Below are 45979 nucleotides of genomic sequence, written 5' to 3'. Positions count from 1 at the left end.
AGGCCGGAACCGGACTCGAACTCGACTTTGGCAAGCCCACCTACAAGATGGAGGAGTTCGATCAGCCCATGCAGAGCTTTAAACCCGACCTGATTGTGATTCGGCTGGGGGAGAATGTGGTGGATGGGGATGTGCCCACTCGTCAGTTCGAAGCCCAGTTTCGTCAGTTTGTCAATCGGCTGGAGACTCTGAGTGCAGGTCGGGCGGTCAGGATTGTGACCACTACCAGTGTGTGGGACAAGCCCCAGGCTGATGCCGCAATTCGAAAGGTTATTGCCGAAAAAGGGTGGACGCTGGTCGATCTACACTGCCTGGTTGGACAACCGCAATATTTTGCCAGCCAATATGCCGATCCGGGCGTAGCGGCCCATCCCAATGATGCAGGTATGCAGAAAATAGCTGATTTAATTTGGGCTAAAATTCAATAATAGTCTAGCTGAGTGTGTAGCTTTTAACCAGCCTGCTCATCTTTTTGAGCTCTCCTCGCTTTTTCAACTATGGCCTGTTAACTAGGTATAGTCGCTTAACTGCATTTGGGCTGTATCATAGTACCTCAATTAAGATACAGAACACAATATAACTGACGAACAGGCTATTAAGATTATATCAACAGACTACGGCAATAGCCGTACTTAATGGATAGAAAATTCAGTATGACACAAAATTGGCACAGTTTTAGCGGCATAGGCTACAGGTAACCCAAAAGCCAATTCTAGCCAACAAAATGTTATTCTCCATTAGAATTGTAAGCTCAACAAGATATTTTCTTTTCGTATTGCTTTGGTATAGCCTTGTTAATAACTCTGTTGCGCAAACAGTAAACTGCAAATCTGGCTGTATTGAGCTTAGTTTTCAACGATTGACCCCTCCTCAAAGTGGTACTTCTGTACCCCTCACGAATCCTTTGGCTACACCTACGTTTAGTCAAACGGCCAAAGTGGTTCCGTTTGGAGATACCATAGATATTATGGCTCCGAATCTGCCCAAAGGAGCTATTGTAGAATACTCTGTAGATAATGGTAAATCCTGGGCGACTGGCAATTATGTAGTAATTGATACAAAAGTAAATCTGCTGGCCAGAGTGCGACTGGACCAACAAACATCTCCGTTGTTAAAGGGCAACTTTACACCTTACTACCAACGCCTACTGGTGATTGGCAACAGCATCATGGCCCATGGACCCGCCCCCCAACTGGGCTGGTACAACTTCAACGGCATGGCCGCGTCAGCGCCCGAGAAAGACTTCGTCCACCTGCTGACGGCCAACCTACAAACCCTTAACCCAGCCACCTCCCTTCAACTCCAGGCCGGAACCGGACTCGAACTCGACTTTGGCAAGCCCACCTACAAGATGGAGGAGTTCGATCAGCCCATGCAGAGCTTTAAACCCGACCTGATTGTGATTCGGCTGGGGGAGAATGTGGTGGATGGAGATGTGCCCACTCGTCAGTTCGAAGCCCAGTTTCGTCAGTTTGTCAATCGGCTGGAGACTCTGAGTGCAGGTCGGGCGGTCAGGATCGTCACCACCACCAGTGTATGGGACAAGCCCCAGGCTGATGCCGCAATTCGAAAGGTTATTGCCGAGAAGGGATGGATACTAGTCGATCTGCATGATATGGTTGGACAACCGAAATATTTTGCCAGCCAATATGCCGATCCAGGGGTGGCCATGCACCCGAATGATGCAGGTATGCAGAAAATAGCCGATTCAATCTGGGCAATCCTCCATTAACTGCATACCCGCTGTATTTTTTAGAAGAACGACAGCCGCAGGACAAACGGGCTGCCGTAAATGGTACGGGCTAAGGAGTTGTCGTTGTAATTCAGGTTATACAACGCCGTTAAATTAACTCCAAATCGACGTGAAATTGGCTGTGAGTAGGTCACTCCTACCAACGGTGCAGTCAGCGCGGCACTTGATTTTAAACCAGTCTGATTTTCAACCTGCTGGATGGTGGTGCTTTCAATCTCACCATGCAGATACAGATTCGGTAAAATGGACGGAATAAACTCATACATCACAAAACCTCGCCCACCATATTGGTTATAGGTCAGATACGGAACGGTTTGGCCCGTGTTTGTATAGGCCTTATAGCGTGTGTAGGTGTAACTACCTCCAATCCCGATCAGCATACGCTCGGTAGCCTGATAAGCAACAACCGGCGAAACACCCAAACTAAACGGATTGCCAAAGCGGAAACCGTTGATACCACCCCCAAATCGTAAACGCTGACCGAACGGCAAAGGACGCCCTTCGGGTGTTTGCGTCCGCAACGGATCACGCCCCTGATCCTTCCGATCTTCCGGATCTTCGGTCAATTGTCCAAAGGCAAGACTGCTACTCAGTAAAGCGGTGATAAACAGTAGCTTTCTAATATGATTCATAGTATTTTGTACAAGAAAGAAAATTATACTAATAACGAAATCAGAAGGTAAATTCTTTTACTTCCGGGTCATTCAACAAACGTTTAATACATTTTTCATGGTTCCGTTCGTTCCCGTAAACACGCCAGTGTCCGATAATTTCTGTACCAATCCGTTGTTGCTGGCTGCGAGTGGGCGAAAGACCGCATTCTTCAAAAAGCTTCTCGTATTGATGCAATGTCCGGTTGTGAAATACCGTAACAATTTTATAGTCACGAATCTGATTAAGCCGCTGCACGCGTCTTGCCGGACCAACCAGTAAAAGCAGCGACCCCAGGATAACAACGAAACCAACAAGCGCAATGTCGTAAAACCCCGCACCTATACTCATACCTAACGCAGATACGGCCCAAACCGTTGCAGCCGTTGTCAAACCTTTTACCCGACTTTCTTCCCGAAAGATGATACCTGCTCCCAGAAAGCCAATGCCATTGACAATATTGGCCGCAATACGACCGTCAGAGCCAATCCGGCCCGAAACAATTGTAAATAAGGCAGATCCAACACAGATCATGATCATGGTTCGAAAGCCAGCGGCTTTACCATGATATTCACGTTCAACGCCAATCAGGCCCCCAATAATCAGCGCAACCCCAAGTCGAATAAGATCTTCTTCCGCAAAGTTCATCTGTTTTATTTGCCAATCAAATTGTTTAGAACACCTCTCTTATTTAACTAGTAAGAAAGGCAAATCTAAGAAACCATATTCCCAATTTAACCGTTAAAATTAGATAGCGTTTTACAGAATTTAACAAGGACCCGAACGCCATACTTTCGGTTGTATCGGACACCTGTAATATTCTACTTCATTAGTTCAGGATGACTCAAACTCCGGAAACCGGACGCTTACGCTCCGTTGACCAGCTCGACCCCAAACAGTTCATTATCATCAAAGGGGCGAAAGTACATAATCTAAAAGGAATTGACGTTGCCATACCGCGCAACAAACTAGTGGTGCTAACGGGCCTGTCGGGTTCGGGCAAGTCGTCGCTGGCCTTCGATACGCTGTTTGCCGAAGGGCAGCGGATGTACGTCGAAAGTCTGAGCAGCTACGCCCGGCAGTTTTTGGGTCGGATGGAGAAGCCCGAAGTGGAATACATCAAGGGTGTATCGCCAGCTATTGCCATCGAGCAAAAAGTTTCGACCCGTAATCCGCGCTCAACGGTAGGTACCTCCACCGAAATCTACGATTATCTCAAACTGCTCTTTGCCAGGGCAGGCATCACCTATTCGCCCATTTCGGGCCATGAGGTGCGGAAGGATACCGTTACTGATGTCGTTAATTACATCTATGGGTTCGAAGAAGGGCAAAGGATCATGATCACGGCGCCCCTGCGCACACGCGAAGGACGCACCCTGGCCTATGAACTGAACATCCTCCTCCAGAAAGGCTATACCCGGATCGTTGCCGATGGCCAGGTTTTGCAGATTGAGGACGTTTTAGAAAGTAGCGAGGAGCGAGGAGCGGGCCGGGCCGACGTTCGGAGAGAGAATTTGCTGTCGCACCCTTCCTCCTTATTGGAAATTCTTGTTGACCGGGGTACGGTGCTGTATGATACCGACGGCAAACCGGACGAAGATAACCTATATCGCTTCTCCGATTCGGTGCAAACGGCGTTTAATGAGGGCGAAGGCACCTGCCGGGTGGATATTGTAGGACAGGAATCACGCACATTTTCCGACAAATTTGAACTCGACGGTATTGCCTTCGAAGAGCCGAGCGTTAACCTGTTTACGTTCAATAACCCCTATGGGGCCTGTCGGCGATGCGATGGCTTTGGGAAAGTGCTGGGCATCGACCCAGACCTGGTCATTCCGGATAAAAATCTGTCGGTTTTTGAAGGAGCCATTGCCCCCTGGCGAAGCGAGAAAATGAGTGAGGAGTTTCTGAAGCCTTTACTTAAAAACGGCATTCGTTTCGACTTCCCAATTCATCGTCCTTACAAAGACCTGACTCCGGCTGAACAGGAACTGCTCTGGAAGGGCAACAGCTACTTCGATGGATTGAATTCCTTTTTCAATTACGTCGAAAGCCAGACGTTTAAGGTTCAGTACCGGGTTATGTTGTCGCGCTACCGGGGCAAAACCAACTGCCCCGAATGTCGAGGGTCGCGGTTGCGTAAAGATGCGAGCTACGTAAAAGTAGGCGGCAAATCAATTACCGACCTCGTGCTGATGTCCATTACGCAGGTTACCGAATTTTTCCATACCCTCGAACTCCCTTCTCTACAGCAGCAGGTAGCCAACCGGATTCTGATCGAGATTCGGAACCGACTGGATTACATGGAGCGGGTCGGCTTGGGGTATTTAACCCTAAACCGCCTGACAAATACCCTATCGGGCGGTGAATATCAGCGCATCAAGCTGGCCACTTCGCTTGGCTCAGCGTTGGTCGGATCGATGTATATTCTGGACGAACCCAGTATTGGGCTTCACCCCCGCGATACCAAACGACTGGTTAGCGTACTGGAATCGCTGCGAGATATGGGCAATACAGTCATCGTAGTGGAGCATGAAGAAGAGGTTATGCGAGCGGCTGACCAACTCATCGATATCGGCCCCGATGCCGGCTCGCTGGGTGGTCATTTGATGTTTCAGGGAACCTGGGATGAAATTAACGAGCAAGGTGCTGGGAGCAGGGGGCATGGAGCGGAGAATGAGATTGTTCTTACTTCCCAGCACCTTACCCCCCGCTCCCACACAATAGACTTCCTGACTGGACAGGAAACCGTACCGGTACCGTCGTTCCGCCGGAAGGCGACCAATTTTATAGAACTGAAAGGGGCACGGGAGAATAATCTCAAAAATGTCGATGTGCGCTTCCCGTTGAATACGCTGACAGTAGTAACGGGGGTATCGGGCTCAGGGAAAAGTACGCTCATCCGAAAAGTGCTGTACCCGGCTCTGATGCGCGAAAAAGGTGAAGCGGCCGAAGAAGCGGGCAAATATGAATCGCTGGAAGGTTCGCTCAACCGAATTACCTCCATTGAAATGATCGACCAGAACCCGATTGGTAAGTCGAGTCGCTCCAACCCGGTCACCTATATCAAAGCCTACGATTACCTTCGGACGGTAATGGCCGACCAGCCTGTATCCAAATCCCGTGGCTATAAACCCAGCCATTTTTCGTTCAACGTCGACGGAGGTCGCTGTGAGGTTTGCCAGGGTGAAGGCGAGGTAAAGATTGAGATGCAGTTCATGGCCGATATTTACCTCAAGTGTGAGGGCTGTGGCGGCAAACGTTTCAAGCAGGAAGTGCTGGAGGTGACGTTGCGAGACAAAAACGTATCGGATATTCTGGACATGACCGTCGATGAAGCCGTTGCTTTCTTCCGGGAGGTCGACCCTAAAATGGCCGATAAGCTACAGCCTCTGCAGGATGTGGGTCTGGGATACATTGGCCTTGGGCAATCGGCTAACACACTGTCGGGGGGAGAAGCGCAACGCGTGAAACTGGCATCGTTTTTGGGCAAGGGCAATCCATCCAAAGGTGGTACCCTTTTCATCTTCGACGAACCAACCACGGGTCTGCATTTCCACGACATTCGAAAATTGCTGGCGGCTATCAATGCACTGGTCGACCAGGGTGATTCGGTTATTATTATCGAACATAATATGGAAGTCATCAAAAATGCCGACCATATCATCGATCTAGGCCCCGAAGGTGGCGAAACGGGCGGCTACGTGACCTTTACCGGTACTCCCGAAGAGATGGTAAAGCTAACAGACGGTAATTATACGGCAGAGTATTTGCGGGGAAAAGTGTAACGGCTTATTTATCATCGGTGAATTAGTAGCTGTAGCTATCAGTAAAAGTAGCTTAGCTCCCACCTGCTTCTGAGCCAACTTGTCCTTATCTTTGCTGGATTACCGGATTAACTGTTCATGTCATCATTTATAAAATGGCTTCTTCTGCTCATTTTTTGTCCAGTATTAGCACTTGCCCAATTACAGATCTCGCATCCTATGGCTCGGTTTGTGGTGCAGCGCGGGCTGGATGGCAACGGGCGACTGTACATAGCAGGCCGATTTTCGGGTTCTGCTGATCGGGTAGAAGCTCAGCTCACTCCTGTTACGGCTGGTCAGGGAACGGCAACGGGCTGGCAAACGGTACAAACCAGTCCGACTAACAACATTTTTCTAGGATACATCACAGGTGCGGGCGGCTGGTACACATTGACCGTCCGCACCATTGTGAATAATACCGTTGTCAATCAAACCAGCGTACACCCGGTAGGCATTGGGGAGATTTTTGTATCGGCAGGCCAATCAAATTCACGTGGATTAGGTATCGGCGATAACGACTTGGGTTCATTTACGGACCGTGTGAGCACCATCGACTCTATTAACCACTACTATCCTCCCGGTGCCCAGGCTCTCTACTCCTCGGGTGATCCTATGCCGGTACCTATTTATAAACCTCTTACAGCCGGACGACGTATCTTTCCAATGGCCGAAAGTTCGTGGTGCTGGGGGGAATTAGGCGATTATATTGTCAATCGGTACAATGTGCCAGTAGCCTTTTACATAACGGGCTGGGACAGTTCCACGATTGAAAACTGGATTAATAGTGCCAATGGTATTCCGGCCTGTAATCGATACTGGTGCGTCGAAAACTGGCCCAATCTGCAACCGTATACCAACCTGAAGAATGTTATGAACTATTACCTGTCGATGGCAGGTGTACGGGCCATACTCTGGCATCAGGGCGAAGCGGAATATGGCGATGCGACATCAGGCAGTATTCCTGCCTATGCCACCAACCTAACCAATCTAATTCAGAAATCACGGCAGGATTTTAATGGGCGAAACATTCCCTGGATGGTAGCCCGCGTTTCCTATGACGGAGATACGATCAACCCGGTTCGTCAGCCAGTCATCGATAAGCAATTACAAGTGATCAATACCCCCGGCTTAAATGTTTTTCAGGGCCCACTAACTGATACGATCCCTTTGCGAAATGCGGGCACGAACGGAGGCCATTTTCGTAACATTCTACGGCCTTCTCCCAACCCCCAGTATTACCTGAACACGGGGGGCATTCCGACCAATATGGGGCTATCACATCTGGCCCGAAACTGGAATAATAGCCTGAATAACACGTTTTTTCAGAATGCTCAACCCATTACCCCGACTCAGTTTGCTGTAACCGGAAGTCTGAATAATACTGTACTAGCCGGTTCAACTCAGAGTATATCCTTTGCCACCTTAGGTACGTTCAACAGCGGCAATCAATGGCAGGTGCAACTACTGGATTCGCTGGGGCAATACAAAAGTGTGTTGGGCAGCGGCACCACCAGTCCAATCCAGATTACATTACCTAGCTCATTAACAAGTGGTTATTACCGCATACGGGTGGTTGCTTCATCGCCAGGTATTCCGGCAGTTCCTTCCAATGTGTTTCAGATTACCACCCAGATTCAGGCGGATGTGAGTCTAAGTATGGCTGTTAATGCCCGGACACCTTCGCTAAATACACCTGTTCTTTTCAGCTTGTTTGTGCATAATGATGGGCCAGCACAGGCAACCAATGTGGTCGTGCGCAACCGACTACCTACTAACCTCACGTTTATTTCATCGCCAAATTTTTCAGCGAGTAATGGCGTGCTGACCAGTTCGGCGATGAATCTGGCCATTGGTGAAACACAAACGCTAAATTTCATTGCTCAACCAACAGTAGCAGGAAATTATCAGAATGCGGCCGAAATCGCTCAGTCGACTAGTACAGATCCCGACAGTCAACCCAACTCCGGTACGGGCGATGGACAGGACGATGCCACACAGGTCGATTTCCGTACGGCTCAATCAGGTGCAGGCTCTTTTGTGTCGCCCAACCCGAATCAGGTACCATTACCAGCGGTGATTAGTAACCAGCCCACACCCGATCCGGCTAAAGCCGACATCAGCATTCGGCTAGTGACCAATACGCGAACGCCATCAATTAACGATGTCATCAGCTATTCACTCACCGTCACCAATCAGGGTGGTTTATCGGCCTCAGGCTTAAGTGTATCGGCGACACTGCCTGCGGGTCAAACTTTTGTATCGGGCGATGATTTTGGGGCATCGGGGGGCAACCTGATCAGCGGTGTCAGTAGTCTGGCCGCTGGCAATAGTGTTACACTCGTCTTTCGGGCTCGAGCCACGGCTTCAGGTACTGGCATCTGTAAAGCCCAACTGACCGCTTCGAGCGTTGCCGACCCCGATTCGACTCCTAATAACGGCACTGCCAACGGCGAAGACGATACCGCTCAGGTTGATGTACGGGTTCGGTAAACCCTGTCGAAAACTTTTCTATCACTCTTCTACGTTAAAATTACATCAATCAGCGATTTTCATAGTACAAATAGCCTGTCACGTGCTTTTAGCGGTAAGTGATGTTTGTCTGTATCGGTTTATGAAAACTCAATGGATACTTGTTGGCTTAATTGGTGCGGGATTAGCCTTCACGCTATCGTCGTTTTTGGGCATGTTTGAGAGTCGAGTTGACTATAACACGCAGGTTAAACCATTACTCAACAAAAACTGCATTGCCTGTCATGGTGGTGTAAAAAAAGCATCGGGGTTTTCCCTTTTGTTTAAACAGGAAGCGCTCGCTCCTGCCAAATCCGGAAAGCTCGCTATTGTTCCGGGAGATGCCGATGCCAGCGAGATGATCCGGCGACTGACCCTAACCGACCCTGATGAACGGATGCCGCTCGACCATCCGGCGCTAAAACCCGAAGAAATCGAGCTGCTTCGCAACTGGATCGACCAGGGAGCCGAATGGGGTGACCACTGGGCCTATCAACCCGTTCAGAAACCCGATGTACCCCAAATTGGTACATTCCTAAGTCGGCTCGGTATTACCAGCAATGACGAAACCGACTGGGCTAAAAACGAAATCGACCACTTTATTCTCGCCAAACTGGCCGAAAGTGAGCTAAAACCGTCACCCGAAGCCGACCGGGCTACCCTGATCCGGCGCGTTTCGCTCGATATAACCGGGCTACCACCTACCGAAAAAGAAGTTGTTGATTTTGTCAGTGACAAGTCGCCCAATGCATTTGAAAAAGTTGTTGATCAATTGCTGGCGTCACCTGCCTACGGTGAGCGATGGACGGGGATGTGGCTCGATCTGGCCCGCTATGCCGATACGAAAGGCTACGAACGTGACCCCGGTCGGAAAATCTGGCGGTATCGGGATTGGCTGATCAAAGCGTTCAATGCAGACAAACCGTTCGATCAGTTCGCCATTGAACAACTTGCAGGCGATTTGTTGCCCAACCCCACTGATGATCAACTGGTAGCTACCGGCTTTCACCGAAATACGATGACGAACGACGAAGGCGGTACACAGGACGAGGAGTTCCGTACAGCTGCCGTGATCGACCGGGTCAGCACTACCTGGGATGTCTTTCAGGGAACAACCTTCGGTTGTGTACAATGTCATAGCCACCCCTATGATCCATTCACCAACGAGGAATACTACAAATACATGGCATTCTTCAACAACACCCGTGATGAAGATGTCACCAGCGATACCCCTACCCTTCGCTTCCTCAAACCCGCCGATTCGACCAAACTTGTTGCCCTGCAACAGTATATTCGTCATTCAGTAGCTAATCCGAAGCAAGGTCAGGCCACAATCGATCAGGTTACCCATCTGGTTCGTACGGTTGAACCGAAAATTAATTCGCACGATTTCGACCAATACGTCAATGCCTCTCTGCTCGACGCTAAGTATTTTGGGTTTCAGGATAAAGGTTCATGCCGTATCAAAAATGTTACCCTCACAGGTCGGCCACGGCCACGAATGCTGATCCGCTGGGGCACCAAAGCTGAAAATGCTACTGTCACGGTTCATCAGGATCGACTGGATGGCCCCGTTTTAGCAACGATTCCAACGCCTAAGCCCGGCAAAGACACCGTTCAAATGATTCCGCTGCCTGCCGTTCAGGGCCGTCACAATCTGTATTTGTCGCTCAATAGTACGAAAAAGCCTAAGGAATGGGTACAGATCAAATGGGTTGCATTTGCGCCGATCCTGCCTGGCCAGCCGCAAACCACCCTTGGCGAACAGGACAAGCTCCTAACGGATCTGCTCAATGCCGAGGCCGAACAAACGCCCATTATGCTCGACGGCTCAGGCGATTTGTTTCGCGAAACGCATGTGTTTGAACGGGGCAACTGGCTGGTAAAAGGCAAACTTGTAAAACCTGCCATTCCGAAATCCTTGCCAGCAATGGCTACTGAACTGCCCAAAAATCGGCTGGGTCTGGCTCGCTGGATGGTCAGTCGTGAACAGCCGCTCACAGCTCGGGTTGCTGTAAACCGGTTCTGGGAACAACTGTTTGGTACAGGCATCGTCGAAACGGTCGAAGATATGGGTACGCAAGGAATTCCACCTACCCACCGCGAACTGCTCGACTATCTGGCGGCCGAATTTATGGATACCGATCATTGGAGCGTTAAAAAGTTGCTCAAGAAAATAGTGATGTCGGCCACATATCGACAACAATCCACGGCCTCGCCCGAGCTGCTGGCCAAAGACCCTTACAACAGGCTCCTGGCTCGTGGACCACGTGTTAGGCTCTCCGCCGAAGCGGTTCATGATCAGGCATTAGCTGTTAGCGGTCTACTAAGCCACAAACTTTATGGTCCCAGTGTGATGCCTGTTCAACCCGATGGAATCTGGCAGTCGCCTTACGATGGCGAAACCTGGAAACAAAGTACCGGCGAAGACTTACATCGTCGCGCCCTATACACATACTGGAAACGAACCGCTCCGTATCCATCAATGGTAACGTTCGATAGCCCCAGTCGTGAATTCTGTCAGCTTCGCCGTCTTCGGACCAATACCCCTTTACAGGCTTTGGTAACATTAAATGACCCGGTGTATGTGGAAGCTTCTCAGCATTTAGCGGACTATATGCGTCAACAGGGCTCATCGCCCGATCGTCAGATTCAGGCCGGTTTTCGGCGGCTTATGCTCCGTGACTTACCGCCTAAAAAATTGGCGGTTCTGGTTCGGCTCTATCAAACTACCGAACAATATTACCGGAAGCAGCCAGGCCAGGCAGAAAACCTACTGGATCGACCCGGCATGGACTGTTCGGCCATTTCACCGCAACTGGCGGCCTTGATGGTTACGGCCAATACGATGATGAACCTGGATGAGGTGATTACAAAAGAGTAAGTAACGCGGGTGGAAACCCGCTTTTAGAACATAAAAAGCGGGTTTCCACCCGCGTTACACCATGAACAAGCTTCTGAACGAACTCCAGCATGCGGCTGCCGAAAGCGAAACCCGGAGGCACTTTTTGCATACCTGCTCCACAGGTCTGGGAGCCATGGCATTGAGTTCCATTCTGGGTAGTTGCGGCTTTTTTGGAAAAGAACAGTCAAAGGATAATACCGTTGGGGCTGCTTCTATAAATTCGGAGCCGACGGCACCGCATCCTTCTCAATATTTGCCTAAAGCCCAACGAGTCATTTATATCCATATGGCGGGTTCTCCCAGCCAGTTGGAGCTGTTCGACTATAAACCTGAACTAGCCAAGTATAACGGCAAGGACTGTCCACAAGCTCTGCTCGAAGGTAAAAAGTTCGCCTTTATCCGGGGAACTCCGAAAATGCTGGGTCCACAGGGTAAATTTGCGCAGTATGGTCAATCGGGAGCATGGCTATCAGACTATTTACCTCACCTACAGGGCGTTGCCGATGACATTTCGTTCCTGAAAGCTATGTATACCGACCAGTTCAACCATGCGCCTGCTCAATTGCTCATGCACACAGGTAGTGCCCGACTGGGCCGCCCGAGTCTGGGTTCGTGGGTGACTTATGGGCTAGGTACCGAGAATGATAACCTGCCGGGGTATATCGTACTGGCATCGGGTGGCAAGCAACCCGACGCAGGTAAATCTGTTTGGGGAAGTGGCTTCTTACCCACTGTGTATCAAGGGGTTCAATGCCGTACGGATGGCGATCCAGTTCTGTATGCGTCGAATCCGAACGGAATGGACCGGAACATCCGTAAGCAAACGATCGAGGCCATCAGTCAGATCAACCAGCAACAGTACGAGGATGTAAAAGACCCGGAAATTCTGACCCGTATTGCTCAGTACGAACTGGCTTTCCGTATGCAGATGTCGGTGCCCGACGCCATGGACATCAAAAGTGAACCACAATACATACTCGACAGCTATGGCGTCGATCCAGCCAAAGGATCATTTGCCCGCAATTGCCTGTTGGCGCGCCGATTGGCCGAACGGGGAGTTCGCTTTATTCAGTTATTCGATTGGGGTTGGGATACACACGGAACCAGTGCCGACGGGGCCATTGAAATCGGACTTCGGAACAAATGCAAAGAGTCGGACCAGGCCGTAGCTGCCCTTCTGAAAGACTTAAAGCAACGTGGATTATTAGATGATACACTAGTGGTTTGGGGCGGTGAGTTTGGCCGAACCCCGATGCAGGAGAACCGCGATGGGCAAACCCTACCGTTCATGGGCCGCGACCATCACCTTGAAGCATTCACGGTCTGGATGGCGGGTGGCGGTGTAAAACAGGGCTTTTCGTACGGGGAAACCGACGATATTGGCTATTATGGCGTGAAAGACAAAACGCATATCCACGACCTACAGGCCACCATCCTCCACCTGCTCGGCTTCGATCATACCAAATTAACCTACCAGTTTCAAGGCCGCCCCTTCCGTCTGACTGATGTAGCGGGGAAGGTCATTAAACCGATACTAGCCTGAACCGGGATTTATTTGATTTAACTGACTGACTTTGATTGGCTTTCAAAGAAAGCATATATCAAAATCAAAGTCGGTCAGTTAAATCAAATAAATCCCGGTTCGGACTTACAGCACCTTCGGCACTTCAAAAAACTGTTCATCGTGTTGGGGGGCATTGGCGAGGGCCTGTTCGCGGGGGAGGTGGTTACCCACTACATCGTCGCGGAGAACGTTGGTTTCGTCCGAAATATGGGTCAACGGCTCAACACCCGTCGTATCAACTTCATTCAGTTGCTCCATCCAGGTCAATACCCCGTTCAGGCTATTGAGCAAGTCCGTTTCTTCTTCTGGCCGAACTTCCAGCCGGGCCAGATGGGCAATTTTATAGAGCGTCTCCTGATCTACCTTCATAATCAATGAGTGAATGAGTGAATGAGTGAATGAGTGAATGAGTGAATGGAGTGCAGGATCACTCTTTCACGCTTTCGCTCGTTCGCTCTTTCATTAATTCGTTGTCAATAACTTTATACGTTTCTTCTTTAAGTCGTTCTACATCATCCTGTGTCATACCAGTTGTTTCGATGGGCGGATGAATAACGGCCCGTAGTGGATGCCAATGCAACCGAATGGGACTTTTATCGGGCAAAATCTGGTGATTATTCAGCAGTGTGACGGGTACAATGGGCACTTGCTGTTGAATAGCCATAGTAAACGCTCCATCGCGAAACGAGACCATTTGGGGTGGTTCAGTCGCTTTAATACCCCCTTCCGGGAAAATCATAATACTCCGCCCGGAAGCTAATGTCCGTATGGATTTGGCCAACGAGTAGGCCCGACTATTCGGCTGACTACGATCGACCTGCACGTGCAACTTGGCAAACATATACCCCAGCAACGGAATGTGTTTTACCTCGCTTTTCCCCACAAAGGCGTAGTAGTTTCTGACAATAACCCCCATAGCAGCAATGTCGAGGTACGAAAAATGGTTCGCACAAAACACATAGGTTTTCTTGGGATCGGGTCGAAACCGACGCTCAACCCGCACCGGCATACCCGCCACGATGAAAAACAGCATGCCCCAGATGTAATTGACTTTGTGGGCAAGCGGTTTCCATTGCTCCCGTTGCAGAAACACAAACTGAAACGGAAACAGTACGAGGTACAACGCCACGAACCAAATAGCGCACCAGATTGTGTAGAGTAGTCGCATAGGTTGTCTGAACCGCTCCGGCGGCCCGGCGGGATTTATATGATTTAACTGACTGACTTTGATTTTGTAACGTAGCTTTCTTCGAAAGCAAAATCAAAGTCAGTCAGTTAAATCATATAAATCCCGGTTCGGATTAGTGTTTAAAATGACGCACACCGGTCGTAACCATGGCCAGGCCGTGCTGATTACAATAATCGATTGAATCCTGATCGCGGATGGAACCACCGGGCTGGACGACGGCGGTCACACCGGCTTTGCCAGCGATCTCTACGCAATCGGGAAATGGGAAAAAGGCATCCGAAGCCATTACCGAACCGTTCAGATCAAAGCCGAACGAGTGCGCTTTTTCGATAGCCTGTCGGAGTGCATCCACCCGTGATGTTTGCCCTACGCCACTGGCCAATAGCTGCCCTTCTTTTGCCAGAACGATTGTGTTCGACTTGGTATGTTTACACACTTTAAGTGCAAACTCCAGGGCACGAACCTCGCTGTCAGTAGGAGCCTTTGTCGTAACCGTCTTGAACTGACTAGCCGTTTCGGCTACATTATCCTTATCCTGCTCCAGCACCCCATTCAGAATCGTCTTGAACATAACTGGTGGCAGTTCAACCGGCTTCCGTTTCAGCAAAATGCGGTTCTTTTTCGACTTCAGAAGTTGTAGAGCCTCTGGTGCGTAGTCAGGAGCTATTAAAATCTCCATGAAGAGCTTATTCAATTCCTCGGCCGTTTCCAGATCGACGGGCACGTTGGTAATCACTACGCCCCCAAAAGCCGAAACCGGATCACAGGCCAGTGCATTCAGGTACGCTTCTTTGGCCGTAGGAGCCGTAGCAATCCCACAGGCATTGGTATGTTTGATAATGGCAAAAGCAACCGAATCGTCCGTAGCCGGGAATTCATCGATCAATCCGACACAGGCATCAACATCGACCAGGTTGTTATACGACAGTTCTTTGCCATGTAATTTATCGAACATAGCGTCCAGATCACCGTAGAAACTGGCTTGCTGATGCGGATTTTCGCCATACCGAAGGTGGTTGGCGGGCAACGATTTGAAGTCATAAATGACTCCTTCATAGCCCGTTCCCTGTGGCTGTTCGCCAGCAAAATAAGCTTGAATGGCGGTATCATAATGCGAGGTGACGGCAAAGGCTTCGCCTGCATACCGACGACGATCTGCCAACTCGGTACTACCTGCTTTTTCGGCCAATAGCTCGACAACACCCGCATACTGGCTCCGAGAGGAAACGATCAGTACATCATTGTAATTTTTGGCAGCCGCCCGAATCAGCGAAATACCGCCAATGTCAATTTTCTCGATAATATCTTCGTCCGATGCACCCGATGCGACCGTTTCTTCAAAGGGATACAGATCCACCACGACCAAATCAATGGGGGGAATACGGTGCCGTTCGGCCTGCGCCAGATCTTCGGGCATTTCGCGTCGGTACAGAATGCCGCCCATTACGGCAGGATGCAACGTTTTTACCCGCCCGCCAAAGATGGACGGGTAGCCGGTCAGGTCTTCAACGGCGGTAACCGGAACTCCCAGTTGTTCAATGAATGCCTGTGTACCACCCGTCGAATATAATTTGACGTTTTGCTGGTGCAATAACCGAACTAAAGGCTCTAGACCGTCTTTGTAGTAAACGGAGATTAAAGCAGAGGAAATTTTCAGAGACATGAATATGGCCGAAACAGGCTCCGGCTGTTTCAGTAGCTAAATGGCAAGTAATCCGAAACAACCGGGAGCCTGTTTCGGCCTGAGCCACAAAGATAACCAAAGGTCTTAACTTTGCAGTCAGCAAGGCGAACTCTGGAGTAAGTTAGCGACTAAGCTGACTCAATTCGACGTTCTTTCCATACATGAGCACATTTAAAAAATTAGCGGGCGATACAGCGCTTTATGGGGTTAGTACCATTTTGGGGCGACTTATCAACTACGCACTCGTTCCAATTCAGACTTATGCATTCGCTAAACCGGCGGCTATGGCCTCCAACGTAGAGTTTTATAGCTGGATTGGCGTACTACTTGTTGTTTATACCCTGGGTCTGGAAACGGCGTTTTTTCGGTTTATAGCTCGCTCGAAGAATGCTCCTACAGAAGAGAAGAACCGTATTTTCAGCCAATCCCTCAGTATCGTCATCTGTATTAGTATCGTTTCAACAGTCCTGTTGTATAGCCTGGCACCGCAAATCACTAACTGGCTACATTATCCTGGTCAGGAACGATTTGTACGTTGGTCGGCGCTGCTGGTGGCCATCGACGCTATTGTAGCCATTCCGTTTGCACGGCTTCGGGCCGAGAATCGGGCGCGTGAGTTTGTGAGTGCCAAAATCACGAATATCGTTCTTGTAGTCGTGTTGAATATCTTTTTCCTGATTCTGGCAAAAGATATATCAGAAGGCAAATATTTAACGGCTTTACAGCCAATAGCTGGTTTGATCTACAGCCCTGCCATCGGCCCCGGTTATATCTTTTTATCCAACCTGATTGGCAACGCCCTTTATTTTGTCATTATCCGGAAGGCCTTCACTGGATTTCATTTCCAGCTAACTGGTTCGCAAAGTCAGGCGTTGATTGCCTATGCGTTTCCAATTATGCTCACCAATCTGGCCACCGTGCTCAACCAACTGACCGACCGGTTATTTTTGCGTCATTCGCTGCCAGAAGGTTTTTATCCGGGTTTATCGTCCGAAGCCGTGCTGGGTATTTATGGTAACTGCCTGAAATTGTCGGTATTTATGGCGTTGGCAATTCAGTCGTTCAAATTCGCTGCCGAACCGTTCTTTTTCTCCCAGGGCGAAGACAAAAATGCCCCCAAATTATTGGCGGAGGTTACCAAATGGTTCGTTATCGTCTGCGTGCTGATCTGGGTAGGAGTTAGTTTAAACCTTGATATTATCGGTTTTTTTGTCTCAGAACAGTATAGGGTTGGTCTGGATGTAGTGCCTTTGCTCCTACTGGGCAATCTACTATTAGGCGTTTACTACAACATTTCGTTCTGGTTCAAACTGAAAGACAAAACCCAGTATGGTACGTTTATTACTGTAGCTGGCACAGCGATAACTATTGGATTGAATCTGATTCTGATTCCGATAATGGGCTATATAGGTTGTGCTGTAGCCTTTCTTGTATCCAGCTTTGCCATGATGGCCATTTGCTATGTGCTGGGCGAGAAGTATTATCCTGTGCCTTATCATGTAGGCTCGGCTTTTGGTTATATACTGGGAGCGGGATTACTAATCTATCTTTCCTGGCAATTTCCTATTCCGAATCTATGGGTGTCGGTCCCCGTGCACGTTGGGTTGTTCGGGTTATTTCTAGGGATAATTGCCGTAATCGAGCGAGATACCTTCCAGCCCCTATTAGCCCGCATTCGCAAACGAAAACCTAAAACACCTAAACTGCCCAATGAGCCTGAGCAGGTATTTCCGGGAGAAGGTCAACCCTAAGGTAACCTGCTCATTAGAAAAACTGGCTCCAGATGTTAAATTTTCAGTAAAAACCCCTACCGTGTACTAATCGGTGCTTTTATAGGTAAATTTGAAGATCATTTGTTTCCTCTGCCACCCAAAACGGCGTGTACTTATCCATGAAATTTCGCTTCTTCCGTGGGGCCTGGTTGCTGCCCGTAGTGTGTCTACTTATCCTTTGTTCATGTCGCGAAAAGCCTTTATTTGAACGGCTCGACTCGTCCGATACCGGAATCACCTTTGCTAATACCATTACCGATAGCGATACGCTCAACATCCTGAACTACCAATACATCTACAATGGTGGTGGCGTAGGTATAGGTGATTTCAACGGCGATCAGAAACCCGACGTATTTTTTGCCGGCAATCAGGTCTCTAACAAACTCTACATTAACGACACCGAAACGGGTAGTGGCGATTTCCACTTCAAGGATGCAACCCAGTCGGCAGGTGTTAGTGGCGGAGGGCGCTGGTGCTCGGGCGTATCTGTAGTGGATATCAATGCCGATGGTAAGCTCGACGTATATGTATCCAACACACTTCATAAGAAAGGGACACTGCGAGCCAATTTGCTCTATGTCAATCAGGGAAATGATACCGACGGAACCCCGAAATTCCGGGAAATGGCGGCTGATTATGGAATTGCCGACACCACCTACACGACCCATTCAGCTTTTTTCGACTACGACAACGATGGCGATTTAGACCTATTTGTGCTGGTCGATCAGATTGCCGACCCCAAAAATCCTGGCTACCTGAAAGTCCGCATCGATGATGGAACATCGCCCAATACCGACCGGCTATACCGCAACGATTTCGACTCGACACGCGGCCACGCCTACTTCACGGACGTTACCAAGCAGGCAGGCGTTATTGCTGAAGGGTTTGGACTGGGCCTAAACATTTGCGACATCAATCGCGACGGTTGGAAAGACATCTTCGTGACTAATGACTTTGCGACCAACGACGTACTCTACATCAACAACCATGATGGCACGTTTACAAACCGCTCGCACGAGTCGTTTAAGCATACCAGCTCATCAGCGATGGGCAACGACGTAGCCGACATTAATGGCGACGGCCTGGCCGACATCATATGTATGGACATGTTGCCGGAAGATAATCTTCGCAAAAAGAGTTTGATGGGCCCAAGCAGTTATTTTGCCTATCAGGAGTGGGACCGCCTGGGGTATGAGCACCAGTACGCCCGCAATACCCTACAACTCAATCAGGGTGTACGGCCGACCGACACCTCCAGGGCACATGCGAACATGCCTATTTTCAGCGAAATCAGTATGATGGCGGGCGTTGCTGAAACCGAATGGAGTTGGTCGCCCCTGCTGGTCGATCTGGATCATGATGGCTACCGGGACCTGCTGGTGACCAACGGCTTCCCCCGCGACGTGACCGACCGCGATTTCACCGTTTACTATAGTTCTGTCAATACTTATCTGAGCGATGCCTTACGGAAGGAACTGACCGACAAAATTCCGCAGGTAAAGGTCAGCAATTATGCATATCGTAATCGGGGGAATTCGGGAGGGCCGGTTTTTGAGAACGTGACCGAGCACTGGGGCATGACCGAACCCAGCTTCTCGAACGGGGCTGCGTATGCCGACTTTGACGGTGATGGTGACCTCGATTACGTTGTCAACAATATCAACGACGAAGCGTTTGTTTACCGAAACAATCTTAACGACCGTAAACCCGAAAATGCCCATTACCTCCGCATTCAGTTTGAGGGCGATGGAGCTAACCCGATGGGTCTGGGCGCTCTAGTTGAGTATGATCTGCCAGATGGGCGTAAAGAGTTTTATGAACATACCCTGTATCGGGGCTTCCTGTCAAGTGTCGATCCAGTTGCTCATTTCGGTTTAGGAAAGGAGAAAACCATTAAAAACCTCAAAGTGACCTGGCCCGGTGGGCGCGTGCAGATTTTCCCGAGCGTTAAGGCCGACCAACTATTGATCGTTAAAGCGGCCGACGCTAAACCCGGCACTTCTATCACCGAGCCAAAGCCTGTCCAAACCCCTTTGCTGACCGATATGACGGCTGCGCTCGGCGTCAACTACCGGCACGAAGAAACTGACATTATCGATTTCAACCTCCAGAAGACCCTGCTGCATAAACTCACCGAATATGGCCCGGCGCTGGCCGTTGGCGACGTAAACGGCGATGGTCTTGTGGATATGGTTGTGGGCGGCAGCTCGAAATTTTCGACCGACTTGCTACTTCAGCAGCCGAATGATCATTTTGTTCGAAAGTCGCTTCCCACCAAGCTATCGGAGGATGCTGGATTACTCCTGTTCGACGCCGATGCCGATGGTGATCTTGATTTATACGCAGCAAGTGGAAGCCCGGAATTTGGCCAAAATCAGCTAGAAGAAGCCCTACATCATCGGCTGTATGTCAATGATGGCAAAGGAAACTTCACCCTGGCAACCAACGCCTTACCAAACTTCTGGTTGAATAGTTCCTGCGTAAAAGCCGCTGATTTCGATCACGATGGCGACCTTGATTTGTTCGTAGGTGGCCGTGTCGAACCCTATAAATATCCAATGGGCGTTCGTAGCTACCTGCTGCGAAACGATGGCAGCTCAAAAGATAAACCGCATTTTACCGACGTTACAGCTCAGGTAGCTCCGGCACTGACCAAGCCAGGCCTGACCTGCGATGCCCTCTGGACCGATTACGATAACGATGGTTATGTCGATTTACTGCTCGCTAGTGAATGGGCTCCGCTGACCATGCTACGGAATGAGAAAGGCCAGCTAAAGCCCCTTGACAATAGTGGTTTAAATGACAAGCTTGGTTTCTGGAATTCATTAACCCCCGGCGACTTCGACAACGACGGCGACATCGATTATCTGGCTGGAAATCTAGGTCAAAACAACTTACTTCGTGCTACACCCGAGCGTCCTGTACGGATATATGCGGGCGATTTCGATAACAACGGTTTTTACGACGCCTTCCCAACGGTATACTTCAAAAACGCCAAAGGCCAGTATGAAGAGTACCCGTATTTTGGTTGGGACGACATGGTGAAGCAGATGATTGGGATCAAGAAACGCTACATCAAATACGCTCCTTTTGGCGAAGCGACCATCAACCAGATTTTAACCGACGATGAACGTAATCAGGCACTAAAATTTACGGCTAATTACCTATCAACCAGCTATATTGAAAATAAAGGCAATGGAAAGTTCGAGGTCAGACCTTTGCCAATTATGGCCCAGACGTCGCCCGTTTTTGGTATGCTGGCCCAGGATATTGATGGGGATGGTAACCTAGATGCGGTACTGGTTGGAAACGAGCACGGAAGCGATCTGGTAGCTGGTCGAATGGATGCCTTGAATGGGCTTGTTTTGAAGGGTGATGGAAAGGGCGGTTTTACTCCCAAAACCATCGAGCAAAGTGGCTTCTTCGTTCCTGGTAATGCCAAAGCCTTGGTAAGCTTACCCGATGCCCAGGGCCGTTGTCGAATTGCGACAACTGAAAACCGGGGGCCGTTACGACTGTTCGCTGTTCAGCAGGCGCAAACTTTCATGCCCGTCGATACAAAAACGACTACTGTCACTGTCAGCCTGAAAAACGGCAAAACCCGTCGGCAGGAGATTCCCTTCGGCACCACATTCTACGGCCAATCAGCACGGGGAGTATGGCTATCACCTGGTGAGCAGATTGTGAAAAAATAGAACTCCATCACCCCCAGCCCCTCTCCCTTAAGGAGAGGGGAGCCATCCGGTTACTAACAAAACCTTTTCTGTGGCGTGTGTCCTCTCAGGCCACGGAGAGTAGACTACTCGATACGACAAAAAAGCCCTCTCCCTTAGAGAGAGGGCCGGGCCGACGCTTCGGTTGGGACGGTCGGCCGATGCCGTGAGGGGAAACAAGCAATCAATCTTCCCGAACCCGGATATTGGCCTGATTCACCGTGGCGGTTCGGCTCCGAATCGCAGATGTAATAAAAAACCCGACTGCCGCTCGGCCCGATGCATTAGTGTTGATAATATTGGTTGGAATGTTGGCGGGGGGCGTTGCAAACAAACCTCCGTTCGTAATCTGGGTGCGAAATTGTTGCCAGAAATCAAAAGCCTCCGACGTTAGCGACTGGACTTCAACTTTCACCACATCGTTCATGTTGTACAGACTGTCGATATTGACCGATCGGCGAATTGGCGCTATGAACATCAACCCATCCGTGACAGACGTGCTACCGCTTCGGAAGCCCCCGTCCTGCGAGGTGATAATATTGCCCGGTTTGTTTTGCAGCGCACCATTCTGAAAAAAGCGTATGCGGTAGTAGTCGATCTGGTTGGGTATATCTATTGCATAAAACTCAGCCCGATACCCTTCGCGTTTCGAGAATGGATTGGGTTTACGCTTTACAAAAACGAGTGAGTCAATGGGCGGAACCCGATTCATCTTTGAAACAGCCCGATAGGTCTCTCCCTGAAAACCGATTGTCAGTTGATAGGTACGGCCAATATGGCCCAGCGTGTCATTTCCTGTTGGTTGCCACACATAGTAGCCGTCGTTATCAGGATCTAAAAATTTATAACTCTTTCCCGCATCGTCAATAACCGTAACAGTAGCGCTGGTAGCAGCCGGCGTTGTACTGTTGTCAAAATAAGCGGCCGTCTGAGTCAGTCGAATGGTTTGAGCTCCGGGCTGGTCTGTCAGTACTGCATCGACCGACAGCTGCGTTGGGCCAGTATCCAGCTTGGCATCAATAACCGTTGTGCAACTGTCGAGCAGCAAAACAGCGCTAAAAAGATATACTAAAATAGGAAGTCGTTTCATTGCAGCAGTGCCACGTATAAGCCGGGCGTTTAACTACGGATTTGTTGTTCTAGAATTTGAAATTGTAGGTTACCGACGGGATAATGGTCGCAAAAACCGAGTATTTAATGGCTTCCGTCACCCGAGGATTGTCGGCGTTTGGCTGAAAGTAAACCGAGAATGGGTTTTTGCGGGCATAAACGTTGTACACCGAAAATACCCAGTTGTCTTCCTTGCGTTTACCCGGCCGCTTACGTCCCTGCAAAGTAGCCGCCAAGTCGAGCCGGTGATAGGCAGGAATACGGTAGTTATTCCGACCATTAATAATTGGCGCTACAAACCCTTCGTATTCAAAGCGATTTGTTGGGAACGTACCGGGTGTACCACTGGCAAGTGTAAACGTAGCCGAAAAATTCCAGCGCTTGGCTTGTGGTGGGTCGATAAGTAGGACTGATGTAAGGGTATGGCGCTTATCAAAACGCGTTGGGTACCAGTCGCCATTGTTGATGCCGGCTACCTGTCGTTCAGTCTTGGCTAATGTGTAGCTGATCCAGCCGTTCACTACACCTGTGTTTCGTTTGACAAAAAACTCAGCACCATAGGCCCGGCCTTTGCCATTAAGTAAATCGCCTTCAAGGTACTTGTTCAAAATCAGGCTGGCACCATCGATATAGTCAATCTGATTCTGTAACCACTTGTAATAAACCTCTATCGATGCTTCGAATTCACGACCAGTATGGCCAAAGTTTTTAAAGTAACCAGCCGCAATCTGGTCGGCAATTTGTGGTTTGATGTTATTGGTCGAAGGTGTCCAGATGTCGAGCGGTGTAGAGGCCGTTGTATTCGAAACCAGGTGAATGTATTGGGCTAGCCGATTGTAGCTGACTTTTAACGAGCTGTTGCCCGAGAGTTCATATTTAGCGGCCAGACGCGGCTCCCAGTTTCCGTAGGTTTTAATAACGTCATTCCCTTTATAAGCTACCGTTGTTAGGACTTCTCTACGCGTACCTAACGGCACATCAGTCTGGAAGGTATAGGCTTCGCCGGGACCCGTGTAATTGAAGAGCGAATACCGAAGCCCATATTGTAACTGAAGCTGAGGAGTTACCTGTTGTTCATTGCCAACGTACAACGCTGTTTCGAGCGCATGCTTATTCGCGATACCGAACGAGCGAACGGTCCCTGCACTAGCCGCCGTAGCTGTACCAGGCTGGAAATCATGAATAATAGCCTGCCCACCAAACGTAATTAGGTTTTTACCAAGTGCTAGTGAGAAATCAGGCTTGATGCTGTAATCGACAATGCGGGAATCGGTTCGGAAGAAATCGTTTGGCCTTTTCCCTTTCAGGTCCGTATTCAGTGAATAATCGTAATTGCTGTAGTAAGCTGTTGTATTCAGGAACAATCGCTCACTAAAAATGTGGTTCCAGCGAGCCGACAAGGTGGTATTCCCCCAGTTGAAGCCGAAATCAGATCCAAATACATCCCGTCCTAAATAGCCCGACAGGAACACCGTGTTTTTATCATTAATCCGGTAATTGCCTTTGGCCGTCAGATCGTAGAAATAGAACTTAGCGCCTTTCAGATCACTGTTTAGAAATGGCTGCGCCAGAATATCGGCATACGACCGACGAGCCGCTACGATGAACGAGCCTTTTCCCTTAAACAAAGGCCTTTCGTAGGATAATCGGCTAAATATCAACCCAATACCACCATTCAACTCAGGCTTTTTCGCGTTACCTTCCTTCAGTCGAACATCCAGAATTGAGGCAATTCGACCACCGTAATTGGATGGGATACCGCCCTTGATGAGCTTCACGTCCTTTACAGCATCGGGGTTAAATACAGAGAAGAAGCCGAACAGGTGGGACGAATTATAGACGGGCGCTTCGTCGAGCAGCACTAGATTCTGGTCGATACTACCGCCCCGAACGTTGAAACCCGTTGCCCCCTCACCAACCGTTGTCACGCCGGGCAGCAACTGAATACTCCGAATCACATCGACCTCTCCCAATAAAGCCGGAATCCGTTGCAGCGTTTTGACATCGATCCGATTGACGCTCATCTCAATATTTTTGACGTTGTCGTCTTCCCGATTGGCTGAGACGACCACTTCCTGAAGGTCCTTGCCTTCCTGCTTTAGTTCGAGATCAAGCCGTATGTTTTTGTCTGTGAGTTCAACCGGCCGGGTTTGTTTGGCATAGCCAATGTAGCTGATAGCCAGGTTATAGCTACCTGGTGGCAAGGTAATAGCATAAAAGCCATAGCTATTGGTAACCGCTCCAGTACTGGTCTCTTTTACGTATACGGATACGCCAATCAAGCCTTCACCATTTGCAGCATCTTTTATATAACCGCTTATGGTTAGGGCAGCCGTGCGGCCTGGTTTTTCCTGGGTAACTCCAAGACTATTGATCGTAGATGGGGCCTGAGCCTTACTGTATTGCAGGGGCAGCAAACAGATAAAAAGGCAACTTAGCCAGTAGGGTAAGCTATATTTCATTGCGTTATCGATAAGTAGTATCCGATGGGATGGATACGTCAGGTTGTTCGACTAATAACGCAAAGTTAGTTCTACCTACCTTGAACTCAGCTAAAATTAGATAAAGCTGCTAAAAACCGGGCTGAACGGCCCTACATACAGGACAAAACCAATATATAAACTATGCTGAGCCGCCAGAAAAGTAGCGGAGTGATTGATTTGCGGGCCAATCCAGAGATTGGCCCGGACAGTTACTGAGCCTTAATAACTGAAATTAGTTTTTGTAGCTCTTTAAAACGGTCTTCGTCCGGCTTGGGGTTTTCAATAGGTAATTTCTTTAGCTCGTCGATGACAATTCGGCCGACCAATAGTCGCATATTCTTTTTATCGTCGGCCGGAATCACATACCAGGGGGCTTTATCGGTGGCCGTTTCGTTGATGCATGTTTCGTAGGCATCCTGATAATCGTCCCAGAAATCCCGTTCTTTGACATCCCCCTCTTCGAACTTCCAGTTTTTATCAACATCCTCAATCCGGGCAATCAGCCGATCGGCTTGTTCCTTTTTGGAAACATGCAGGTAAAACTTAACGATCGGGAAGCCATTGCGATGCAGAAACGTTTCCATATCCCGGATAGCCTCGTAGCGATGTTTGAAGAGTTTGTCCAGATCGTCGGTCGTTTTTTCGGGCAGGCGCTGGCTTTGGGTCAGAATTTCCGGATGAACTTTTACGACCAGCACTTCTTCGTAATACGACCGGTTAAAAATAGCGATCATACCTCGCTCGGGCAGTTCCCGCCAACTTCGCCACAGAAAATCGTGATCTAATTCCTGATCGGTGGGGCGTTTGAAGGAATACACGCGTACACCGGCCGGGTTGGTTCCGGTAAATACATGCTGGATGGTTCCATCTTTCCCAGCGGCATCCAATGCCTGAAATACCGTTAACAGTCCATATCGGTTATGCGCAAACATACGCTCCTGCCATTTATCAATTTCAGAAGCCTGTTGCCGAAGAATGGCTTCATAATGCGCATCATCTTCGTAAAGGTCATCGACTTTGGTGGGCGCTTTTTTAATTTTTAAAGGCTTTTCTCCGTCGTAACGGAAGCGGTCAGTGTTGAAATCAGTCACGGGAATAAGGGAAAACTTTACGTTGGTAAGTTCTGTTAACTAGTCAGGCAAATTAACCGAATAAAACCTATAAGGTTTTAGAAATCCTACAGGTTTGTCGAAACAAAATTTATGGCAACAAATGAATCAGGCGCTTTGGCAAAAGCCACCTTTGGAACAGGCTGTTTCTGGTGCACCGAAGCCGTTTACGAATCACTTAAGGGCGTTATATCGGCTGTATCGGGTTATGAAGGCGGCCACAAAGTAAATCCGACCTATAAAGAGGTTTGTACGGGCACAACCGGCCATGCCGAATGTGTAGAGGTGACGTATGATCCCACCCAAATTACTTACCAAGAACTCTTGGAAGCGTTTTTCAGGAGCCACGACCCAACATCGCTCAATCGGCAGGGAAACGACATTGGTACACAATACCGGTCTGTGATTTTTTATCACAACGATGAGCAGAAACAACTAGCCGAATCGGCCAAAGCCGAACTGGATAAGGCAGGAGCTTATAATGAGCCAATTGTCACAGAAATCACACCCGCCAGCACGTTTTACGAAGCCGAAGCATATCACCAAAGCTATTTCGCCAACAACCCAAACCAGGGCTATTGCGCTTTTGTGGTAGCACCGAAAGTAGATAAATTCAGGAAAGTTTTTAAAGAAAAACTGAAAGCTGATTTAAATCATTCTTAGTAGCTTCTATTAAAATATTATTTGTTAAGCCCTTCAAATTGAGGGGCTTTTTTATTTATTCAGCGTACGACACGTCGTTTAATCGAAAACTAATGCATTGAAGGTTAGGTCTTTAAATAATTTATTTTCTAATCGTCGGTAGGTTATCATTTTCCGTTTGTTATGTTTGTCACAAGGTCAGCAATGACCGAATAATAAGAGGTCCATTTTAGCGTTTGTGAGGCCCACATATTCGCTTTTACTTTGTTTCAAATTTTAACACAAATCAGTTTCGTCAAATGAAAAAAATCCACTTTTCTATTTTATTGGTTCTTGGTCTGTTAGTTGGCACCCAATCATTTGCTCAATACAAAGTTGACAAAGGAACCAAATTGATTAACCTTGGAATCGGCGTGGGTGGTTACGCTAGCGCTGGTGGTATTGCTTTCGGTGCCTCTGCCGATTTCGGTGTTGCTCCGAATATCACTGTTGGTGGCCAGGCAGCTTATCGTAGCTTTAATTATGGCTACATTGGTTTTAACGATAAAATCAATTACCTGTATTTTGCAGCTCGGGGTTCGTATCACTTCAACGAAATTCTGAACCTGACGACCGATAAAGCCGATCTGTATGCAGGTATTGGTTTGGGCTACGAAAGTGTTTCGTACAGCAATAGCATTTATAGCGGTACAGCGTTTGGTAGCGGTATTTTCGTCCCCATTCACCTTGGTGGCCGTTACTTCTTCAGCGAAAAAGTTGGTGCCTTTGCTGAATTAGGTACGGGTGTAGCTCCGCTGATGCTGGGTATCACCTTCGGTTTGTAAGCGTATCTCATTAAAAACAGAAAAGAGACAGTCGTAATTGGCTGCCTCTTTTCTTTTGTAACTATGTCAACAGAACCTATTTATGAGCGACTTCTTTTAGGCTGACAATGCCCATATTCCAGAAAATGAACGAATAAATATCGGCCGTCAGCTCAATATTCTTTTTGGTATTGCTCGCTCGGCCTTAGTACATATTGCCTCCCCAGACAAATTCCCGAAAGCCCGAAGCAGGTACATAACGACCAATCAACGAAGCCGCTGGTAAGCTTGCTATTTGGGCACGGTATCGTAACGTTAGTAAATCCTGTTCCGTTGGCGTTTCCTTTACTTCAAAAGCCTGATTGCCATTTAGAATAAAATCAATTTCAGCACCTGATCGCCCAGTTTGGTGATACTGCACTGTACCTAACTGGCCTAATTGAACGGCTATTGTATTTTCGAAAAGTGTTCCACTACTTACCTGGGCTAATCGATTAAGTAAACCACTGTCGCTCACATATAACTTAGGCTGATGAGCAATAGCGCGATCAGGATTACTCGTGTATGATTCAACAACACGAACGAAATAGGTGTACTGCAGCAGAGAAATATAGTCCTTTACTTTAAACCGACTAATACCTAGTAAACTCCCTATTTTACTATAATCGAGCTTACTACCCACACGATTTGCCAGTAGCCGCATTAATTTATACAAGTCATCACTTATTGAAAAGTCCGATAATAACCGAATATCCAGTTCAATATGGGCATTGATGATGTCGTCAAGATATCGCTGTTTGTCTTTTTCAGTATCGGTTAATACTACCTCTGGAAAGCCTCCATAGTAAATGTACTGCTCGTATAGGGCGTGGTATTTGTCGTAAAAAGCAGGCTGATATAGCTGACGTGCGAACGGGCTAATCCGGTTTACATCGATTTCTTGAAATTGAAGAAACTCCGCAAATGATAAAGGAGCCATTTCAAAAATAGTCTTTCGCCCGGCTAGACTTTCGGTAAAATGATTCCGTAAATAGAAGGAACTGGAACCAGTCACTATAAATTTGATGTCGTACGTATCATACAAGTATTTTATAACACTAGTGCTATTAGGAACCAGTTGAATTTCATCCAAAACAACTACTGCTGGTTTTGTGAAATCAATACCTTCCACCTGAAGATTTATTTCAATATCAGTATAGGACGACTGGTTAAAAATGAAGCGATTATTAGCTTTCTCAAAGTCCAGATAAACCTTATTTTCATGATTTACCTGAGCCATCAGGTGCTTAGCAGCCGTTGATTTCCCAACTCTACGCATTCCCGTAATAACAGTTACCTGCTTACGTGTGAGATGATCTTCAAGTTCATCATAAATAATTCGCCTGTACATATTCATATTTGTCATAGTATCTAACAAAAATGCGCAGTTTTTGATAAAAAATTTATCAAAAACTGCGCATTTTTGTTAGATACTATGACAACAGAACCTATTTATGAGCCACTTCTTTCAGGCTGACAATGCCCATATTCCAGAAAATGAACGAATAAATATCGGCCGTCAGCTCAATATTCTTTTTGGTATTGCTCGCTCCGTGACCTGAGTTTGTGTCAATCCGAATCAGGATCGGATTGCTGCCTTTATAAACTTCTTGAAGCGTAGCGGCATACTTGAATGAATGTGCCGGTACTACCCGGTCGTCGTGGTCGGCCGTTGTGATCAACGTAGCCGGGTAATTCAGACCAGATTTGATGTTCTGAATTGGCGAATAGGCATATAATGATTTAAATTCTTCCGGATTATCGCTGCTACCATAGTCGGCGATCCAGTTCCAGCCAATGGTGAATTTGTGGAAACGGAGCATATCCATCACGCCCACTTGTGGAATAGCCACCCGAAACAGTTCAGGCCGTTGATTCATGACGGCCCCAACCAGCAATCCGCCATTCGATCCACCCTGAATAGCCAATTTAGCCGAACTAGTGTATTTCTGAGCAATCAGGTATTCGGCAGCGGCAATAAAATCGTCGAACACGTTCTGCTTCTTCAACTTCATGCCCTGTTCGTGCCATTTTTCGCCATATTCGCTACCTCCCCGCAAGTTTGCCTGCGCATAAACTCCGCCCTGTTCAAGAAAAGGAATTCGGAATGAGCTGAACGAAGGTGGCAAGCTCACGTTGAATCCTCCATAGCCGTACAGCAGCGTAGGATTCGTACCATCGAGTTTCAGCCCTTTCCGATACGTCAGAAACATCGGCACTTTAGTACCATCCTTACTGGTATAAAAAACCTGTTTGGTTTCGTATGCATCGGGCTTAAAATCAACTTCGGGTGCGCGGAAAACGGTACTCTTTCGCGTGGCTATATCGTATCGGTAAATTGTTGGGGGAAACGTAAACGACGTGAAGGTATAGAACACGAACTTGTCGTCTTTCTCCCCACCAAACCCACCAGCCGAACCCAAAGCCGGTAACTTTACTTCACTCTCCCACTTGCCGGTATAATCGTATACGTCAATTTTGGAAACAACGTCTTTGCTGTATTCGACAAACAGTTTACCACCAGCCGCCTGCACACTTCCTTCAGCAATCGGTTCTGGCTTTTCGGGGATAAGGTCAGAGAAGGTTTTCTTTTTTGTATCGTAGGCAATGACTTTACTATTCGGCGCTTTTTCGTTAGTCAGAATCAGTAGCCGGTCGCCATCATTATCCACCGCATCATAGCTAAAGTCGGTAATGTCTGCCACTACGGGCGCAAATGGTTTATTGCCGGATTTCGCATCCAGAAAAAACAGCGCGTTACCATCTTTCCCTTTTCCCCGATCACTCACCGACAGCAAGGCAAATCGCTCATCATCCGTTGTCCGTAGAATGTGGAACCGCTGCGGATTTTTGGCATCTTCGTACACCAGCTTATCGGCCGACTGTGGAGTGTTGAGCTTATGAAAGAATACCTGATGGTTTTCGTTTTTAGCGGCCAATGCACTGCCTTCGGGCTTCGGGTATCGGCTGTAGTAAAAACCATCTCCCTGCCAGGCGGCACCCGATACTTTCACCCATTCAATTTTTTCGGGCAGGTATTGCTTGGTAGCCAAGTCCATAATCTGGTATTCCTGCCAGTCGGAACCTCCTTTCGATAAACCCACGACGGCATAGTTCCCATCTTTTGATAGTGAGAAAGCGCCGAGCCGGGTTGTTCCATCGGCCGATAGTTTATTGGGGTCAAGGACCAGTTCAGGTTTTCCGTCAAGGCCCTTTTGCCGATACAGAACGGCCTGATTTTGTAGGCCATCATTCTTAGAGAAGTAAAACCATTGGCCTTTGCGGCTAGGCGCTGAATATTTCGGATAATTATACACCTCTTCCAACCGATTCTGTAGCTGTTTTCGATACGGAATTTGCGACAGATAATCGAAGGTCACCTTATTCTCGGCTTTAACCCACTCGGCTGTTTCGGCAGAGCGGTCATCTTCGAGCCAGCGGTATGGATCGGCCACCTGGGTGCCATGGTAATTATCGACCTGATCGGTTTTACGAGCGTGCGGATAGGTAAGCGGTTGCGTCGCCTGCCCCTGTACTCCCAATGAACTTAGCATAAGACATACTTGAATAGCCTTCAAATAACGCATAGTTTGGTTGATGATTAACGGTAAGAACCTTAATAACCTTCGAATTTCGTCTGCAAACAGGAAAACGCCAATTACTGGGTTACATTATAAGTTTACGGTTTATTTATTATGTCAACATTAGCGGTACCTCTCTGTATTTATTAGCTGATAAGCTTGGATATTCACTAAATAAATAGCTCATTTACAATGGCTTCCTCAACCACCATTCTTTATTCCGATGCTACGTGCTGGCTATCTGTATCTGTCTGTGCTTTTCTGGAGCTTATGGCTTCAGCCCGGATGGACACAATCGCTCTCCAGCCCCATTTTTCGAGTTGATCACATTGGCGTTAGTGATGGACTCACTCAGGGTTCCGTTTATTATATTCATAAAGACAGCCGTGGTTTTCTGTGGTTCGGGACTCAGGATGGGCTAAATCGGTATGACGGACATCATTTTCAAACTTATCGACCTGTTCTGACCAAAGATGGTACCGTCCAGCCAGGCACCATTCGGGGTATTAATATTTTCGGGATTGTAGAAGATTCGGAAGGAAACCTGTGGATAGGCACGGAAGTAGGGCTGAATCGCTACGACCGCCAACATGATCGATTCGACTGCTTTTTCGTAAACGGATTTAAGCCAGGGCGCTCGCGGCTAACGAGCCGTACCATGCCTTTTTCTATTGACTCAACCGACCTGATTTACCTGAGCGACGCTGAAGGGCTGGTCCAGTTTAACTATCGGACTCTTCGCAAAACGATACTGGCGGCTAATCTGCATCCGACGCGCGAGTACGATTTGCAAAGCTCAGCCGTCAAAACATCGACGGGCGATATTTGGCTGCATGGAACAACGGGCATTCTGCGATTTGACCCTAAAACAAAGAAAGTATCCCGTTATTTTAGCGATCATCCGCACAATCTGACTGGTTCGGCTCAGGCAGTATCTTCCTTTTTTATCGAAGACAACATAGCGTGGCTTGGCACAAACAAAGGCCTCATCCGATTTGACTATCAGCAAGGCACTTCCCAGACCTACGATATTGTCGGAGACCGTCCGATCAGTCCAATTTATAGCATTGCCTCCGACCAGCGCGGTCGTCTGTGGCTAGGTACGCAACAGAACGGCGTTCTTTACTTCGATAAACGCTCCCGACTATTTGGCCAGGCAACCGATTTTCTGAAAGCAACCCGGCAACTTAGCGATTTTAAAATCAGCAAAGTATATGTGGATAACATGGGAATCGTATGGGCCAATACGGACCCGGATGGCATAGCCCGAATCGTCCCTGACGCCTTCTTGTTCGGTAGCTTTGTGAAGAGTCAGACCAACGACGCATTACCTGCCAACCAAAAACTAACTAACTATACCATCCGAGGTTTTCTGGAGGAGCGCTTCGATCGGATTTGGGTACTCAACCAAACTGGCATCGACATTCTTGACCCACGCACCAACCAGATCACGGAACGTTATTTGGGAAATTCTTCAACCAATACTGGAAGTTCACAGATTGTGCCTAAATGTTTGTACCGTGATCCTCAACGGCGAATCTGGGTAGGTACCGTTGGTGGCGTATTGGCATTTGATCCAAAACCCCGAGCGTTCACCTCGATTCCCTTCCCGGCATCTACCAGTTTGGTTAGTATCAATTATGTGCGGAATCTGCTCAGTATCAACGATACCCTTTTGGTGGCCGGTACAGAAGATGGCCTATATGCGTTGAACCCATTCAAGCGTAGCTGGTCAAAAATGCCCGTCCTGGCTGGTCAGAATATTTTCAGTACCTGGTACGACACGAAAAGCCATCAGCTCTGGGTAGGCACGTATTTGAACGGATATTATTGTTACCAACTTTCTCAGCCAGAATCTGGAAAACCGCTCAACTGGCGGTTTGTTCGTTCAGGGCTAAAGGGCTATATGATCTTACACATCCGACCCGATGCCAGCGGGCAAACCATATGGCTTTCGTCTGATCGGGGTCTAGTTGCCTTAAATGCTCAGACCAGTCAGTTCAGGCTCTATACCGAACGCCAGGGACTCGCCAACTCGTTCGTTTACGGGACAATTAGCGATGTTCAGCATAAAATCTGGATGAGTACCAACCGGGGTATTTCACGGCTGGACCCAGGCACACAGGTCATTAAAAATTTTACACCTAAAGATGGTCTTCAAGGGTACGAATTCAATGGAAATGCCCTCATGCGGGCGGCTAATGGGGAACTCTATTTTGGCGGAGTCAATGGGTTCAACCGGTTTCGGCCCGATGCATTCCGAAGCAGTACCTTCAACCCACTCGTACATATTTATTCGCTGAGTATCAACGAACAACCCTATCATTCCGACACCTATGTTGGCGAAACGAAGGAAATAGAGCTGGATCATACCCAGAATACACTGGCTCTGGAATTTGCCGCCCTAGACTTTTTCAGTAACGGCCACAATACCTATCAATACCAACTTACCGGTTACGATGATCATTGGGTAATGGCTGGAGAACGCAACTACGTCCGCTATGCCAACTTACCACCCGGAACCTATACATTTCAGATCAAAGCCGCCAATCAGGATGGGCACTGGAGTCACCGGATTCGAAAATTAACCATTCGTATTGAGCCGCCTTTCTGGCGAACTATTCCATTCATAATCAGCCTGGTTCTATTGTTGATCGTAGGTGTCTGGCTATGGGTACGTCGCCGGGAGGAGGCTATTCGTCAGCAACAGATCGATCGGCTGCGATTGGCCTACGAAATTCAGGAACAGGTCAAAAAAGACATCGCCCGTGACTTACACGATGAAATTGGCACCCGTCTGGCAACGATCAAGTTATACACCACACAACTGACCAAACAGGCGGGTGAAACACCTAAGATCTTATCCCTCAAATCGACGATAAACCAGTTAATCAACGATACAATCAGCGATGTCCGTAACCTGCTCCGAAAGTTAAATCCGCAGACGCTGGAACGGCATGGCTATGTGGCGGCTGTTGACGAACTATTTTCCCGAATTGGGGCCAGTGGTGGTATTGCCGCGCAATTCATTGGTGGAGAAACGCTGGAAAACAATAATCGACTTCCCACTGAAACCGAGGTGATGTTATATCGTATAACCCAGGAATTAGTGAGTAATTCGCTCAAACACGCCAATCCACGTCGTATCGATTTACATTTAATGCCGCAAAAGGACCAACTTATCATACTTTACCAGGATGATGGAGCCGGTTTCAACTACGATCAAATACGTGGCAAAGCATCAGGCCTGGGCATGAGCAACATCGAGTCACGCGTATCGTTGTTAGGCGGACGGATTACCTGGGAAAGTAAACCCGGCTCAGGCGTAAAGGTCACCATTGAGATCCCCATCGATCCGCTCAGCCATCAGCCAATTTACAAAATACTGATGAAGCAACCCCACGCCAATTAATTGGGGAACTGAATCTGGGGGGATATACGGGGAATAACTCCTCGTGAATCCTGACGAAGTAATAGTTCAAATAACAGAACCGTAGCAGCCGCGTCGCCCTGAGCCCGATGTCGGCCATGCAATTGAATACCTAATGATCTACAGAGCTTTCCGAGGCTATAAGAGGGGTGTCCTGGAATTAACTTTCGGCTTGTACGAACCGTACAGAGTGTTCGTCGATGGTAGTCGTAGCCTAACCAATTCAGTTCTTTCTTAACGAAGTTGAAATCGAACCCGACATTATGGGCCACGAAAATAGCGTCGTTGGTTATGCTCAATACCGCTTCTGCTACATCAGCAAACGTTGGGGCATCCTGAACCATTTCATCCGAAATTCCCGTAAGATGCTGAATAAATGGCGGTATTGAACAACCTGGATTGAGAAGCGAATGAAAGGAGTCGACAACCTGTTGGCCGTCGTGACGGAAGATGGCAATTTCAGTAAGACGAGTAGGGCCGTTTATGCCTCCGGTTGTTTCAACGTCGACGATACAATACACAAAAAAATCCGTTATCAGTTACCCTATCAACAGCGAACAGCTCATGATGAGTTCGCCATCGACTGTTTGCAATCGACTATTCCTGAAGCGCCGACACCTGCACCGGCTGTGTTTGACCCGGCCGACGGGCCACTATACCATCCCGAATCAGTCGAAGCGTATAATCCAGAATATAATCGCGGTTGGTCATCAGATCATCATAGCTGCGCGTAACGGTAAAGTCGGGCTCTACCGTAAACCCATTAGACCGATCGGCGTTTACCGCATGGGTCAGCTTTTTAAGTGGCATACGCACCTGAATCCGCGAGTTGGGTAGGATAATCGTTTTAAAATGTCCCGCAAAATCACCCCAATACGCGCTTCCGCTGGCTTCCCCGACAAATGTACCCAAACCGGCATCGAGCGTTTTGGCCAGCACGGTGGTAGTCGCCGAAAAGGATGCGCCATTCATCAAAAAATACAGGTTACCCATAAACGCATCTTTATGCCGTGGGCGGTATTTATGCCGGAACGAACGACTGGTAAACCCTCCGCCCTGTTCAGACTTATATTGTAAACTAAAATTAAGTGCAGAAAATGGATTCCAGGGGGTAACCAGTTCGGCCCGAACAGCCCGTTTCATGTCTTCGTGCTCCATCATTCGGAAGGGCTTTGGCATCCAATAACGCAGCAGTCGGGCCGAGTTAATCACAATACCTCCACCATTGCCCTGCATATCGACCACGAGGTTTTGCACATTCTCGTCTTTAAGTTGCTTAAACGCCCGCTTGAGTCGCCGGTTAAACGCCCATTGAAAGGGGTCTTTCTTTTTGAACCCCATAAATGACGACACGCGTAGTATAGCTGTGTGTGTAAGCGTATCAACTACCTTAACGGATAAATTTGGACGTCGGTCAATATCGACTCCATATCGACGATGGATCGTTCGCCGAAAATCCTGAAGCGACAAACAGGCAATTCGTTCTTCACGGCTTACGGTATCTTTAGCCAGCCGATAGGTAATCCGAACCGAATCGGCGGAGCCAAACCAGGCTGCATAATAATCGGCAAACTGCACCATGCTCCAAAACCGCCGACCCGTCAGGTTATCGCCATCCGAACCCGAACGGTCAGCTTCCATCAGTTCACGGTGCAGCTCAGCTACCGCCCGACCATTAATCATAAGCAGTTCTGTACCCCGCTGGAGTGTCGTGTCCGCCGATACGTTATGACTGATGAAATATCGATTGTCGACCGGCCGAATGTAAAAGGGTAGGTACCGCGTCTGTTTACCGATAAAATTCCGACGGTGGTTCAGATTCGTATGACCGTCTTTCAGCGCAGCGACTAACGGGCTAACGTGATGAAAAAAAGACAGATAGCTCATAGGAGCCGTCAGCCTGTTGTATAAGGAGTCGTAGAGTTGTTCGACTCGGGCTTGCGGTGTATAATAGCCCATACCCGGATGCAGCCCATCGAGCTTATGCTTCAGAAACGAAATATCTGCCCGAGCCTGAGCAGGGGTTAGCTCCTGAGCTGTGGCAATCCGATCACTAAGGTTGAGTAAGATGCTTAGTACAAGCAGAATTCGGCCAATCTTCATTGATGCACGTTACGGTAGAAAGCGGCCTTCACTGGCCATACTATTCGTTCAGTGAAGATACAATCGGACGCAACTATAATCAATGAATATTGTTTAAAACTTCCTTAAAATTTCGCTTACGCCCCCCTAAACAGCATAAATTGTAGATTTAGTTACTAAAAAGTTAACTATCCTTTCGGTGAGGAATCACTGTCCAGTGTTTTACACCCGGCATATGTTCACCGGCAATAGCAGCTGCTACGTCTTCCAGGTTTTCCTCATTCGTTGTGAAGAAAAGACTTTTAGATTCATCGGAGCCTTGGGTAGGGCGAACCTCATAATATTCATTGTGGTGCTCGATAGTGTGTTTTTCGACGAGTTGGTACTGTGCCATGGTAGAGAAGTATTTTTAGTAATGGTAACCCCGTTTGTTGAAGGATGGTTTACGGTATTCGGTTTACGGTGGCTGACGCGTCAGCTCTATCTTGCTTCAGCCACCGTAAACCGTAAAACTATCCCAAAATGGTAATCAACACTGCCCCCGCTACCATAACACCGGCTCCGACAAGTTTACGAACAATGCCCTGTTCACGAAAGAACTGGTAGCCGAACAGTACACTCAATAGCGCCGATGTTTGAAACAGCGCCAAGGCATACCCTACGGGCATACTAGCCAATGCCACATTACTCGCGATCTGGGTAACGCCGACCGACAAGCATAACGCAATAAATATCGTCCGTTGAGAAACCAAAAGTCTTACCTGTCGTTGCCACTGTTTCCGTATGGTTAGCATAATCCAGACCAGCGTACAGCCAAACCCTAACAGGCACCAGTAAAAGAAAGCAATCGTTGGCGTCGACACCAAAATGGCCTTCTTCAAAAAGACGCCATCGATAGCCGAAAAAACCAAAGCCGCCAGCCGTAGCTTTACTTCGGGCCGTTGTATGATTTCCCACGAAAACCCTTTTCGTTGCCGACCGTCGGCTAATACAATATAACTACCTATAATGATCAGCAAAACGCCCATCAGTCCCCACCAGCCCGATATCTCGTTGAGTAAAACCATACCGGTAATCAGGCCGACCACCGATTTGTACGCATTAATGGGACCTAGCACCGATAAGTCGCCAATATGAAGGGCCTTCACCAGAAAAACATTACCAAACATGGCCAGTACGCTGGTGACCAGCATGCTCGCCCAAAATACATCGGGCAGTCCCCGAAACCGTAGCTGAGGCCAAAACGCCAGGCAAACCAGCGCCAGAAAACCGTAGGTAGCCGAAATAACAAACAACGGATCAGCCGCTCGCTGGGTCAGTTGCTTTTGAAACACATTGGAAAGTGGATTCGCAATAATTCGAACCAGAACGGCGAAGGATGTGAGAGTAATAATCGATTTAGCATATTTATGGTAATCATTGAACATACATAAAAAACCTTTTTTAGCTTTCACTTTCCTGATTCACAAATAATTCGTACCTTTGCGCTCCTATTTTTGGAGAGGAGATAAGAAAGGTGAACGCATTACGCGCATACGACATTCACATTGTCGGTCTGGACAATAAACGGCACGAGTACGACTTTACGTCGGACGATGCGTTTTTTGCCGCGCTGGATCAGGATTTGATCGAGAAAGGAAATGTACATACGCATTTGCTACTGGACAAGTCGGAAACCATGATTCGGCTCGATTTTCAGATCAAAGGTACCGTTGAACAAGTCTGCGACCGGTGTCTCGACGAATATGATGAGCCAGTAGATACGCAGCATACGATGTTGCTGAAATTTGGTGATCATAATGAAGAGCTGACCGACGAAATCGAACTCATTGAACGGGCCACGGCCACGATTAATGTAGCCCGGTACATCTTTGAGTTTATCAGCCTGTCGCTTCCGATGAAACGCCTGCATCCGCGTTTCCGGAACGAAGAGGATTCAGACGATGATGAACAAAATGGTAAAGTCATTTACCGTACGGATGCTGAAACAAAGGACGTAGAAGAGCAACAGCCAGAGATTGATCCTCGCTGGGCAGCCCTACGAAAATTAAACGATAATTAAACTGGTTTAAGGCTAGTAGTTTGATGTTGACGTCTGAACTACAAACCACAAACTGCGAACTTCAAACTGTAAAACAAGACAATGGCACACCCCAAACGACGCCACTCTAGCACCCGGCGCGACAAGCGCAGAACCCACTACAAAGCCACGCCTGTAGCGCTCTCGACCGACGCTCAAACTGGCGAAGTGCATCAGCGCCACCACGCTCACGTTTTCGAAGGGAATCTGTTCTATAAAGGACAAATGATTGTTGAGAATTACGCTAAAACAGCCTAATTCCAAACCATTTATGAAGAGTATTTCGCCGACGTCTTTCCGAAGATGAACGCGAAATACTTTTTTATTGCCTGACACCTCCCTATTTTTACGCATAGTTAAGAAGATAGAAAATTCGTGTCAGGCCTTTTCAGGAAGCGTTAGCCTTTTAGGATCAACCCGTTAAGGCTATAACCGCCTACTGGCAGGCTCCAAATCTACAACCCCGACAAGCAGGGAAGTATTGAAAAAACCGAGTCAATGAAAATTGCAGTGGACGCAATGGGTGGCGATTTCGCACCCGAAGCAATTGTGGAAGGAGTAATTCAGGCCGCTGCTGAATTGCCGGAAGACGTAACGATTGTGCTGATCGGCAAGGTGGCTGTTGTGCAGGCCTTACTTGACAAGCAAAACGCCGGTGCAGTGGCCAATGTGGAGTTGGTCAATGCTGACGATGTTATTGAAATGAGTGAGCACCCAACCAAGGCGCTCTCCCAAAAACCCAATTCCAGTATCGGAGTTGGGTTTAAGCTTTTGAAAGATAAGCAAGTCGATGCATTTTGCAGCGCTGGCAATACAGGTGCCATGCACGTAGGCGCTTTATTCAGTATAAAGTCAATTGAAGGTGTTATGCGCCCTTGTATTGCTGGCTTTGTTCCGCAAATTACGGGAGGTTATGCCGTTATGCTCGATATTGGTGCCAATGCCGATTGTAAACCCGAGATGCTGGCCCAATTTGGTGAAATAGGGTCTATCTATGCCCAATATACCTTCGGCATTGATCAGCCCCGGGTAGCGCTTATGAATATTGGCTCTGAGGAACAAAAAGGGTCATTGATAGCGCAGGCAGCTCACCAGCTTCTTAAAGATAACCGTCGGATTAACTTTGTAGGCAATATTGAAGGGGGCGACTTCTTCGATGGTAAAGCGGACGTCATTATTACAGATGGCTTTACCGGAAATGCTATGTTTAAGTTAGGCGAATCCTTTTATGATATTGCCAGCCGCCGGGGTATTCAGGATGAATTTCTGGACAAAACCAACTACGAATCGGTAGGAGGAAGTCCAATACTAGGCGTTAACGGAAACGTGATTATTGCACACGGAATTTCGTCGCCTTTAGCGATTAAAAACATGATTGGTTTGGCCATTCGACAGGTCGAATCCAACGCATATACTAAAATTGCACAAGCATTGAGTTAGTTTTCTGTTTACAGTTTTCGGTTTACAGTCGGCTGACGCGTCTATTCTGCTAACGTCAGCTAGCTGTAAACCGAAAACTGTAAACAGAAAACGTTGTAAATACCACTTATGAGTAAAGCTGCCATAACAGGAGTCCACGGCTACGTTCCCGACTATGTGCTGACCAATGCTGAATTGGAGCGTATGGTGGATACAAATGATGAATGGATTACAAGTCGAACTGGTATTAAAGAACGGCACATTCTCAAAGGTGAAGGTATGGGGTCGTCGCATATGGGAGCAAAAGCCGTAGCTGGCCTGCTGGAGAAGACCAATACCAAGCCCGAAGAAGTCGACTTACTTATTTGTGCGACTACCACCCCCGATTATGTGTTTCCATGCACGGCTAACCTTATCTGCGACATGGTTGGCATTCGCAATGTGGGAAGTTTTGATATTCAGGCTGCCTGCTCCGGATTCCTCTATGCAATCACAGTAGGTTCTCAGTTTATCGAGACCGGCAAATACAAGAAAGTAGTTATTGTGGGCGCAGATAAAATGTCGGCGATTGTCGACTATACCGATCGCACCACCTGTGTACTCTTTGGTGATGGAGCGGGGGCAGTGCTTCTTGAACCGGATAGTGCTGGCTATGGCATTCTGGATTCGATTATTAAATCGGATGGAGTTGGGCAAAATCACCTGTTCCAGAAAGCAGGCGGAAGCCGCTATCCACCAACGCATGAAACCGTCGAAAAACGGTGGCATTATGTTTATCAGGATGGTCCTTCCGTATTTAAGTTCGCCGTCAAAAACATGGCCGATGTATCTGCCGAAATCATGGAACGGAATCACTTGTCGGGCAACGATGTCGCCTGGCTGGTCCCACACCAGGCCAACAAACGCATCATTGATGCTACGGCTCATCGGATGGGCATTCAGTCCGATAAAGTCATGATGAACATTTATCGATACGGCAATACCACGGCTGCGACAATCCCACTTTGCTTATTCGACTACGAATCGCAGCTAAAAAAAGGAGATAATCTGATTCTCGCTGCTTTTGGTGGTGGGTTTACCTGGGGAGCCGCCTACGTAAAGTGGGCATACTAATTCATTAGAATGAACAATGTATACTGTATAATGGAGCTTACTAAATAGTATAGTCTCTATTTGCATTATTCATTTTACATTAACCATTATACATTAACAAAACAATGGCAACGACCGCAGACATCCGCAATGGACTGGTCTTAAACTTCAACAACGACCTTTTTCAAATCACTGAATTTCAGCACGTAAAGCCAGGTAAAGGTGCGGCATTCGTACGCACGAAGCTGAAGAGCCTGACCACAGGTCGTGTTATCGACAATACCTTCAACTCTGGTGTTACGATTTATCCTGTACGTGTTGAGCGCCGGAAATTCCAGTTTCTGTACAAGGATGAGGCTGGCTATAACTTCATGGACCAGGAAACGTTTGATCAGATCAACCTTGACGAAAAAATAGTCGATAGCGCCGATCTGATGAAAGAAGGCCAGGAAGTAGAAATGCTGATCAATGCCGAAAACGAAACTCCTCTGTCGTGCGAGCTTCCTCCGTTCGTTGAACTGGAAGTAACCTATGCAGAGCCGGGCATTAAAGGCGATACCGCCAACAGCCCTAAAAAGCGGGTTGAAGTAGAGTCGGGCGCTAAAATTATGGTACCACTTTTTATCGACTCTGGCGAGAAAATCCGCGTTGATACCCGTACCCGCGAGTACGTTGAACGAGTGAAATAGCTATCATTAAACAGTTAGTTCTTTATACAGTTAGAGAGTAAATCCCTTTTCTATTCCTAACCTACCGATCACTCATTCAACTGTGTGACTACCAAACTATGACAACCCAAGACATACAGCAACTTATTGACTTCATTTCTCAGTCGGGTCTGGACGAGGTCAACATCGAAACAAACGACCTGAAAATCAGTGTTAAACGGTATGGTTCTGGTGCTCCTGCCATGGCTCCCGTAGCAGCTCCGGCCATTGCACCTGCCGCAGTGCAAGCTCCAGTTGCGCAACCGCAGGCCGTAGCTCAACCCGCTACCCCAACACCGGTAGCCACGCCTAAGGCGGATACCTCAAACTACATCACCATCAAGTCGCCGATGATTGGTACGTTCTACCGGTCATCGAATCCTGAAACGCCTTCGTTTGTCGAAGTGGGCGACAGCATCACCGAGGGTAAAGTAGTCTGCATCATTGAGGCCATGAAGCTCTTCAACGAAATTGAATCAGAAGTATCGGGCCGCATTGTCAAAGTGCTTGTCGAAAATGCGACGCCCGTTGAGTATGACCAGCCGCTGTTCCTGGTAGAACCCATCTAATTAGCGATTGAGTGAATGAGTGATTGAGTGAAAACCATGCGTCAGCTTATTCACTCAATCACTCATTCACTCATTCACTCAATTGTCTATGTTCAAGAAAATTCTTATCGCCAACCGGGGGGAAATCGCGTTGCGAATTATCCGTACCTGCCGCGAAATGGGCATTAAAACGGTGGCTGTTTTTTCAACGGCCGACCGCGATAGCTTGCACGTACGTTTTGCTGATGAGGCTGTTTGTATTGGTCCGCCGGTAAGCAAGCAATCGTATCTTAGCATTCCTAATATTATTTCAGCGGCCGAAGTAACCGGGGCCGATGCTATCCATCCAGGCTACGGCTTTTTGTCGGAAAACGCCGAATTTTCGCAAATATGCGCCGATTATGGCATCAAGTTTATTGGTGCCACTGCCGAGCAGATCAACAGCATGGGCGATAAGGCCACTGCTAAAGCCACGATGAGAGCGGCTGGTGTTCCGGTAATTCCAGGCTCTGAAGGACTGCTCGAATCCATTGAGCAGGGCAAAAAACTGTCGGCTGAAATGGGCTATCCGGTCATAGTCAAAGCTACGGCTGGTGGCGGTGGTCGTGGTATGCGGATTATACGATCAGAAGCCGATTTTGAAAAAGCCTGGCATGATGCCCGTACCGAAGCCGGTGCCGCTTTTGGCAACGACGGCCTGTATCTGGAAAAATTCGTTGAAGAGCCTCGCCATATCGAGATTCAGATTGTAGGCGATCAATATGGTAAAGTTTGCCACCTGTCGGAACGCGACTGTTCCATTCAGCGTCGCCACCAGAAGCTGGTCGAAGAGACGCCCTCCCCTATCGTTTCGGACGAACTTCGGCAGCAAATGGGCGATGCCGCCATCAAAGGTGCCCAGGCTATTGGTTACGAAGGCGCCGGTACCATCGAATTTCTGGTCGACAAGCACGGGAAGTTCTATTTCATGGAGATGAACACCCGGATTCAGGTAGAGCACCCCATTACCGAAGAAGTAACCGACTTCGACCTGATCAAAGAGCAGATCAAAGTAGCAGCCGGGGCTGAAATTTCGGGCCGAAATTATACACCGAAACTGTATGCGATGGAATGCCGCATCAACGCGGAAGATCCAGCTAATGGTTTCCGGCCATCGCCCGGTAAGATTACCAATCTACACTTCCCCGGTGGTCACGGCGTTCGGATCGACAGCCACGTTTACAGCGGTTATACCATTCCCCCAAACTACGACTCGATGATTGCGAAGCTGATCGTTTCGGGCCAATCGCGGGAAGAAGTGATTACACGTATGAAACGGGCATTACAGGAGTTTGTCATTGAAGGCATTAAAACGACGATTCCGTTCCATATCAAGCTGATGGACGATCCGGGATTCCAATCCGGAAAATTCACAACAGCCTTCCTGGAGACGTTTGATTTCAGTAAGCTGTAACGCGACCGGGCTGGCGTACCAACATCTTGTCCGCATTGTTGATACACTCGATTGCCCTTGCAATGCGGACAAGATGTCCGCGTTACGTTAAAAAAACGAGGTGACTTGCTTTAGTGACAAGTCACCTCGTTTTTTTATTACCCACTACATGAATCACCTCGCTACGGCCGATTACATCGTCTTCTTTGTTTATTTCATTATTGTTGTCGGTTACGGATACTGGGTCTATCAGCGAAAGCGGTCGGCCCAGATGAGTACAACTGACTTTTTTCTGGCCGAAGGTTCATTAACCTGGTGGGCTATTGGGGCCTCCCTGATAGCCTCGAACATATCAGCGGAGCATTTTATAGGGATGGCAGGTTCGGGCTTCGCCATGGGACTAGCCATTTCATCGTACGAATGGTTTGCAGCCGCTGTACTGATCATTGTAGCCGTATTTTTTATCCCGATTTACCTCCGAAATCACATTTACACCATGCCCCAGTTTCTGGCCCAACGGTACAGCGATACCGTTAGTACAATTCTGGCGGTGTTCTGGCTCGTCGTTTACGTATTGGTAAACCTGGCTTCCATTCTTTATCTGGGCGCTATTGCCATCGAATCGCTGGTCGGAATTCCCTTTACAATCTGCACGATTTGCCTAGCCGTTTTCGCCATTTTTATTACACTCGGGGGAATGAAGGTAATTGGCTATACCGATGTTGTTCAGGTGCTTGTCCTGATTTTAGGTGGTTTAGTCGTTACGTATCTAGCCTTGGAGCTGGTTTCGCAGGAAACAGGCAAAGCAGGAATGAGTACAGCTAACGTTTGGGATGGATTATTATCGCTTCGGAAACAGGCAGGCGATCATTTTCATATGTTTTTCCCTAAAGGCCATCCTTATTATGATGTATTGCCAGGTATGGCGCTGGTGACAGGCGGCATGTGGCTCAATAATTTGTACTACTGGGGTTGTAACCAATATATCGTTCAACGCGCTCTGGGGGCTGACCTGAAAACTGCCCGAACAGGGATTTTATTTGCCGCCTTTTTAAAGTTGATGATTCCGCTGATCGTAGTGATACCGGGGATTGCCGCTTTTGTTCTTTACCAAACCGGCCCTTTTCGCGAAGCCATGACCGATGCATCTGGTGTCGTAAAACCCGATCATGCTTACCCTGTACTCATGAACCTTCTGCCCGTTGGTATGAAAGGGCTGGCGTTTGCGGCACTAACAGCGGCTATTGTCGCGTCGTTAGCCAGCAAATGCAATTCGATCTCAACCATTTTTACGCTCGATCTCTACAAAAAGTACGTCGATAAAAATGCTTCCGATCGAAAGCTGGTCAATGTGGGGCGATGGGCAGTAATCGTATCATTTGCGATTGCCATTGCTATTGCTCCTATGCTCCGGTCGCTGGATCAGGTATACCAATACATACAGGAATATACCAACTTTGTTACCCCTGGCATATTCGCCATTTTTCTACTCGGCTTTTTCTGGAAACGCGCTACCAATCGTGCCGCTCTGACCGTGGCCATTCTAACCCTACCTTTCTCCACGCTGTTAAAATTCTGGCCAGAAGTGATGAGTATGGTCGGTGTTGAGGCCGATCCGATTCCGTTTCTTCACCGAACCACCTGGGTTTTCTGCATTGATATTGTGCTGATGGTGATCGTATCCTTAACCGACCCAGCCAGCCACAAAACTGGTAATGAGATTATTGTTGACAAGAGTTTGTTCAAAGTAACCCCATCTTTTGTGGTTGGCTCCGTCGGAATTTTCAGTATTTTGGCTGTATTGTATACAGTCTTCTGGTAGAGGTACATGCTAAAATTCCTGATGGCGGGGCTACTGCTGGTATCTACAGCGGCTA

General features: G+C 48.1%; 34 protein-coding genes (1 of these 34 only partly in view). 20 read left to right on the top strand and 14 right to left on the bottom strand.

Annotation, left to right across the window (positions count from 1 at the left end; translation table 11 throughout):
• Together ACYVFD_RS27890 and ACYVFD_RS27885 are read left to right on the top strand one after the other, a co-directional pair.
• On the top strand, positions 1-428 hold a 428-nt coding region (locus ACYVFD_RS27890; protein ID WP_461093807.1), incomplete at its 5' end, for an SGNH/GDSL hydrolase family protein.
• Positions 429-859: 431 nt separating this feature from the next.
• Positions 860-1732 (top strand): SGNH/GDSL hydrolase family protein, encoded by an 873-nt coding sequence (locus tag ACYVFD_RS27885; RefSeq protein WP_461093806.1) that lies wholly within the window; start codon positions 860-862, stop codon positions 1730-1732.
• A gap of 20 nt (positions 1733-1752) precedes the next feature.
• Here ACYVFD_RS27885 and ACYVFD_RS27880 read toward each other — a convergent pair whose 3' ends face one another.
• Together ACYVFD_RS27880 and ACYVFD_RS27875 are read right to left on the bottom strand one after the other, a co-directional pair.
• Positions 1753-2385 (bottom strand): hypothetical protein, encoded by a 633-nt coding sequence (locus ACYVFD_RS27880; protein ID WP_461093805.1) that lies wholly within the window; start codon positions 2383-2385, stop codon positions 1753-1755.
• A 40-nt stretch (positions 2386-2425) separates the two neighbouring features.
• The gene (locus tag ACYVFD_RS27875; protein ID WP_461093804.1) at positions 2426-3052 is read right to left on the bottom strand and encodes an MgtC/SapB family protein; all 627 of its coding nucleotides are present in this window, start codon (positions 3050-3052) and stop codon (positions 2426-2428) included.
• 191 nt (positions 3053-3243) lie between these two features.
• On the opposite strand from ACYVFD_RS27875, the gene uvrA reads away from it, so the two are divergent.
• From uvrA to ACYVFD_RS27855, 4 genes are all read left to right on the top strand, one after another.
• Positions 3244-6192, top strand: coding sequence for an excinuclease ABC subunit UvrA (gene uvrA / locus ACYVFD_RS27870; protein ID WP_461093803.1), 2949 nt, complete (start codon positions 3244-3246; stop codon positions 6190-6192).
• A gap of 198 nt (positions 6193-6390) precedes the next feature.
• Positions 6391-8700: a DUF11 domain-containing protein gene (locus ACYVFD_RS27865; protein ID WP_461093802.1), complete on the top strand. Its 2310-nt coding sequence runs from the start codon at positions 6391-6393 to the stop codon at positions 8698-8700.
• 121 nt (positions 8701-8821) lie between these two features.
• Complete coding sequence (locus ACYVFD_RS27860) at positions 8822-11602, top strand: DUF1553 domain-containing protein (RefSeq protein ID WP_461093801.1); 2781 nt, start codon at positions 8822-8824, stop codon at positions 11600-11602.
• A 61-nt stretch (positions 11603-11663) separates the two neighbouring features.
• Positions 11664-13166, top strand: a complete 1503-nt coding sequence (locus ACYVFD_RS27855; protein WP_461093800.1) for a DUF1501 domain-containing protein — start codon at positions 11664-11666, stop codon at positions 13164-13166.
• A gap of 105 nt (positions 13167-13271) precedes the next feature.
• Here ACYVFD_RS27855 and gatC read toward each other — a convergent pair whose 3' ends face one another.
• From gatC to purH, 3 genes are all read right to left on the bottom strand, one after another.
• Positions 13272-13556, bottom strand: coding sequence for an Asp-tRNA(Asn)/Glu-tRNA(Gln) amidotransferase subunit GatC (gene gatC, locus ACYVFD_RS27850; protein ID WP_080059581.1), 285 nt, complete (start codon positions 13554-13556; stop codon positions 13272-13274).
• Positions 13557-13614: 58 nt separating this feature from the next.
• Positions 13615-14355, bottom strand: a complete 741-nt coding sequence (locus ACYVFD_RS27845) for a lysophospholipid acyltransferase family protein (protein WP_461093799.1) — start codon at positions 14353-14355, stop codon at positions 13615-13617.
• A gap of 133 nt (positions 14356-14488) precedes the next feature.
• Positions 14489-16039 carry a bifunctional phosphoribosylaminoimidazolecarboxamide formyltransferase/IMP cyclohydrolase gene (purH, locus tag ACYVFD_RS27840; RefSeq protein WP_461093798.1) on the bottom strand — a complete coding sequence of 517 codons (1551 nt, stop codon included), beginning with the start codon at positions 16037-16039 and terminating at the stop codon, positions 14489-14491.
• A gap of 182 nt (positions 16040-16221) precedes the next feature.
• On the opposite strand from purH, the gene ACYVFD_RS27835 reads away from it, so the two are divergent.
• Together ACYVFD_RS27835 and ACYVFD_RS27830 are read left to right on the top strand one after the other, a co-directional pair.
• Positions 16222-17811, top strand: coding sequence for a polysaccharide biosynthesis protein (locus ACYVFD_RS27835; RefSeq protein ID WP_461093797.1), 1590 nt, complete (start codon positions 16222-16224; stop codon positions 17809-17811).
• 140 nt (positions 17812-17951) lie between these two features.
• Positions 17952-21527 (top strand): VCBS repeat-containing protein, encoded by a 3576-nt coding sequence (locus ACYVFD_RS27830; protein WP_461093796.1) that lies wholly within the window; start codon positions 17952-17954, stop codon positions 21525-21527.
• Positions 21528-21729: 202 nt separating this feature from the next.
• Here the strand turns inward: ACYVFD_RS27830 and ACYVFD_RS27825 are convergent, their stop codons facing one another.
• The 3 genes from ACYVFD_RS27825 to ACYVFD_RS27815 all read right to left on the bottom strand — a co-directional run bounded on the left by ACYVFD_RS27825 (position 21730) and on the right by ACYVFD_RS27815 (position 26229).
• Positions 21730-22635 (bottom strand): DUF4249 domain-containing protein, encoded by a 906-nt coding sequence (locus tag ACYVFD_RS27825; RefSeq protein ID WP_461093795.1) that lies wholly within the window; start codon positions 22633-22635, stop codon positions 21730-21732.
• 49 nt (positions 22636-22684) lie between these two features.
• Positions 22685-25117, bottom strand: coding sequence for a TonB-dependent receptor (locus ACYVFD_RS27820; RefSeq protein ID WP_461093794.1), 2433 nt, complete (start codon positions 25115-25117; stop codon positions 22685-22687).
• 230 nt (positions 25118-25347) lie between these two features.
• Positions 25348-26229, bottom strand: coding sequence for a PPK2 family polyphosphate kinase (locus tag ACYVFD_RS27815; RefSeq protein ID WP_461093793.1), 882 nt, complete (start codon positions 26227-26229; stop codon positions 25348-25350).
• A gap of 111 nt (positions 26230-26340) precedes the next feature.
• On the opposite strand from ACYVFD_RS27815, the gene msrA reads away from it, so the two are divergent.
• Positions 26341-26910, top strand: coding sequence for a peptide-methionine (S)-S-oxide reductase MsrA (gene msrA / locus ACYVFD_RS27810; protein ID WP_461093792.1), 570 nt, complete (start codon positions 26341-26343; stop codon positions 26908-26910).
• A gap of 278 nt (positions 26911-27188) precedes the next feature.
• Complete coding sequence (locus ACYVFD_RS27805) at positions 27189-27713, top strand: hypothetical protein (RefSeq protein WP_461093791.1); 525 nt, start codon at positions 27189-27191, stop codon at positions 27711-27713.
• A 184-nt stretch (positions 27714-27897) separates the two neighbouring features.
• On the opposite strand, the gene ACYVFD_RS27800 is transcribed toward ACYVFD_RS27805, so the two are convergent.
• Together ACYVFD_RS27800 and ACYVFD_RS27795 are read right to left on the bottom strand one after the other, a co-directional pair.
• Complete coding sequence (locus tag ACYVFD_RS27800) at positions 27898-29097, bottom strand: ATP-binding protein (protein WP_461093790.1); 1200 nt, start codon at positions 29095-29097, stop codon at positions 27898-27900.
• 82 nt (positions 29098-29179) lie between these two features.
• Positions 29180-31285 (bottom strand): prolyl oligopeptidase family serine peptidase, encoded by a 2106-nt coding sequence (locus ACYVFD_RS27795; protein WP_461093917.1) that lies wholly within the window; start codon positions 31283-31285, stop codon positions 29180-29182.
• Positions 31286-31535: 250 nt separating this feature from the next.
• Here ACYVFD_RS27795 and ACYVFD_RS27790 point away from each other — a divergent pair, with 250 nt between their 5' ends.
• Positions 31536-34724 (top strand): ligand-binding sensor domain-containing protein, encoded by a 3189-nt coding sequence (locus ACYVFD_RS27790; protein WP_461093789.1) that lies wholly within the window; start codon positions 31536-31538, stop codon positions 34722-34724.
• Here the strand turns inward: ACYVFD_RS27790 and ACYVFD_RS27785 are convergent.
• The 4 genes from ACYVFD_RS27785 to ACYVFD_RS27770 all read right to left on the bottom strand — a co-directional run bounded on the left by ACYVFD_RS27785 (position 34721) and on the right by ACYVFD_RS27770 (position 38251).
• Positions 34721-35263, bottom strand: coding sequence for a 3'-5' exonuclease (locus ACYVFD_RS27785; protein ID WP_461093788.1), 543 nt, complete (start codon positions 35261-35263; stop codon positions 34721-34723). The two genes, ACYVFD_RS27790 and ACYVFD_RS27785, sit on opposite strands and share 4 nt — an antisense overlap.
• 76 nt (positions 35264-35339) lie before the next feature.
• Complete coding sequence (locus ACYVFD_RS27780; RefSeq protein WP_461093787.1) at positions 35340-36845, bottom strand: S41 family peptidase; 1506 nt, start codon at positions 36843-36845, stop codon at positions 35340-35342.
• Between the two features lie 163 nt (positions 36846-37008).
• The gene (locus ACYVFD_RS27775) at positions 37009-37218 is read right to left on the bottom strand and encodes a hypothetical protein (protein ID WP_461093786.1); all 210 of its coding nucleotides are present in this window, start codon (positions 37216-37218) and stop codon (positions 37009-37011) included.
• Positions 37219-37336: 118 nt separating this feature from the next.
• Positions 37337-38251, bottom strand: a complete 915-nt coding sequence (locus tag ACYVFD_RS27770; RefSeq protein ID WP_461093785.1) for an EamA family transporter — start codon at positions 38249-38251, stop codon at positions 37337-37339.
• Positions 38252-38340: 89 nt separating this feature from the next.
• On the opposite strand from ACYVFD_RS27770, the gene ACYVFD_RS27765 reads away from it, so the two are divergent.
• From ACYVFD_RS27765 to ACYVFD_RS27725, 9 genes are all read left to right on the top strand, one after another.
• Complete coding sequence (locus ACYVFD_RS27765) at positions 38341-38886, top strand: YceD family protein (protein ID WP_461093784.1); 546 nt, start codon at positions 38341-38343, stop codon at positions 38884-38886.
• 81 nt (positions 38887-38967) lie between these two features.
• Entirely contained in the window at positions 38968-39162 is a 195-nt protein-coding gene (gene rpmF, locus ACYVFD_RS27760) for a 50S ribosomal protein L32 (protein WP_018618827.1), read from the top strand.
• 240 nt (positions 39163-39402) lie between these two features.
• Positions 39403-40344 (top strand): phosphate acyltransferase PlsX, encoded by a 942-nt coding sequence (plsX, locus tag ACYVFD_RS27755; RefSeq protein WP_461093783.1) that lies wholly within the window; start codon positions 39403-39405, stop codon positions 40342-40344.
• A 108-nt stretch (positions 40345-40452) separates the two neighbouring features.
• Complete coding sequence (locus ACYVFD_RS27750) at positions 40453-41436, top strand: beta-ketoacyl-ACP synthase III (RefSeq protein ID WP_461093782.1); 984 nt, start codon at positions 40453-40455, stop codon at positions 41434-41436.
• Between the two features lie 104 nt (positions 41437-41540).
• Positions 41541-42104, top strand: a complete 564-nt coding sequence (efp, locus tag ACYVFD_RS27745; protein WP_020596354.1) for an elongation factor P — start codon at positions 41541-41543, stop codon at positions 42102-42104.
• 98 nt (positions 42105-42202) lie between these two features.
• Positions 42203-42691, top strand: coding sequence for an acetyl-CoA carboxylase biotin carboxyl carrier protein (gene accB / locus ACYVFD_RS27740; protein WP_461093781.1), 489 nt, complete (start codon positions 42203-42205; stop codon positions 42689-42691).
• A gap of 88 nt (positions 42692-42779) precedes the next feature.
• Complete coding sequence (gene accC, locus ACYVFD_RS27735; RefSeq protein ID WP_461093780.1) at positions 42780-44123, top strand: acetyl-CoA carboxylase biotin carboxylase subunit; 1344 nt, start codon at positions 42780-42782, stop codon at positions 44121-44123.
• A gap of 148 nt (positions 44124-44271) precedes the next feature.
• On the top strand, positions 44272-45924 hold the full coding sequence (locus ACYVFD_RS27730; protein WP_461093779.1) for a sodium/sugar symporter: 1653 nt from the start codon (positions 44272-44274) through the stop codon (positions 45922-45924).
• A 6-nt stretch (positions 45925-45930) separates the two neighbouring features.
• Positions 45931-45979: the beginning of a serine hydrolase domain-containing protein gene (locus ACYVFD_RS27725; RefSeq protein WP_461093778.1), read on the top strand. It continues 1040 nt past the right edge of the window; the window shows 49 of its 1089 coding nt (coding positions 1-49); the start codon lies at positions 45931-45933; its stop codon lies beyond the right edge, outside the window.

Source organism: Spirosoma gilvum, assembly GCF_054776815.1.
The sequence above is the reverse complement of the archived record's forward strand: the minus strand, read 5'-3'. Positions and strand labels throughout refer to the sequence as shown.

Bases quoted from the DNA above. Each gene is read 5' to 3' on its own strand.
- ACYVFD_RS27750 (WP_461093782.1), top strand. From the start codon at position 40,453: ATGAGTAAAGCTGCCATAACAGGAGTCCACGGCTACGTTCCCGACTAT.
- accB (WP_461093781.1), top strand. From the start codon at position 42,203: ATGACAACCCAAGACATACAGCAACTTATTGACTTCATTTCTCAGTCG.
- ACYVFD_RS27780 (WP_461093787.1), bottom strand. From the start codon at position 36,845: ATGAAGATTGGCCGAATTCTGCTTGTACTAAGCATCTTACTCAACCTT.
- ACYVFD_RS27860 (WP_461093801.1), top strand. From the start codon at position 8,822: ATGAAAACTCAATGGATACTTGTTGGCTTAATTGGTGCGGGATTAGCC.
- ACYVFD_RS27830 (WP_461093796.1), top strand. From the start codon at position 17,952: ATGAAATTTCGCTTCTTCCGTGGGGCCTGGTTGCTGCCCGTAGTGTGT.
- efp (WP_020596354.1), top strand. From the start codon at position 41,541: ATGGCAACGACCGCAGACATCCGCAATGGACTGGTCTTAAACTTCAAC.
- ACYVFD_RS27880 (WP_461093805.1), bottom strand. From the start codon at position 2,385: ATGAATCATATTAGAAAGCTACTGTTTATCACCGCTTTACTGAGTAGC.
- ACYVFD_RS27805 (WP_461093791.1), top strand. From the start codon at position 27,189: ATGAAAAAAATCCACTTTTCTATTTTATTGGTTCTTGGTCTGTTAGTT.
- msrA (WP_461093792.1), top strand. From the start codon at position 26,341: ATGGCAACAAATGAATCAGGCGCTTTGGCAAAAGCCACCTTTGGAACA.
- gatC (WP_080059581.1), bottom strand. From the start codon at position 13,556: ATGAAGGTAGATCAGGAGACGCTCTATAAAATTGCCCATCTGGCCCGG.
- ACYVFD_RS27790 (WP_461093789.1), top strand. From the start codon at position 31,536: ATGCTACGTGCTGGCTATCTGTATCTGTCTGTGCTTTTCTGGAGCTTA.
- ACYVFD_RS27855 (WP_461093800.1), top strand. From the start codon at position 11,664: ATGAACAAGCTTCTGAACGAACTCCAGCATGCGGCTGCCGAAAGCGAA.
- ACYVFD_RS27770 (WP_461093785.1), bottom strand. From the start codon at position 38,251: ATGTTCAATGATTACCATAAATATGCTAAATCGATTATTACTCTCACA.
- ACYVFD_RS27795 (WP_461093917.1), bottom strand. From the start codon at position 31,285: ATGCTAAGTTCATTGGGAGTACAGGGGCAGGCGACGCAACCGCTTACC.
- ACYVFD_RS27865 (WP_461093802.1), top strand. From the start codon at position 6,391: ATGGCTCGGTTTGTGGTGCAGCGCGGGCTGGATGGCAACGGGCGACTG.
- accC (WP_461093780.1), top strand. From the start codon at position 42,780: ATGTTCAAGAAAATTCTTATCGCCAACCGGGGGGAAATCGCGTTGCGA.
- purH (WP_461093798.1), bottom strand. From the start codon at position 16,039: ATGTCTCTGAAAATTTCCTCTGCTTTAATCTCCGTTTACTACAAAGAC.
- ACYVFD_RS27775 (WP_461093786.1), bottom strand. From the start codon at position 37,218: ATGGCACAGTACCAACTCGTCGAAAAACACACTATCGAGCACCACAAT.
- ACYVFD_RS27845 (WP_461093799.1), bottom strand. From the start codon at position 14,355: ATGCGACTACTCTACACAATCTGGTGCGCTATTTGGTTCGTGGCGTTG.
- ACYVFD_RS27800 (WP_461093790.1), bottom strand. From the start codon at position 29,097: ATGACAAATATGAATATGTACAGGCGAATTATTTATGATGAACTTGAA.
- rpmF (WP_018618827.1), top strand. From the start codon at position 38,968: ATGGCACACCCCAAACGACGCCACTCTAGCACCCGGCGCGACAAGCGC.
- ACYVFD_RS27875 (WP_461093804.1), bottom strand. From the start codon at position 3,052: ATGAACTTTGCGGAAGAAGATCTTATTCGACTTGGGGTTGCGCTGATT.
- ACYVFD_RS27820 (WP_461093794.1), bottom strand. From the start codon at position 25,117: ATGAAATATAGCTTACCCTACTGGCTAAGTTGCCTTTTTATCTGTTTG.
- ACYVFD_RS27730 (WP_461093779.1), top strand. From the start codon at position 44,272: ATGAATCACCTCGCTACGGCCGATTACATCGTCTTCTTTGTTTATTTC.
- ACYVFD_RS27835 (WP_461093797.1), top strand. From the start codon at position 16,222: ATGAGCACATTTAAAAAATTAGCGGGCGATACAGCGCTTTATGGGGTT.
- plsX (WP_461093783.1), top strand. From the start codon at position 39,403: ATGAAAATTGCAGTGGACGCAATGGGTGGCGATTTCGCACCCGAAGCA.
- ACYVFD_RS27825 (WP_461093795.1), bottom strand. From the start codon at position 22,635: ATGAAACGACTTCCTATTTTAGTATATCTTTTTAGCGCTGTTTTGCTG.
- uvrA (WP_461093803.1), top strand. From the start codon at position 3,244: ATGACTCAAACTCCGGAAACCGGACGCTTACGCTCCGTTGACCAGCTC.